Origin of the sequence: Cytobacillus sp. T106, assembly GCF_040492155.1 — a bacterium.
GTDB lineage: Bacteria > Bacillota > Bacilli > Bacillales > Cytobacillaceae > Bacillus_AB > Bacillus_AB infantis.
Genome location: NZ_JBEUMK010000003.1, coordinates 346029 through 403699, shown reverse-complemented (window position 1 = coordinate 403699; position 57671 = coordinate 346029). Strand labels below are relative to the sequence as shown.

General features: G+C 46.0%; 57 protein-coding genes (1 of these 57 only partly in view). 48 read left to right on the top strand and 9 right to left on the bottom strand.

Annotated elements, in window-relative coordinates:
• The first annotated feature begins 23 nt into the window (after positions 1–23).
• The 3 genes from ABU165_RS09610 (at position 24) to pyc (ending at position 5405) form a co-directional block, all read left to right on the top strand.
• On the top strand, positions 24–305 hold the full coding sequence (locus ABU165_RS09610) for an Fpa/YlaN family protein (protein WP_094768883.1): 282 nt from the start codon (positions 24–26) through the stop codon (positions 303–305).
• Positions 306–529: 224 nt separating this feature from the next.
• Entirely contained in the window at positions 530–1738 is a 1209-nt protein-coding gene (locus ABU165_RS09605; protein ID WP_009791122.1) for an FtsW/RodA/SpoVE family cell cycle protein, read from the top strand.
• A gap of 208 nt (positions 1739–1946) precedes the next feature.
• The gene (gene pyc / locus ABU165_RS09600) at positions 1947–5405 is read left to right on the top strand and encodes a pyruvate carboxylase (RefSeq protein ID WP_094768884.1); all 3459 of its coding nucleotides are present in this window, start codon (positions 1947–1949) and stop codon (positions 5403–5405) included.
• Between the two features lie 119 nt (positions 5406–5524).
• On the opposite strand, the gene ABU165_RS09595 is transcribed toward pyc, so the two are convergent.
• The gene (locus tag ABU165_RS09595) at positions 5525–6502 is read right to left on the bottom strand and encodes a COX15/CtaA family protein (RefSeq protein ID WP_311224547.1); all 978 of its coding nucleotides are present in this window, start codon (positions 6500–6502) and stop codon (positions 5525–5527) included.
• Between the two features lie 534 nt (positions 6503–7036).
• Here ABU165_RS09595 and cyoE point away from each other — a divergent pair.
• The 8 genes from cyoE to ABU165_RS09555 all read left to right on the top strand — a co-directional run bounded on the left by cyoE (position 7037) and on the right by ABU165_RS09555 (position 15062).
• The gene (gene cyoE / locus ABU165_RS09590) at positions 7037–7975 is read left to right on the top strand and encodes a heme o synthase (RefSeq protein WP_009791126.1); all 939 of its coding nucleotides are present in this window, start codon (positions 7037–7039) and stop codon (positions 7973–7975) included.
• A 110-nt stretch (positions 7976–8085) separates the two neighbouring features.
• Positions 8086–9153 (top strand): cytochrome c oxidase subunit II, encoded by a 1068-nt coding sequence (gene coxB, locus ABU165_RS09585; RefSeq protein WP_009791127.1) that lies wholly within the window; start codon positions 8086–8088, stop codon positions 9151–9153.
• Between the two features lie 25 nt (positions 9154–9178).
• Entirely contained in the window at positions 9179–11056 is a 1878-nt protein-coding gene (gene ctaD, locus ABU165_RS09580) for a cytochrome c oxidase subunit I (protein ID WP_022543683.1), read from the top strand.
• Positions 11056–11685 (top strand): cytochrome (ubi)quinol oxidase subunit III, encoded by a 630-nt coding sequence (locus tag ABU165_RS09575; protein WP_009791129.1) that lies wholly within the window; start codon positions 11056–11058, stop codon positions 11683–11685. Before ctaD ends, ABU165_RS09575 begins: the two co-directional genes overlap by 1 nt.
• 4 nt (positions 11686–11689) lie before the next feature.
• The gene (ctaF, locus tag ABU165_RS09570; RefSeq protein ID WP_035401058.1) at positions 11690–12025 is read left to right on the top strand and encodes a cytochrome c oxidase subunit IVB; all 336 of its coding nucleotides are present in this window, start codon (positions 11690–11692) and stop codon (positions 12023–12025) included.
• 185 nt (positions 12026–12210) lie between these two features.
• Positions 12211–13122: a cytochrome c oxidase assembly factor CtaG gene (gene ctaG / locus ABU165_RS09565; RefSeq protein WP_022543684.1), complete on the top strand. Its 912-nt coding sequence runs from the start codon at positions 12211–12213 to the stop codon at positions 13120–13122.
• A 159-nt stretch (positions 13123–13281) separates the two neighbouring features.
• Entirely contained in the window at positions 13282–13749 is a 468-nt protein-coding gene (locus ABU165_RS09560; protein WP_318060135.1) for a DUF420 domain-containing protein, read from the top strand.
• Between the two features lie 137 nt (positions 13750–13886).
• Positions 13887–15062 (top strand): GNAT family N-acetyltransferase, encoded by a 1176-nt coding sequence (locus ABU165_RS09555; protein WP_318060134.1) that lies wholly within the window; start codon positions 13887–13889, stop codon positions 15060–15062.
• Positions 15063–15172: 110 nt separating this feature from the next.
• On the opposite strand, the gene ytvI is transcribed toward ABU165_RS09555, so the two are convergent.
• On the bottom strand, positions 15173–16231 hold the full coding sequence (gene ytvI / locus ABU165_RS09550; protein WP_009791135.1) for a sporulation integral membrane protein YtvI: 1059 nt from the start codon (positions 16229–16231) through the stop codon (positions 15173–15175).
• Positions 16232–16425: 194 nt separating this feature from the next.
• Positions 16426–16785 (bottom strand): YugN family protein, encoded by a 360-nt coding sequence (locus ABU165_RS09545; protein ID WP_009791136.1) that lies wholly within the window; start codon positions 16783–16785, stop codon positions 16426–16428.
• Between the two features lie 338 nt (positions 16786–17123).
• On the opposite strand from ABU165_RS09545, the gene ABU165_RS09540 reads away from it, so the two are divergent.
• Complete coding sequence (locus ABU165_RS09540) at positions 17124–17555, top strand: CBS domain-containing protein (RefSeq protein WP_094768888.1); 432 nt, start codon at positions 17124–17126, stop codon at positions 17553–17555.
• Positions 17556–18173: 618 nt separating this feature from the next.
• Entirely contained in the window at positions 18174–19199 is a 1026-nt protein-coding gene (locus ABU165_RS09535) for a CAP domain-containing protein (RefSeq protein ID WP_396349972.1), read from the top strand.
• Positions 19200–19242: 43 nt separating this feature from the next.
• On the opposite strand, the gene ABU165_RS09530 is transcribed toward ABU165_RS09535, so the two are convergent.
• Positions 19243–19632, bottom strand: coding sequence for a hypothetical protein (locus tag ABU165_RS09530; RefSeq protein WP_009791141.1), 390 nt, complete (start codon positions 19630–19632; stop codon positions 19243–19245).
• 10 nt (positions 19633–19642) lie between these two features.
• On the bottom strand, positions 19643–20128 hold the full coding sequence (locus ABU165_RS09525) for a PaaI family thioesterase (RefSeq protein ID WP_009791142.1): 486 nt from the start codon (positions 20126–20128) through the stop codon (positions 19643–19645).
• Positions 20129–20271: 143 nt separating this feature from the next.
• On the opposite strand from ABU165_RS09525, the gene ABU165_RS09520 reads away from it, so the two are divergent.
• From ABU165_RS09520 to ABU165_RS09500, 5 genes are all read left to right on the top strand, one after another.
• Positions 20272–20670, top strand: coding sequence for a YlbD family protein (locus ABU165_RS09520; RefSeq protein WP_009791143.1), 399 nt, complete (start codon positions 20272–20274; stop codon positions 20668–20670).
• 17 nt (positions 20671–20687) lie between these two features.
• Complete coding sequence (locus ABU165_RS09515; protein ID WP_009791144.1) at positions 20688–20930, top strand: YlbE-like family protein; 243 nt, start codon at positions 20688–20690, stop codon at positions 20928–20930.
• A 139-nt stretch (positions 20931–21069) separates the two neighbouring features.
• Positions 21070–21483 carry a hypothetical protein gene (locus ABU165_RS09510; RefSeq protein ID WP_318060132.1) on the top strand — a complete coding sequence of 138 codons (414 nt, stop codon included), beginning with the start codon at positions 21070–21072 and terminating at the stop codon, positions 21481–21483.
• A 59-nt stretch (positions 21484–21542) separates the two neighbouring features.
• Positions 21543–21983 (top strand): YlbF/YmcA family competence regulator, encoded by a 441-nt coding sequence (locus tag ABU165_RS09505; protein ID WP_009791146.1) that lies wholly within the window; start codon positions 21543–21545, stop codon positions 21981–21983.
• A gap of 136 nt (positions 21984–22119) precedes the next feature.
• On the top strand, positions 22120–22395 hold the full coding sequence (locus ABU165_RS09500) for a YlbG family protein (RefSeq protein ID WP_009791147.1): 276 nt from the start codon (positions 22120–22122) through the stop codon (positions 22393–22395).
• Positions 22396–22647: 252 nt separating this feature from the next.
• On the opposite strand, the gene ABU165_RS09495 is transcribed toward ABU165_RS09500, so the two are convergent.
• On the bottom strand, positions 22648–23037 hold the full coding sequence (locus tag ABU165_RS09495; RefSeq protein WP_094769948.1) for a DUF7147 family protein: 390 nt from the start codon (positions 23035–23037) through the stop codon (positions 22648–22650).
• 251 nt (positions 23038–23288) lie between these two features.
• Between ABU165_RS09495 and ABU165_RS09490 the strand changes: the two genes are divergently transcribed.
• The 3 genes from ABU165_RS09490 to coaD all read left to right on the top strand — a co-directional run bounded on the left by ABU165_RS09490 (position 23289) and on the right by coaD (position 26373).
• Positions 23289–24707 carry a hypothetical protein gene (locus ABU165_RS09490; RefSeq protein ID WP_148950223.1) on the top strand — a complete coding sequence of 473 codons (1419 nt, stop codon included), beginning with the start codon at positions 23289–23291 and terminating at the stop codon, positions 24705–24707.
• Between the two features lie 605 nt (positions 24708–25312).
• Positions 25313–25882 carry a 16S rRNA (guanine(966)-N(2))-methyltransferase RsmD gene (rsmD, locus tag ABU165_RS09485; RefSeq protein ID WP_101550679.1) on the top strand — a complete coding sequence of 190 codons (570 nt, stop codon included), beginning with the start codon at positions 25313–25315 and terminating at the stop codon, positions 25880–25882.
• Positions 25883–25884: 2 nt separating this feature from the next.
• Complete coding sequence (gene coaD / locus ABU165_RS09480) at positions 25885–26373, top strand: pantetheine-phosphate adenylyltransferase (RefSeq protein WP_022543689.1); 489 nt, start codon at positions 25885–25887, stop codon at positions 26371–26373.
• Positions 26374–26393: 20 nt separating this feature from the next.
• Here the strand turns inward: coaD and ylbJ are convergent, their stop codons facing one another.
• Positions 26394–27620: a sporulation integral membrane protein YlbJ gene (ylbJ, locus tag ABU165_RS09475; protein WP_035401061.1), complete on the bottom strand. Its 1227-nt coding sequence runs from the start codon at positions 27618–27620 to the stop codon at positions 26394–26396.
• A 326-nt stretch (positions 27621–27946) separates the two neighbouring features.
• Here ylbJ and ABU165_RS09470 point away from each other — a divergent pair, with 326 nt between their 5' ends.
• Together ABU165_RS09470 and ABU165_RS09465 are read left to right on the top strand one after the other, a co-directional pair.
• Positions 27947–28747 carry a patatin-like phospholipase family protein gene (locus tag ABU165_RS09470; RefSeq protein ID WP_022543690.1) on the top strand — a complete coding sequence of 267 codons (801 nt, stop codon included), beginning with the start codon at positions 27947–27949 and terminating at the stop codon, positions 28745–28747.
• Positions 28734–29756, top strand: coding sequence for a SepM family pheromone-processing serine protease (locus ABU165_RS09465; protein WP_101550677.1), 1023 nt, complete (start codon positions 28734–28736; stop codon positions 29754–29756). Before ABU165_RS09470 ends, ABU165_RS09465 begins: the two co-directional genes overlap by 14 nt.
• 39 nt (positions 29757–29795) lie before the next feature.
• Here the strand turns inward: ABU165_RS09465 and ABU165_RS09460 are convergent, their stop codons facing one another.
• Positions 29796–31022: a nucleotidyltransferase gene (locus ABU165_RS09460; protein WP_318060131.1), complete on the bottom strand. Its 1227-nt coding sequence runs from the start codon at positions 31020–31022 to the stop codon at positions 29796–29798.
• A 224-nt stretch (positions 31023–31246) separates the two neighbouring features.
• On the opposite strand from ABU165_RS09460, the gene ABU165_RS09455 reads away from it, so the two are divergent.
• The 4 genes from ABU165_RS09455 to ABU165_RS09440 all read left to right on the top strand — a co-directional run bounded on the left by ABU165_RS09455 (position 31247) and on the right by ABU165_RS09440 (position 33647).
• The gene (locus tag ABU165_RS09455) at positions 31247–31768 is read left to right on the top strand and encodes a YceD family protein (RefSeq protein ID WP_094769954.1); all 522 of its coding nucleotides are present in this window, start codon (positions 31247–31249) and stop codon (positions 31766–31768) included.
• 126 nt (positions 31769–31894) lie between these two features.
• Positions 31895–32068 carry a 50S ribosomal protein L32 gene (rpmF, locus tag ABU165_RS09450; RefSeq protein ID WP_009791160.1) on the top strand — a complete coding sequence of 58 codons (174 nt, stop codon included), beginning with the start codon at positions 31895–31897 and terminating at the stop codon, positions 32066–32068.
• Positions 32069–32207: 139 nt separating this feature from the next.
• The gene (locus ABU165_RS09445; protein WP_248137357.1) at positions 32208–32966 is read left to right on the top strand and encodes an enoyl-CoA hydratase/isomerase family protein; all 759 of its coding nucleotides are present in this window, start codon (positions 32208–32210) and stop codon (positions 32964–32966) included.
• 78 nt (positions 32967–33044) lie between these two features.
• Positions 33045–33647: an RsfA family transcriptional regulator gene (locus ABU165_RS09440; RefSeq protein ID WP_318060130.1), complete on the top strand. Its 603-nt coding sequence runs from the start codon at positions 33045–33047 to the stop codon at positions 33645–33647.
• Positions 33648–33698: 51 nt separating this feature from the next.
• On the opposite strand, the gene ABU165_RS09435 is transcribed toward ABU165_RS09440, so the two are convergent.
• A complete protein-coding gene (locus ABU165_RS09435) occupies positions 33699–34181 on the bottom strand; it encodes an N-acetyltransferase (RefSeq protein WP_318060129.1) in 483 nt (160 codons plus the stop codon).
• A 341-nt stretch (positions 34182–34522) separates the two neighbouring features.
• Here ABU165_RS09435 and ABU165_RS09430 point away from each other — a divergent pair, with 341 nt between their 5' ends.
• From ABU165_RS09430 to ABU165_RS09330, 21 genes are all read left to right on the top strand, one after another.
• Complete coding sequence (locus ABU165_RS09430; RefSeq protein ID WP_318060128.1) at positions 34523–35866, top strand: acetyl-CoA carboxylase biotin carboxylase subunit; 1344 nt, start codon at positions 34523–34525, stop codon at positions 35864–35866.
• Positions 35867–35880: 14 nt separating this feature from the next.
• Complete coding sequence (locus tag ABU165_RS09425; RefSeq protein WP_009791165.1) at positions 35881–36093, top strand: biotin/lipoyl-containing protein; 213 nt, start codon at positions 35881–35883, stop codon at positions 36091–36093.
• Between the two features lie 32 nt (positions 36094–36125).
• Positions 36126–37667 carry an acyl-CoA carboxylase subunit beta gene (locus ABU165_RS09420; RefSeq protein ID WP_318060127.1) on the top strand — a complete coding sequence of 514 codons (1542 nt, stop codon included), beginning with the start codon at positions 36126–36128 and terminating at the stop codon, positions 37665–37667.
• Between the two features lie 706 nt (positions 37668–38373).
• Entirely contained in the window at positions 38374–39267 is an 894-nt protein-coding gene (locus ABU165_RS09415) for a 2-dehydropantoate 2-reductase (RefSeq protein WP_318060126.1), read from the top strand.
• Positions 39268–39279: 12 nt separating this feature from the next.
• Positions 39280–39675, top strand: a complete 396-nt coding sequence (locus tag ABU165_RS09410) for a DUF3397 domain-containing protein (RefSeq protein ID WP_009791168.1) — start codon at positions 39280–39282, stop codon at positions 39673–39675.
• Positions 39676–39799: 124 nt separating this feature from the next.
• Positions 39800–41434, top strand: coding sequence for a bacillithiol biosynthesis cysteine-adding enzyme BshC (gene bshC, locus ABU165_RS09405; RefSeq protein WP_094767516.1), 1635 nt, complete (start codon positions 39800–39802; stop codon positions 41432–41434).
• A 308-nt stretch (positions 41435–41742) separates the two neighbouring features.
• Positions 41743–42174, top strand: coding sequence for a division/cell wall cluster transcriptional repressor MraZ (gene mraZ / locus ABU165_RS09400; protein WP_009791171.1), 432 nt, complete (start codon positions 41743–41745; stop codon positions 42172–42174).
• A 61-nt stretch (positions 42175–42235) separates the two neighbouring features.
• Entirely contained in the window at positions 42236–43168 is a 933-nt protein-coding gene (gene rsmH, locus ABU165_RS09395) for a 16S rRNA (cytosine(1402)-N(4))-methyltransferase RsmH (protein ID WP_224950186.1), read from the top strand.
• Between the two features lie 94 nt (positions 43169–43262).
• On the top strand, positions 43263–43622 hold the full coding sequence (gene ftsL, locus ABU165_RS09390; RefSeq protein WP_009791173.1) for a cell division protein FtsL: 360 nt from the start codon (positions 43263–43265) through the stop codon (positions 43620–43622).
• A complete protein-coding gene (locus ABU165_RS09385) occupies positions 43619–45862 on the top strand; it encodes a penicillin-binding protein (protein ID WP_009791174.1) in 2244 nt (747 codons plus the stop codon). Before ftsL ends, ABU165_RS09385 begins: the two co-directional genes overlap by 4 nt.
• A gap of 94 nt (positions 45863–45956) precedes the next feature.
• Positions 45957–47873, top strand: a complete 1917-nt coding sequence (locus ABU165_RS09380; protein WP_022543694.1) for a stage V sporulation protein D — start codon at positions 45957–45959, stop codon at positions 47871–47873.
• A 317-nt stretch (positions 47874–48190) separates the two neighbouring features.
• Positions 48191–49651 carry a UDP-N-acetylmuramoyl-L-alanyl-D-glutamate--2,6-diaminopimelate ligase gene (locus ABU165_RS09375; RefSeq protein WP_318060125.1) on the top strand — a complete coding sequence of 487 codons (1461 nt, stop codon included), beginning with the start codon at positions 48191–48193 and terminating at the stop codon, positions 49649–49651.
• Positions 49652–49735: 84 nt separating this feature from the next.
• A complete protein-coding gene (locus ABU165_RS09370; RefSeq protein ID WP_009791178.1) occupies positions 49736–49885 on the top strand; it encodes a hypothetical protein in 150 nt (49 codons plus the stop codon).
• A gap of 1 nt (position 49886) precedes the next feature.
• A complete protein-coding gene (gene mraY, locus ABU165_RS09365) occupies positions 49887–50861 on the top strand; it encodes a phospho-N-acetylmuramoyl-pentapeptide-transferase (protein ID WP_009791179.1) in 975 nt (324 codons plus the stop codon).
• Positions 50862–52214 carry a UDP-N-acetylmuramoyl-L-alanine--D-glutamate ligase gene (gene murD, locus ABU165_RS09360; RefSeq protein ID WP_148950231.1) on the top strand — a complete coding sequence of 451 codons (1353 nt, stop codon included), beginning with the start codon at positions 50862–50864 and terminating at the stop codon, positions 52212–52214.
• Between the two features lie 109 nt (positions 52215–52323).
• Complete coding sequence (gene spoVE, locus ABU165_RS09355) at positions 52324–53424, top strand: stage V sporulation protein E (protein ID WP_022543696.1); 1101 nt, start codon at positions 52324–52326, stop codon at positions 53422–53424.
• A 280-nt stretch (positions 53425–53704) separates the two neighbouring features.
• Entirely contained in the window at positions 53705–54808 is a 1104-nt protein-coding gene (murG, locus tag ABU165_RS09350; protein ID WP_009791183.1) for an undecaprenyldiphospho-muramoylpentapeptide beta-N-acetylglucosaminyltransferase, read from the top strand.
• Positions 54809–54862: 54 nt separating this feature from the next.
• Positions 54863–55771: a UDP-N-acetylmuramate dehydrogenase gene (gene murB, locus ABU165_RS09345; protein WP_009791184.1), complete on the top strand. Its 909-nt coding sequence runs from the start codon at positions 54863–54865 to the stop codon at positions 55769–55771.
• Positions 55772–55974: 203 nt separating this feature from the next.
• Positions 55975–56769 carry a cell division protein FtsQ/DivIB gene (locus ABU165_RS09340; protein ID WP_094767509.1) on the top strand — a complete coding sequence of 265 codons (795 nt, stop codon included), beginning with the start codon at positions 55975–55977 and terminating at the stop codon, positions 56767–56769.
• The gene (locus ABU165_RS09335) at positions 56729–57448 is read left to right on the top strand and encodes a DUF881 domain-containing protein (RefSeq protein WP_101550661.1); all 720 of its coding nucleotides are present in this window, start codon (positions 56729–56731) and stop codon (positions 57446–57448) included. The genes ABU165_RS09340 and ABU165_RS09335 overlap by 41 nt, the downstream gene beginning before the upstream one ends.
• A 47-nt stretch (positions 57449–57495) precedes the next feature.
• A protein-coding gene (locus ABU165_RS09330) for a DUF881 domain-containing protein (RefSeq protein WP_318060124.1) crosses the window boundary here: on the top strand, positions 57496–57671 show its 5' end (the start). It continues 553 nt past the right edge of the window; only the first 176 of its 729 coding nucleotides appear in the window; it begins with the start codon at positions 57496–57498; its stop codon lies beyond the right edge, outside the window.

Below are 57671 nucleotides of genomic sequence, written 5' to 3'. Positions count from 1 at the left end.
GCTCGGAAACGGGGGGATCCATGTTGGCGTCAGAACTGATAGTCGATCATCAAGAAAAAGCCAATGCCTTGCTTAAGGCGGACGCTGATAAAATATTAAAGCTTATTAAAGTGCAGATGGATAATCTGACAATGCCCCAGTGCCCTTTGTATGAGGAAGTGCTTGATACGCAGATGTTCGGTTTATCCCGTGAAATAGATTTTGCCGTCCGGCTCGGGCTCATCGAGGAAAAGACAGGCAAAGCCATCCTGGGAGAGCTTGAAAAAGAACTCTCCATCCTGCATGAAGCTTCATTAAGAAAATAAATGTAAAAAACTCAAACTTTCTTTTAACACAAGGGTTTGAGTTTTTTTGTACATGCTATGGTAAAGAAAAAGAAGTGCAGCATAATTTTAAATAGTATGACATAATTCTGATGTTTGATGAATTAATATGTTACATTAAAATTAACATTTCTTTACTTCAATGCAGGAATCTCCTTTCTATAGTAGAATAGGTAATACAACGCAGAAGATGAGGAAGAGGTTGGATGTTCAAAAAAATATTAAAATCATACGATTACACATTGATTGCTGTCGTCGTTATGCTGGCATTATTCGGTCTCATTATGATTTACAGTGCAAGTATGGTAACAGCCGTGCAAAGGTATGGCTTCGAAAGCGACCATTTCTATCAAAGACAGAAGATCTATCTGCTCGGGGCCGCCTTAGTATTTATTTTCACAGCACTCTTTCCCTATAAGGCGCTGATCAGCAATAAGATCCTTGTTCCGATGGTTTTCGGTTCACTGATCGGCCTTGGCGCTTTGTTTATATTCGGCCATGTGGCAGGGAATGCGCAAAGCTGGTTTAAACTCGGGCCATTGAGCCTCCAGCCTTCAGAATTTGTAAAGATTTTTGTTATTATTTATCTATCAGCCGTTTATGCAAAGAAACAGAGCTATATCGACCAGTTTAATAAAGGGGTTGTCCCACCCCTGGTATACTTGATCCTTGTCTGCATGCTTGTGGCTGTACAGCCGGATTTCGGGACAGCGGCAATCATTTTCCTGATATCGGCCACAATCATCCTGAGTTCCGGCATGAGCTATAAAAACATCTTAAAGCTGTGTCTGATTGCCTTTATCATTGCCCTCCCGTTTATCCTGATTATGAATGACAAGCTCTTCTCCGATGTGCAAATGGCCAGGATCCAGGTTCTTCAGGATCCCTTTGCAGATGCCCAGAATGACGGGTATCATCTTGTCAACTCTTTCCTGGCTCTCGGAGCAGGCGGTGTAAAAGGGCTCGGCCTCGGGCAGAGCGTGCAGAAGCTTGGCTATCTGCCAGAACCGCACACAGATTTCATCATGGCTGTCATAGCAGAGGAGCTGGGGGCATTCGGTGTTTGTTTCGTTCTGCTCTCACTTGGGTATATCGTTCTGAGGGGCCTGTACATAGGGATGAAATGCAAGGATCCTTTTGGAAGCCTGCTTGCCATCGGCATTGCTGGGATGATCGGCATCCAGTCATTCATCAACCTCGGAGGGATTTCAGGCGTGATACCTCTGACAGGGGTCCCGCTTCCATTTGTGAGCTACGGCGGATCTTCACTTCTGCAGCTTTCAATTGCGATGGGGATTCTTGTAAACGTATCAATGTTTGTAAACTATGAATCTAAATATAAAAATAGAGCCAGCGAAAAACAGGCAGAACAAAACCAGAAAGTTTCCGGGGGAGCCTATTTTTATAAAAAATAAGCGCAGGGGACGTGTTTTTTCCTTGCGTTTTTTTACACATTCACTCTTAATACAGGAACGCTTTAAAGCTGCAGGCATTTAAATCAGGGCTGCAGGCTTTGGCCGCTTTGCTGCAGAATCTCTGCTGCAAAGCGGCCGAAGTCTTTACATATAGCAATACAAATTAGCCAAGCCTTTCTGCAAGTTCCGGAAAGGCATCTAAAAGACTATGGATGGGGTGGAATTTGTGAGCAGACAAATTAATAAGGTACTGGTTGCCAATAGAGGAGAAATCGCAATCCGGGTTTTTCGGGCATGCACTGAGCTGAATATCCGGACCGTGGCTGTTTATTCTAAGGAAGATTCAGGCTCCTACCACCGGTATAAAGCAGATGAGGCTTACCTCGTCGGAGAAGGCAAAAAGCCGATTGATGCCTATCTGGATATAGAGGGGATCATCGGGATTGCGAAGGCAAGAAATGTTGACGCCATTCATCCCGGCTATGGTTTTTTGTCAGAAAATATTGAATTCGCTAAAAGATGTGAAGAGGAAGGCATCATTTTTATTGGACCAACTTCCCGGCACCTGGATATGTTCGGGGACAAAGTAAAGGCAAAAGATCAGGCGATGCGTGCGGAAATCCCTGTCATTCCGGGGAGCGACGGGCCCGTTAAAAGCCTGGAAGAAGTGATTTTATTCGGGAAGGACCATGGTTTCCCGATCATCATCAAAGCCTCCCTTGGCGGCGGAGGCAGAGGGATGAGGATTGTCAGAAGCCTTGATGATGTGAAAGAGGCATACGAAAGGGCGAAATCAGAAGCGAAGGCTGCTTTCGGGAATGATGAGGTTTATGTTGAAAAATTCATCGAAAACCCTAAGCATATCGAAGTTCAGATCATCGGTGACAAAAGCGGGAACATCGTCCACCTGTTTGAAAGGGACTGCTCAGTGCAGCGGCGCCATCAAAAAGTGGTCGAGGTTGCACCGTGCGTCTCTCTCTCTGAAGAATTCCGCGGGAGAATCTGTGATGCGGCTGTAAGGCTGATGAAAAATGTCGACTATGTGAATGCCGGAACAGTGGAATTCCTTACCTCCGGGGATGAGTTTTTCTTCATTGAGGTAAATCCCCGCGTACAGGTTGAGCATACGATCACTGAAATGGTGACAGGGGTGGATATTGTCCAGACGCAGATCCTTGTCGCAGAAGGATTTGATCTCCATAGCCGGGAAGTGGGGATCCCTGCACAGGAGGATATAAAGATCAATGGCTATGCGATCCAGTCCCGGGTTACCACTGAGGATCCTCTGAACAATTTTATGCCTGATACGGGGAAGCTCATGACCTACCGATCCGGTGGCGGTTTCGGGGTGAGGCTCGATGCAGGCAATGGCTTCCAGGGGGCTGTTATAACCCCATATTATGATTCGCTGCTCGTCAAACTGTCCACATGGGCACTAACCTTTGAGCAGGCTGCTTCAAAAATGGTGAGGAACCTGCAGGAATTCAGGATCCGCGGAATCAAGACAAATATTCCTTTCCTTGAAAATGTCGTCAAGCACGAGAAGTTCATTACAGGGGAATATGATACATCTTTCATCGACAAATCGCCTGAGCTGTTTTTATTCCCTAAACGAAAAGACCGCGGCACAAAGATGCTTGCCTATATCGGCAATGTAACAGTCAACGGCTTCCCGGGGGTAGAGAAAAAGAAGCGGCCGGTTTTCGAGAAGCCGAGGATTCCGAAGCTCCGCTATAACCAGGAATACCAGGACGGGACAAAGCAGATCCTGGACAGCCAGGGTCCGGAAGGTCTGGTGAAATGGATCAAGGAGCAGGATAAGGTCCTATTGACTGACACCACCTTCCGTGATGCCCATCAGTCCCTGCTGGCCACGCGCGTACGTACGACTGACATCGCGCATATTGCAGAACCGACAGCAAAGCTTCTGCCGGAAATGTTCTCTTATGAAATGTGGGGAGGGGCAACCTTTGATGTTGCATACCGTTTCTTAAAAGAGGATCCTTGGGAAAGGCTTCTCAAGCTAAGGGAAAAAATGCCGAATGTCCTTTTCCAGATGCTTTTGAGGGCATCCAATGCTGTAGGCTATAAAAACTATCCTGATAATGTGATCAGGGAGTTTGTTCAAAAGTCTGCTTATGCAGGCATCGATGTTTTCCGTATATTTGACAGCCTGAACTGGGTCAAAGGGATGGAAGTGGCGATAGAGGCTGTGCGTGATACCGGCAAAATAGCAGAAGCAGCCATCTGCTACACCGGCGACATTTCGGACAGCGCGAGGACCAAGTATAATCTGGAATATTACAAATCAATGGCAAAGGAGCTTGAAAACCAGGGAGCGCATATTCTGGCAATTAAAGATATGGCGGGGCTGCTCAAGCCGAAATCAGCGTATGAACTGATTTCAGAGCTGAAAGAAACAGTTGATATTCCAATCCATCTTCACATGCATGATACGAGCGGGAACGGCGTCATGACCTACAGCAAGGCTATCGAGGCCGGTGTGGACATTGTGGATGTTGCACTAAGCACGATGGCCGGCCTGACTTCACAGCCAAGCGCAAGCTCCCTGTATTATGCCCTTTCAGGAGAGGAACGCCAGCCTGAAGTGAATGTTGAAGCACTGGAGCAGCTGTCCCACTATTGGGAAGATGTCCGAAAATACTACCAGGATTTTGAGTCCGGAATGAAGTCTCCACATACGGAGATCTATAAGCATGAGATGCCTGGAGGGCAGTACAGCAACCTGCAGCAGCAGGCAAAAGCGGTAGGCCTTGGGGAAAAATGGGACCTGGTCAAGGAAATGTATTCCCGGGTCAACCACATGTTCGGCGATATCATAAAAGTCACTCCTTCATCAAAGGTTGTCGGCGATATGGCCCTGTATATGGTCCAAAATGAATTGACAGAAGAAGATGTCATCACACGCGGACACTCGCTCGACTTCCCTGATTCTGTAGTTGAACTGTTTGAAGGGTCTCTCGGCCAGCCTTATGGCGGCTTCCCGAAAGAGCTTCAGGAAGTTATATTAAAGGGTAAAGAACCAATCACTGTAAGGCCGGGAGAGCTTCTGGAGGACGTGGATTTCGATAAGCTTAAGGAGAAGCTTTTCCACGAGCTCGGAAGGCCGGTGACAAGCTTTGAAGCGATTGCCTATGCACTCTATCCGAAAGTATTCATGGAATACTGCAGCACTGTCGAGCAGTTTGGCGATGTTTCCGTTCTGGATACGCCGACCTACCTGTACGGCCTGAGGCTGGGAGAAGAAATAGAAGTGGAAATTGAAACTGGAAAAACGCTGATTGTAAAGCTTGTTTCCATCGGACAGCCGCAAGCGGACGGCACCAGGATCGTTTACTTTGAATTGAACGGGCAGCCCCGCGAGGTTTCCATCAAGGATGAAAGCATTAAAATTGCTGCATCTGCAAAGATGAAGGCTGATCCTAAAAATGAGAAGCATATAGCAGCATCCATGCCAGGTACAGTTATTAAGGTTATTGTTGAAAAAGGGGAAAAGGTCGAAAAGGGCGATCATCTGATGATCACGGAAGCGATGAAGATGGAAACGACCGTCCAGGCCCCTTATTCCGGTACGGTCGGTGAAATCCATGTTGCAAATGGGGAAGCCATCCAGACTGGAGACCTTTTGATCGAACTTTCGAAATAGAGGAAATCAGGGCCGAAAGAAAAAATATAGCAAAAGAGGATGGGCAGCCGGTGAGCTGCCCATCCTCTTTTTTATGAATACAGCAATGAAGCATTTTTTTAAAGCTGTTTCCTCGGTCCTTATTGAACAGGAACAGACCGGTGTGCCGCATTGTTTTCTTTTTCAGCTGCAGGCGGCACGCTTGCAAGTGCTGCGGCGTTTTTCCTGCTCCTTGCAGTAAGGAGGATAAAATAGCTGAAAACACCGAACAGGCATGAGATGAAGAAGGCATGTCCAAGTGCAATGAACAAGTTGAGGCGGGATATAACAACCATCGCTCCAAAAGCAACCTGAAGGGACACAAGGATAAAGGATATAATCCATCCCCAGAACACGACCTTCTGGTGGCGGTAATGCCTGACGGCCAATATGGTGATATAACCTACCCAAAGAAAAATAATTCCGGCAGCAGCCCTGTGGCCCATCTGTATCCATTCATACATATTGCCCGGCAGCATAATGCTGTCATTCAGGCAGAATGGCCAATCGCGGCAAACAAGGCTGGCATTGGTATGCCTGACGAGGGCACCGCTGTACACGACCGCATAAGAATAAATCGTAATGCCGATGATATGCTTTTGCATCCGTTTATCCAGAACAAGCTTTTCCGCCTGGAACTTTTTATCCACCTCAAAAATCAAAAGTGTGAGGAGCAGGACTGAAGCAAAAGATATCAGGGAAATCCCGAAATGAAGGGCCAGTACAAAATCTGACTGCCCCCATTTAACCGCAGCTGCTCCGATCAGACCCTGCAGGACGAGAAAGAAGAAAGAGACAAGAGCAAGGAATTTTGTTTCTCTTACATGGCCCAGCGCTTTCCAGGACCAGACCGAGAGCACCAGGACCAGTATGCCGACCCCGCCGGATACAACCCGGTGGGCCAGTTCAATGATCAGCTCCGGCGTTATATTGCTCGGGATGAGCTCTCCGTGGCAGAGCGGCCAGGATCTTCCGCATCCCATCCCGGATTCAGTTTTTGTCACAAGAGCCCCTCCAAGGAGCACCATCAGCATTCCGATCGTTGTCAGCACTGCAAACCATTTAAGCAAACGCTGCAATCATGTCACCTTCTTTTAAATTAATTTCATAAATTGCCATAATAGACTTAATCTGTATAATAATAGGGTATAATAGTTCAGGTGAGGCAGCCGGCGCATCGTATCACGAAAACGCTGACTGTTCGATACTACACAATTATGGAGGATTTTACAACTCCCCGGCAGCATATTCCGGCTATAATCTATTATTCATTCAAGTCAGTTGTACTAATAGGTAAGATCTCCGTAATGCTTCAATTATATATTATGCTAAAAAAGTAACCAGTTACAATGTTTGTCATCTCCTCGACACAAATTAGTCATAATTAATTCGAAAAAAATTCACAAAAAAACGCCAAAGTATGATTTAATATACAGAGGCATAGTTATTTTTCTACACAAACTTTTGACAATTTTTATGACATTTGAATAGTAATAACTGCTATTTCGATTAGCATTCCCTCGTTTTCTGTTGCAAATATAGCATCGTATTACTTATAGTAGTTGTAGTGTAGAAAAGCTTTATTTGTGATAAGGGTTAAAGGAGGAGAAGTTATGTCAAACACAAGGGCTTTCAGTGAAGCTGCTTTAGAAAACAGTGAACGAAGCCTTCAAGCCAATATACCGGAGACAACTGCATGGAAGGATTTCCTGGCGCTCATCAAGGTAGGTATAATCAATTCAAACATGATCACTACCTTCACTGGTTTGTGGCTGGCCCTTCATTTTACAGATCAGCATTTTTTCAACAATCTTGATATTGTTTTTTATACACTGGTCGGATCTTCACTGATCATTGCGGGTTCCTGTGCATACAACAATTACTATGACCGCGATATCGACCATTTGATGGAAAGGACAAAAGACAGGCCTACAGTTACAGGAAAGGTCAGCCCGGGCAGGGTGGCACTGCTGAGCATATCCACCATCGCATTGGGAACCTTGCTGCTGCTCCTTGCATCACCCGCAGCTGCTGTAATTGGATTGATAGGCGTCTTTAGTTATGTAGTCCTCTATACAATGTGGACTAAGCGCAAGTATGTTTCCAATACAATCGTAGGAAGCATTTCCGGAGCAGTGCCGCCGCTGATCGGCTGGGCTGCAGTTGACGGAAACCTGGACATGATAGCTTGGGCGCTGTTCCTTGTTATGTTTGCCTGGCAGCCTCCTCATTTCTACGCACTTGCCATGAGGCGTGCAGAGGAATACAGGGCAGCAGGCATACCGATGCTTCCGGTTGTAAAAGGGTTCCGCACTACGAAAAAACATATTTTTGCATGGCTGGCTGTGCTTCTGCCCCTGCCGCTGATGCTTACATCTCTCGGTCTTCCATTCCTGATCCTTGCTTCGGCATTGAATGTCGGCTGGATAGTCCTTGGGATCTATGCCAACAAATTCAAGGATGATATTAAGTGGGCAAAGGCAATGTTCATTTACTCGCTTCAATATCTGACGATTATGTTTGTGGCAATGGTGATCGTTACACTTATTTAACCTACGTTAGGAGATTCCCTTCCGCGCATGCGCGGGGGAGGGAATTTATCCATATTTTTTTTGATCAAACAACAAAAGAAATTTTTTACGAAAGAGGGGTTTGATTAAGCATGAAAAGGCTTGCAAAATGGCGTCTTGCATCACTGTTTGCAATTTTGACGCTCATTCTTTCCGGGTGCGGCGAACCGTTTTTGTCCACGCTTCAGCCTTCCGGGGAAGTTGCGAAAACGCAATATGACTTAATGCTGCTGAGCACGGCGATTATGGTGGGAGTAATTGTCGTTGTCACGGTGCTTTTCCTGGTTGTTATTTTTAAGTTTCGCCGCAAAGACGAAAGAATTCCAAAACAGGTTGAAGGAAGTCACAAATTAGAAATCATCTGGACAGTTATTCCTATTCTTCTGCTTCTTGTTCTGACCGTTCCTACAGTAGCACAGACTTTCAAGCTTGCGGATGTTTCTCCAATGGAGAAAAAGAACGAAGAAGGGAAAACGGATGCATTGGTTGTCAATGTCCGTGCAAATCTTTACTGGTGGGAATTTGAGTATCCAAACCAGGAGATCATCACTGGGCAGGAACTTGTCGTTCCAACTGGTGAAAAGGTTTACTTTAATCTGAAGGCATCTGATGTTAAGCATTCATTCTGGGTCCCTGCAGTCGGGGGCAAGATGGATACGAACACTGATAATGTCAATAAGTTCTATCTGAAGTTCGATAAAGAGAGCTCTGATGTTGCAGGCGATCTTTTTTACGGAAAATGTGCGGAGCTTTGCGGACCTTCACATGCTCTGATGGACTTCAAGGTGAAAGCAATCTCTGGCGAAGAGTTTGATCAGTGGGTTGCGGATATGCAGAATGCAGAAGAGCCTCAGCCTCAGTCAGAAGTTGCACAGCAGGGTCAGGAGATCTTTAACAACAGCTGTATCGGCTGTCACGCTGTGACTCCTGTGGATGGTAGGCCGGAGCAGGCAAGGCAGGCTCCAAACCTTGCAAACTTTGGCGAGCGCGACCGTGTTGCCGGTATCCTGGATCACAATGAAAAAGAATTGAAGAACTGGCTGAAGGATCCTGAAGCTTATAAGCCGGGGAATAAAATGACTGGTACATATGGCCAGCTTTCAGATGAGGAGCTTGACGCTCTGACAGAATATCTGATGGGCCTTAAAGTTCAGGAGTAACGAGTTCGAAAGGGAGGTAAAACTTGTGAGTACCTACGCTCAGAAGAAAGGATTCGGCGCCACTTTATGGGACTATCTAACAACAGTGGACCATAAGAAAATCGCGATCCTTTATCTAATTGCCGGCGGTTTCTTCTTTATAGTGGGTGGACTTGAAGCCATGTTCATCCGTATTCAGCTGGCAGTTCCAAACAATGATTTCTTAAGTGCCGGCTTGTACAATGAGATATTGACAATGCACGGTACAACCATGATATTCCTGGCAGCTATGCCATTGATCTTTGCTTTTATGAACGCAGTCGTTCCTCTTCAGATCGGTGCGCGGGATGTAGCGTTCCCGTTCCTTAACTCACTTGGGTTCTGGCTGTTCTTCTTTGGAGGAATCTTCCTTAATCTGTCATGGTTTTTAGGAGGGGCTCCAGATGCTGGTTGGACGTCTTACGCTTCCTTATCGATGGCATCTGAAGGCCACGGGATCGATTTCTATGCACTCGGACTGCAGATTTCCGGTGCTGGTACCCTAATCGGGGGGATTAACTTCCTTGTAACGATTGTCAATATGCGTGCCCCTGGCATGACATATATGCGTATGCCATTGTTCACATGGTCTACATTTGTAGTATCTGCACTTATTCTGTTTGCGTTCCCGGCTCTTACTGTCGGTATCTTTCTATTGATCTTTGACCGCATGTTCGGCTCTAATTTCTTTGATGTTGCCAACGGCGGAAACACAGTTATCTGGGAGCATTTATTCTGGATTTTCGGACACCCTGAAGTATATATCCTGATTCTGCCTGCTTTCGGTATTTTCTCTGAGATCTTTGCTACTTTCTCAAGAAAAAGGCTGTTCGGATATTCTTCCATGGTATTCGCAACGGTATTGATCGGTTTCCTTGGCTTCATGGTATGGGCTCACCATATGTTTACAACAGGGCTCGGGCCAATTGCCAACGCTATCTTTGCTGTAGCGACAATGGCGATCGCTGTTCCTACAGGAATCAAGATTTTCAACTGGCTCTTTACAATGTGGGGGGGAAGCATCAGATTTACAACACCGATGCTTTATGCAGTAGCCTTCATTCCTTCCTTTGTTGCCGGCGGGGTAACAGGGGTTATGAACGCAGCTGCTCCAGCCGATTACCAGTTCCATGACAGCTACTTTGTTGTAGCTCACTTCCACTATGTAATCGTTGGCGGTGTTGTTCTTGGACTATTGGCAGGCCTTCATTTCTACTGGCCAAAAATGTTTGGAACCATGCTGAGCGAAAAGCTTGGAAAGATCACTTTCTGGCTGTTCCTGATCGGTTTCCATCTGACATTCTTTATCCAGCACTTCCTGGGCTTGATGGGTATGCCTCGCCGCGTATTCACATTCCTGCCTGGACAGGGGCTTGAAACAGGAAATATGATCAGTACAATTGGTGCATTCTTCATGGCAGTTGCCGTGCTGATTTTGCTTATCAATATCATTGTGACAAGTGTTAAAAATGTTAAAGTCGGGAATGACCCTTGGGGAGACGGGCGCACACTGGAGTGGGCTATCCCTTCACCGCCGCCATTCTACAACTTTAAGCAGACGCCGCTTGTCCGCGGTTTAGATGCATACTGGCTTGAAAAGATGGAAGGCAAGAACGCGTTGACGCCTGCAGAGCCGATCGGCGATATCCATATGCCTAATTCATCTTTCATTCCATTCATGATTTCGTTTGGACTGTTCGTAGCTGCCTTTGGTGCAATGTACCACGGCGACGACGGCAACAACTGGGGCATTCCTGTCCTGATTCTCGGCATGGCCATTACACTGGGCTCCATGTTCCTGAGATCTGTCAAGGATGACCACGGCTTCCATATCCATAAAGAAGATTTACTTAAAGAAGATGATGACAAGGGGGTAAAGGCATAATGCATACAGAAGAAAAAATGACTGTAGAAACATGGCCTGCATCGCCTGAGAAACAAACCCTCGAAGCAAAGAATAAATTTCTGGGCTTCTGGTTCTTCCTTGGCGGGGAGACGGTGCTTTTCGCATCTCTCTTCGCAACCTATCTTGCTTTAAAAGATAAGGTTCCGGGAACAGAACATGCCCTGGCTAAGGACCTGTTTGAATTGCCGCTCGTCTTTGCAGCTACCATGCTTCTATTGACGAGCTCACTGACAAGCGTTTACGCCATGTACCATATGAAAAATTTCAACTTCAAGAAGATGCAGCTCTGGATGTGGATCACCGTTGCCCTCGGTGCTGCGTTCCTTGGACTGGAGATTTACGAATTCAATCACTATGTGCATGAATACCACCATACATTCACAAGCAGTGCTTTCGGTTCAGCCTTTTATACGTTGGTAGGCTTCCATGGAGGACATGTTGCATTCGGTCTTCTGTGGATCACAACACTGCTGATCCGCAACTCAAGACGGGGATTGAGCCTTTACAACGCTCCAAAATTCTATGTCGCAAGCTTATACTGGCATTTTATTGACGTTGTTTGGGTATTTATCTTTACAGTAGTATACTTAATGGGAATGGTGGGATAAACTGATGGCGAATCAACAACCGAACTCAGGTAACCCAAGAGTAGACATTGAATACCGTCGCAAGAAAAGTGCAGAGGAAATGAGAATGCAGGTCATCACTTTTGCCCTGATGATCTTCCTTACGCTTGTAGCATTTGTAGCTGTTGGCTATGAGGAATTTTCGGCATGGTTCATCGTGCCGTTCATCCTGATCCTTGCAGTTGTGCAAGTTATCTTCCAGCTTTATTATTTCATGCATATGAGCCATAAGGGCCATGAGGCTCCTGCACTGTTCCTGTATTCCGGCTTGCTCGTGGGTGCAATTACAGTTTTGGCTTTCATGACAATTATCTGGTGGTAAAAAAGAAATCGGCTTTTAGCCGATTTTCTTTTTTTTGTATGAATAAGGAGATTTGATGAACTTTGTGCAGGGCTTGCCTGCAGTAAGCTGTGTATTATTGAGTTTCATCTCCAGCAGCGGTATAATGGCTTTGTACATGCATTTGACAGTGCAAGCGACAATATTACTTTAAGAGGTGGCAAGCGATGCTTACACTAGACATATTCGGTTTTAGAGCGCTTTGGAGTCCTTATTTCTTTATAGTCATGCTGGCAATCCTTGCAGCCTATTTTCTGCTGACAGTAAAATACCGGCAGCGATTCAGCGGGAGCACCCCGCTTTCAGCCAAACAGGCAGTTCTGTTTACGGCTGCTATCATTCTTGTGTATGCAGTAAAAGGCTCACCGGTAGACCTGATGAGCCATATCACCTTTTACGCGCATATGATTCAGATGTCGATACTATATCTGATTGTACCGCCCCTTTTGATTACAGGGATCCCGGAATGGCTATGGCGAAAGATACTGGCACCGGCAAGTATTCAAAAAGTTTTCAGGTTCTTAACAAAGCCCCTGATAGCCCTGATTTTGTTCAATGGAATTTTCTCCATTTACCATATTCCATTGATCTTTGACGCAGTCAAGACGAATATGTGGCTTCATGGCGGCTATTCTATACTTCTGTTCATCCTTGCCGGGCTGATGTGGTGGCCTCTTGTGAATAAACTTGAAGAATACGAATCCTTGAATGGGCTGAAGAAGGTCGGGTATATTTTTGCTGACGGCATTCTTCTTACACCTGCTTGTGCGCTGATCATTTTTGCAGACACACCTATTTACGCGACCTTCTCGGATCCGCGTGCCTGGGCTGATGCCATGCATCTCTGTGTTCCTTCAGCCACGCTGGCTTCGCTCAATTTGAGCGGTCCTGAAATGTTCAACAGCATGTCTGCCCTCAATGACCAGCAGCTTGGCGGCGTTCTTATGAAGGTATTCCAGGAAGTTGTATACGGGGTTGTCCTCGCTCAGGTCTTCTTCCAATGGTACAAGAAGGAACAGCAGGAAACTGAAGCAGAACTTAAGGCTTCCAGATCGCTTGATCCGCAGATTGCCGAGTAGGAAAAAATCTCCCAGGCCGGGAGATTTTTTCTATTAAATGGTATCTGGATTTATGAACAATTAGGGAACATTGCTGAAAGAAGCGGATTGTTTATTGAAAAATCGCCGCTGTTTTAATAGAATTGATTTTGTAAACATGAGTCCAGAGAGGAAGTTATTATGAACTATTCATTGCCTGTTTTGCCTACAATCAGCACCACGTTCATTGTATTGAGCGCTGTTACAGTAGCGATCGGCTGGTATCAGATCCGCCAGCGGAAAATAGAAGCGCATAAAAAGACTATGCTGCTGGCGGCAATATTTGCTATCATTTTCTTCATTATTTATGCGAGCAGGACGGTTTTTATCGGCAATACTGCCTTTGGAGGGCCGGATGATATAAAAATTTATTATACCTTATTTTTGATTTTCCATATTACATTAGCTACTACAGGAGCAGTATTCGGCATTGTCACACTGCTGACCGGCTATACGAATAAATTGGAAAAGCACCGAAAAATTGGTCCGATAACAAGCATCATCTGGTTTTTTACGGCGATAACAGGAGTAGCTGTTTATCTGCTGTTATATGTGTTCTATCATGGCGGGGAAACCACATCAGTCATTAAAGCAATTTTAGGATTCTGATTAAGCTCTGCAGTCCGCTGCTATACAAAAGGGAGGCTCCGCTTGACGGTGCCTCCCTTTTACTGTCTTATGATTCTGAATGAAGGAAATACAAGCCACTCTATAGAATAGATAAAAGTAGAATGGAGGCAATCATAGTGGAAATAAAATTATTGCAAGAGGATTCATTTGATGAAGCCATCAGGCTTTCCAGTTATGCTTTTCAATATCATGTACCAGAAAGTGATTTCCCTAAAAGGAAAGAAACAATGAGGAAACATAAGATATATGGAGCCTATGAAGATGGAAAACTGGCTGCCAAGCTTCACTTACAGGACTTAAAAGTTAAAATTCAGGACAAAGAATGGAAAATGGGCGGAATAGCAGGAGTGGCCACCTTTCCTGAGTACAGAAGAAGGGGCTATGTATCAGGACTAATGCGCCAGGCTCTGTCGGCTATGAAGGAAAATGGGCAGATAATATCCTTTCTCCATCCCTTCAATATTCATTTTTACAGGAAATACGGATGGGAACTGGTTTCTGACCAAAAAAGAGTTGAAATCAATAAAATAGATTTACATATGATCGGCCAGCTGTCCGGAAGGATCACCAGATTTAACAAAGATACCCATGATGCAACAGCAGAAGAGATATACGACCGCTTCACCAGCAAGTTTTCCGGCATGCTTGTCAGGGACAGGGACTGGTGGCTCAAGAGTGTTTATTCCGACTATCAAATTGCGGTATGGCAAACGGATGAAGGAAGGCCGGAAGGTTATATTCTTTACAAGGTTGAAAAGAGCATCCTCGACATTCAGGAATTAGCTGCTTTAACTGCTGAAGCTCGGATTGGTTTGTGGAACTTTATCTGCCAGCATGATTCTATGGTTGATAAAGTAAAGGTGCTTACATCGGTCCACGATCCTTTCCCGTACTATCTCAAGCAGCCAAAGCAGCATATGGAGGTCACCCCTTATTTTATGGCACGGATTGTAGATCTTTCAATGGCATTGGGCACCTATCAATTTAACGGAATTCCGGAACAATCATTGTTCCTGCATGTTGCAGACGAATTAGCTCCCTGGAACACAGGGACCTATCAGCTGTCAGCCAATGGTGTTCAATACTTTCCGCCAAAAGAGGGGGGCAGCTGCGCCCATCCGCCAAAGAGAGGGCTGCAATTGAGCATCAATGCACTGACGGCTGTTATCACTGGATACAAGCGGCCGATTGAGCTGTATGAACTTGGAGAGATCAAGGGATCTGCAGAAGATGCTGACATATTTGAAAAAATGGTTCCCCATCAAAAAGCGTTTTTCTATGATTTTTTCTAACAATAATTATGAGCAGCATGAGTTTGGGTAAGCTGCCGAATCTCTTTAACTCCAGAAAAAAACAAGCAGGGATCTTTTATATAAGAGCCCTGCTTGTTTTTTGAAACTGTTTAAACTTTGAAATCCATCTTAATCAGCCCTGCTTCTTTTGCAGAATTGAAAGCAATCAAAATAAGCGGCCCGATAATAAAGCCAAGAATGCCAAGGAGCTTAAGCCCGAGATACATGGCTATCAAGGTGGAAAGTGGGGAGAGCCCGATGTGGGTTCCCATTACTTTTGGCTCTACGGTTCTTCTGATGATGAGCAGGACAGCTGCCAGGACGGCAAGCTTCGTGCCCAGAACCACATCCCCTGTCAAAAGATGAAACAGCGCCCACGGCCCGAGTATAACAATTGAGCCTATGATCGGAATGAAATCAATGATCCACAGGACGAGCGCCATGACCAGTGCGATATCCGGCGCTATGATAAGAAGCCCGACAAGACTCACAAAAAAGATGATCAGGCTTACGAGGAACTGTGCCTTGAAAAAGCCCAATACAACATAAGAGAGACGGGATGTCATGAAAGAGACCTTATCGGCTGTCTTTTCTGTCAAGTGGTTGTAGGCACCACGCCGGAGCCTCGGAAGATCGATCAGGAACAGGAATAATGCAATTAAATAAACAAGGAAGCTGACAAGATAATTCGGGATATTGGTAAGCAGCGCCTTCACATTATCAATGCTTACATATGCAACCAGTTCAGTTTTCGTTTTATTCAGGAAAGTCTGTACCTGGTTGCTGATCTCATCCACCACATCTTTTGGAAGATCTTCTGCAGCACGGGTGAACTTTTCTTCTGCATCAAGCCATGCATTGTTTATTTCATTCACATATTCCGGAGCATTTTCAACCAGCTTAATGGCTTCGGTGATCACTTTTGTCGTAATAAAATATCCGGACAGTCCAATAAACAGAACAAAAGCAATGAAAACGATCATGACGGAAATTCTTCGTTTGATGTTAAGTTTTCCCTGCAGAAGCTTTACGAGCGGTTCAAGCATGAGTGCTGTTATAAAAGCAACAATCAGCGGGACGGAAACAGGGAGGATGAAATAGAAAAGCGTGCCTATTAAGATTAGCCCAATAAGCCAGATGAAAAAACGTTTTGTAAAAAAACCGGACAAGGTGAAACTCCTTTCCAAATCACTGAGGGTTTAGCTTCAGATATTGATTCTTTAAACTGAGATATATTATTATATTATATTACGCAGAACTGCTGGCCTACAACTGATTTTGTCCGCTTTTTTATCTGGAAAAAAAGACGCATGGTTTCATGCGTCTTTTACAGTGCTTCCCATTGTAATGCGGTTCCTGCAGCTTACAGTGCAAACCCTTTAACTTTGCTCTGGATGTCTGCAAGGGTTTTTTCGCATTGGCTGACCAGTGTCTTAGGGAAGCTTTCTCCTTCTCCATACTCAATTCCATGGGGATAATAATGCTTTCCTAATAAAGGAGTCATCAGCTGGATAACGGCTTTATGGGAGCCGATATCCCCTTCCGCTGCGTAACCGAAGACACGCAGATAGAAAACGCCTTCTTTTAATTCAAACTTGCGGTCGTATGTAACTCTTTCATAATCCCATTGGCCTTCACGGACCAATCCATGTTCAAGCATCACTTCATCAAGACGTGTAAGGTCTGCTTTCAGTTCTTCCAAACCAGTATTTTCGAACTTCATCTTTGTCCCTCCTGAAAAACAATGCCGTCCTTTTGGACAGCAATTCTGTAAGTAAAGGCAACCAGCGGCCAAGCCTTTCAAAAAAGGCATCCCGGGACTATAAGCAATGAAATCGGGACCCTTTTATCTCAAATTTAATAATAGTAGAAAAATGTCAAAGTTGCAACGAATAGATGAAGAAAACTTAAAACAGTCACAATTATGCTGGTCTTTATGGCTGTCCTTATTTTGCCGCTGCAGTACATAATTATCCCTTGACTGGAAAACCTATCTTTTAGCGAATCTGTCTGCCCCTCTGAATGAGGCGGCAGGCAGGAATCAAATAAGGAGGGCTTATAATGAAGAAAATTGGCGATATAATGACAAGAGATGTAGATTGCTGCACTCTTCTGGACAATATGTATGAGGTAGCTTTGAAAATGAAGGAGCAGGATGTCGGCGCCATCCCGATTGTGGATGCTGACAGGCTTGTAGGGATGATTACAGATCGGGACATCGTGGTAAGAGGGGTGGCAGAGAAGCATCCGGGTTCCACAAAAGTGGAGGATATCATGAGCAGTGATCTTGTTACAGTCTCGCCTGATACCAATATCAGTGAAGCGTCAAGGATCATGGCTGAGCATCAGATCAGGAGGCTTCCAGTTGTAGAAAACGGCAAACTGGCCGGCATCATTTCCCTCGGCGACCTTGCCGTCAGCAGCCGCACCAACGCCCAGGCCGGAAAAGCCCTCACAGACATCTCTGAACACGAAAATGAAGCAACACAATAAAAACTGCTTAGTTTAGGAAAATTTGTATAAAAAAAGAGTATGAAGTTAAAGCATATGAAGTTATCGGTCACAAAGTGCCAACAGTTTTTAAAACCCAGTTGATTGGAGTGGAGGACAAAGACTCCAGCCAATAGTGCTTATTAGTAAATTTATTCAGGATTGAATTAATATGTGCGGCTAGCTGCTTTATAATGGGGCTAAGCAAGAACAATTTTTGAAAAACACTGATGGCCGGAGAGGAAGACACGTAGACGCCTGCGGGATTGCAGCGGAAATGTTGAGACCCCACAGCGCGCAAGCGCGAGGAGGCTCAACTCCGCCCCGCTGAAAGCGAAGTGTCTGGAACGGAGACCATCAGCCCCAATTTACAATTAAAACTGGTTTTGAAAAATTAATTTATAGGTTAATAGTTCAAACTCGGACTGCTTAAGCAGTCTTTTTGTGTTTTCAATGACAAACCTGCAATTTTGTCATTCTATTCTATTAAAAAGAAAGTTGAAAATGATATAATAATCTATATACTGCGGCATATAATGATAGAAAAGATAGAAAAGACGGCAGGGAGGGGGCTGGAGTCTGCTAAAATTAATCCGTATTTTAATTATTGTATCCATTTTTTTGGTGATTAGTTTTTATTTTAATATATCATCAGACCCTAAAGACGAACTCCTGATCAGTGATGAGGAAACGAAACCCCAGAAAGACGATTCTCTCAGCGAGCAAAATATGATTGACGAATCTTCCTTAAAGCTTCCGGGGGAGGGCCTGTCATCGCTTATTGGCAAAAATGCCTCTGATCTGCAGGTCTTGCTTGGTGACCCGGAACGTAAAGACCCATCAGAATATGGCTATGAATGGTGGATTTATAAGAAAGGCACCAGCCAGTATGTTCAGGCGGGCGTATTGGATGGAAGGATTGTCACGCTGTTTGCCACAGGGCCCGATGCTGACGTGAGTCCTTTCCATATAGGTCAGCCGGTCAGCGAAATTTATTCTTCTGTGTTTATTGACACTAATATTAATTTTCAATACAAAGGCAGCTCATACCGGTTTGAACTCTCTGAAGACGATCTGAATACCAGGCCGCTCATCAAGGCCGGAAATATTTATGCACAGCTGTATATCGACCGTTTCACAGGCGAGCTGTCCAGCATCAGGTATATGGATGCCCCGACGCTTGTAAAGCTCCGGCCTTATGAACTGGTATACAGGGGTGACCTGATAGAAGCCAAGCCTTCAGAGCAGGCAGAAAAGAGGCTGATTGAAGAAGGCAATGAAAAACAGATATTCGACATCAGCAACTTTATCAGGGCAAGGCATGAATTGAATGTGCTTGAATGGGACGAAGCTACTGCAAAAGTAGCTTATGAGCATAGCAGGGATATGTTTGAAAGCAAACAGTTTTCCCATACCTCGGAAAAATACGGCGAGCTGTCGGACAGGCTTGAGGCTGGGGAGGTTTTTTATCAGATGGCAGGCGAGAATATCGCTGCTCACTATGTGGATGCTCCCGCAGTAGTTGAAGGCTGGCTGAATAGCAAAGGCCACAGGGAGAGCCTGCTAAACCCGGATTTCACCCACCTGGGCGTCGGCGTGCACGACAGGCATTATACTCAGAATTTCATACAGAAATGGCAAGAGTGAAGATAGTCAAAGAGGCCTCCGGACTGCCGGGAGCCTCTTTTTTTTAGTCTGTTTCAAGGGATGCTGTCTGATTCAGTCCTTTTTTGGGCATTGAACGGTTTACAATGAAAATATCTTTCTGCCATTTCCCGAAAAGGATAATAAATTCGCCCTCTTTAAAACCGGGATACCTGAATTCTTGATCTGCTGCCTGCAGCTTTCTGGCTATGATTGTCTTTGCTGAAGCCTGGAGGCGCATTTCAAGCACCCAAACATACAGATGATGATAATAGCGCTGCTTTTCAAGGTGAAGCGCAGTGACTTTCCCTTCAATCACAGCTTCTTCAGGGACCATGCCAATACTTCTCCATTCTGCTTCGGAATTCCGCCTTTCCTTCCTCGTGACCCAGAAGAAGTATAAGCATATAATAGGGATGACAATGGCGGTGACCATAGCGCCCTCCTTATTTTTTTTCTATAACAAAAAAGCTGCCAGTAGCCTGTGCGATCTTCCGTCCGTCAGCCCTGTATACATCAGCAGAAAGAACCATGGTCTTCGTGCCTTTGTGGCTTAGGGCGGCTGTACATATAATGTTTTCGCCTTTACCGACAGCCAGATAGTGGATATTCAGCTGTGTGGTGACTGCCCCATAGCCCTCAGGCAGAAGGGAGTTGGCAAGGGTGCCCATTGCTGAATCGACAGCAGTGGCCGTGATCCCTCCATGCACGATGCCGAGTGTATTATGCAGGAGGGGGGAGACGGGCATTGTAATTTTGCATTCCTGTGCTGTGATGGTCCGGTCCATATGCAGGATGCCGCCTATATAGGAGCTGTTTATGTTATCCTGCTTCTTCTTCACTCCGGCAAGAAGTGTGTGCAAAACCTTCCTGTCGTCATCAGTGGCCTGTTCAAGGCAGGCTTCGAATAAATCCCTTAGCTGCTCATCCATAAATATCACCTTTCACATGCTTTCTGCTTCATATCTTATCATTTAATTGGCATTTTTTGCATCTGTGAAAGACAGCTTTCACATTTCATGAACCTTTTTCATATGGTAAAGTAGGCGAATGCATCAGATGAGGTGATTGGATTATGACAGTAAAGAAACTTCATCCTTCCGTTGCGCAATTCAAGGACTTCGTAAAATCCAGGCCGCATATCATAAAAGAAGTAAGAGATGGAAAGTCGACGTGGCAGGATCTATACGAAGATTGGTACCTTCTCGGTGAGGAGGATGCCAGATGGGGCGAATCGGATCCTGGGGCAGAAGTGAAGGAAGAGGAGAAAAAAAGCGACTGGATGTCCACGGTGATGGGCACCGTCAAAAAAATGGATCCCGGCCAGGTGCAAGGATATATTAATAATCTCAGCCAGGCCCTGTCTGCGGTCCAGGGCGTAATCTCCCAATTCCAGACAGGAGGCCAGACCCCAGGCTCACAAAGCCCGGTCCAGGCAAAACCGCCAAATCCTTTTTCATTCCGAAAAGATTGATTTAAGGCAGGTGTGAGATGAGAAGAGATATCCTTGACTATTTAGAGCAGAAAAAAGAACTGAAGCAATTTATTAGAGAACAGCCCCAATGGTATCGCACTTTGTCCAGGAATCCCCAGGAAATACAAGCGCTGGAGGTTGCCGCACTGCATTATTATAAAAGAACGATCCCGCATCATGTTGAGAAGTTCACCAATGGCGTCCAGATGGCTTCCATGATGATGAGCATGTTTCAGGCAATGAACTCACAATCTTCATAGTAAGCTCTTCTCCCGGGAGAAGAGCTTTTTTCATCGTGTTTAAAAAAAAGATTCGCTCTCTCTTTGAAAATTTCTGCTCATAAACAGCTGCCTTCCAAGAAAGACTAGTAATAGCCTGGTGGCAAAGGAGGAACAAGAAATGAAAAAAGTAATCGCCTTGTTCATTGGAATCGGAGCAGTGCTGGCTGCCGGATGCGGCAAAGATTTGCCGGAGCCGGAGGCAAAGCAGTTTGAAACAGCGGATATTGGGGCTAAAAACATTTCAGCAGCAGGGCTGGAGGAAAAGGAGAGCCCGCTATTTGTTAAATATACAATCCATGGCAGTGACCTATACATAGACTGTATCGTTACAGGAGTTTCTTTCCGGGATGGTGCAGGGGAACAGCAAGGGAAAATCCTGCTGTATGCTGACGGAAAGAAAGTGCGGGAAGTCCATGCTGCTTCCTTTTCGGTCAAAGGGCTCGCAAGCGGACTCCATCACATAAAGGTGAAAGTAGTTTCAAAAGGAAGTACTGTGGGGGCAGAAAAGGAATTTACTGTAAAAATACCTTAAGCACATACTTCGCAATTTAACATATTCATGATAGAATATGAATCGGAGGTGGGCTTTTCATGCTTGCAACAACCGAAAGAGTCGAATTGCTTGAGAGAGCTGACCAATTATCGGCCATGATTCTTACATCAGAAGCGGCGGAGCAGTACCGCGCTTGTTTATATAAAGTGAAAAACAGCAGGGAGACTCAAAGGAAAATTCAAGCCTTTGTAAAAATGAAGGAGCAGTACGAAGAAGTGCAGCGCTTCGGAAGGTATCATCCTGATTATAAAACAGTGATGATGAGCATCAGGGAAGTGAAAAGGGAGATGGACATGGACATTCATCTGGCTGAGTTCAAAAAGGCTGAAACAGATCTGCAAAGCCTGCTTGACGAAGTCAGTCTCATCATTGGAAAGTCTGTCTCGGAAAGTGTTAAGGTGCCGACTGGCAACCCGTTCTTTGACTCCAGCTGCGGAGGCGGCTGCGGATCAGGCGGAAGCTGCAGCTGTTCCGCATAAATCAGCATGGCCCGGGAGCTTGTACTCCCGGGCTTTTTGCATTCCGCAGCGGCACATAAGTCTATAAGCTTTTCTTGATATATGCCTTTTTGTTTGCTAGACTATAAAAAACTGCCAAATTGAAGGGGAAAATTATATGCTAGGTCAGCGACAGGGAATCATTGTTTGGCTTTATTCTCTTAAGCAGGCAAAAATGCTGAGACGGTTTGGAAATGTCCACTATGTTTCCAAAAAGCTGAAGTATGCGGTCATTTACTGCGATATAGAGGATACTGAGGCATTGATCCAAAAAATTTCATCCTATTCATTCGTAAAAAAGGCTGAGCCTTCCTATAAACCGTTCCTGAAGACAGAATTCGAAAATTCGAAGCCGGATAAAGCGAAAGAATACGATTATAAAATGGGTATTTAAAAAGGCGGGGAGAAATCCCTGCCTTTTTTCTGATGAACAAACAAAACAATTCAATTCTGCTGCGCTGAGCCTTCTATCCTGAAGTGTCTTAAGCTTGTCGGGGCTGATCAAGGCTTTTCAGCATTTCTATTTGTCCAGCTCCAAAGCCTAGCCCCTCGAGTCTTAAGCCCCTCCAGGATTGAAGGCAAAGAAGGCCTTCTATCCTGGAGTGTCTTAAGCTTGTCGGGGCTGACCAAGGCTTTTCCGCATTTCTTAGTGCAGCGGCTGAATATAATGGTTCAATCTGAGAATGCCGATGAGGTACTGATAGAATAATTCTTTTTCTGCAAAGAGTGCAGAAGGCTTGACTTCCAGCCGGATCATTTCCTTTTCGCAATCATCAGCTAAATCCTTAAATAATTGAAACCTGGCGTTGGGAGCTTTGTCAGGATGGGGGATACCTTCCCGGCAAATATACAAAGGCTGGAATTTCCCTGTCTCAGCAGGCCTGAGCACCGCGGCGACCGATGTCATCTCTTTCCCTTCATAAGCGGATTGAAATGCTATCAAATGCTGCAGCCGATGTTTGTTAGAACGGACAATTTCAAGTAATTCATATATATCGGAATAGCCTTCTCCCAATTCAATAAAACGCTGGATCACATAGATTCCTCCTGGTTAATATGAAAAAATTTAATGAATCTCCTGATACTTTATCACTAAGCAGAGTGTTTGAGAAGCCTGCACTCTAATATGGAAACGGGTCCTCTGGCGGAAAATTATAGAAAGAACGAAAAAAACTCAAATCACGAATCAGGATAAAAGTTTCATGAAATCGTAAAAAAAAGGATAGTCCTGGTCAGGTTCATTTGCTATTGTATGAATAAAGAATTATTTTTCGAAGGGGAATCGGCATGTGGAAAGGATTGTTTCTCAGTTTTTTGGCATTAGGGACTGTAATCGGCGCAATGCTGTTCTTTCAGTGGAATGCCTACTCCAAACAGTCAGAGCCTTCTAAGGTGCTGGAGTCAGCCCAACAGGAGCTGACAATAGAAACAACACAAGATCAATTATTCGTTACACAGACTATAAAAGGCCTGTCGAAAGGCAAAGAATACAGAACTGTCAACACAGAAAAGCAGTTCAGATGGGAATGTCCCGGCATAGAAGGGAAGGGATGCAGCTCTTCTGATGAGGATCCGTCCACATTCATTTCTGAAGACGGCAGCCTCACCTTCGAATATATAATCCCTGTGGGCGCTTCTCCAGCCGCGTTCCTGCTGACTGATTGGACGACCATGATTCCTGATGTTCACATAGATGATACACTCACCGTCATTGTAGATTCCTCCAGAAGGTCCGGAACCTGGTCTGCCGGCGGCCGCCCGGAAGGGTACAAGCAGGGAGAGCTGATTGATTATTATGTGTTTGAACGGGAAGGAGACGCACCGGCAGTCTTCTGGCAGGCTGAAAAGCTGAACACTTTTGAGGCAGGCGATAATATCATCTTTTTAGCTGCGGAAAAAGAAAACGGACTTGCCATAGCTCCGGAATCGGCGGAGAAAATGGCAGATCTTCCGTTCTTAACTTTAATACAAACCAGTTCCTATAAAGAAGCTGCCGGCAGCGGACTAATGATTATCAATCCCGGAACTGATCCAAATGAGCTGATGGCTAAAATTCTGTCTCAAGCTCTAAAAGAGAAATTCAGCGGGACACCTCCTGGTGAAACCTGGCTGCTGGATTTAGCAGCTTCGGCAGCACTCTCACAGGAGCCTGGCTCTGAAAAGGCAAAAAGTCTTCTGGCAGGGCTGAAGGAGGTCATGGGTGAAGAAGGAATGGAACGATTTTACTCTTACGTTAAAAACTCGGATTCTCTTAATGCGGAACAGCTGGATCGTTTCCTTGTAAGTGAGCTTGGAAAAGATACAAGCTATTTCACCTTGAACAAAGATGAGAAAGCTCCTTATATTCCTTTTTATTTTGCCGATGAGCGGAATATAGATGTCAATGGGACAGAGTCAGATTTGGAGGCAATCGGCCTGGATGGAAAAACATATTTTCCATTTATTAAAACTGCAGGGCTGCTTGGATTCAAAGCGGAAAAAGTTTCTGCTACAGAAATTTTCCTTCAGGGGGCAGGCAATAATAGCTACCGTTTCTATCTGGACAAAAACATTTTCATATACAATGAAGAGGACTACGGGCTCCTGGAGAATCCGCTGGTAACAGTAGGATCAGAGCTTTTTATGGACAGTCACTGGCTGGAAGCACTATTTAAAATTAAAGTTGCCGAAGATGAACACAGGATTTCTATCGAAAAAGGCAAATAAGAAAAGCTGGCGATGCCAGCTTTTTTCATTTGTTCGTCTGTTAAAAGAAAAGAATGTACCGATAACTATCTAATTTCAAACTTTCCAGCACTCCCGCCATTCTTTTGGCAGAAACAGAAAAAAACCCTGCATTCCTGCAGGGCCCTTCTATATCCCATAGGGACAGAAGGCAAAGGGAGAGGAGAAACCGGAGGAAGAACTTATGGGGAAACGTAAGTCTTCTCCGCGGTTGGCAACAACACCCTCGAATAGATGTTGTTACTTACATTATTTCCATAAAGAACACGGTTATACACCTTTTGGGAACATTTTTTGCAGTTAAGGAAATTTACTAATCCAGCGCCTGCCCCTCGAGTCATAAGCCAAGCCCCCCAAAAAGGCAAAGAACGCCTTTTCGGGTGTCTTGTCTTAAGGCCCCCAGGATGGGGGTCATGCAGACGTTGCCACAGGACGTGGCGTTCTTAGTCTGCGTTCCTTAAGTGAGCAAGGCGCTTCCGCTTTTCTGGTGAATCCGCTTTCAAATAGCCTGTTGGCGGCAGGGGGCGAATTGTGTTAGGATAAATAAGAAAATAAGGGAAAATGTCAAATGATTGTGGTGATGAATGATGAGAGTGGTGTCAGGTGAATGTAAAGGCATTTCTTTAAAAGCAGTGCCCGGAAATACAACAAGGCCAACCACCGATAAGGTTAAAGAAGCTATTTTTAACATGATTGGGCCGTATTTTGATGGCGGAACCGGACTCGACCTTTTTGCCGGCAGCGGAGGCCTCGGAATTGAAGCTTTAAGCCGGGGGCTGGAAAGCGTGATTTTCGTTGACCGGGAAGGAAAGGCAATCAAGACGGTCCATGAAAACCTGGAAGCCTGCGGCCTAGAAGAAAAGGCGGAGGTTTACCGGAACGATTCTGAAAGGGCATTGAAAGCGATTGTTAAAAGGGAAATTTCCTTTGACTATATCTTCCTGGACCCTCCTTATAAAAAACAGCAGCTGTTGAAGCTGATGGAATTGATCGGCCGGCATTCCCTCCTGAAAGAAGAGGGAGTTATCGTTTGTGAACATGCTTCAGATATAGAGCTGCCGGGTGAGACAGGGAATTTTGTGAAAACTAAAAGCGAGACATATGGAATAATAGCAGTTTCAATTTTTACATACAGCAACGGTAATGAAGGAGGATGACAATGGCAAGCATTGCAGTTTGTCCGGGCAGCTTTGATCCCATTACATATGGCCACCTGGATATCATTAAAAGGGCCTCGAAGGTTTTTGACCAGATTCATGTGGTCCTGCTTAATAACTCATCCAAAAATCCGCTTTTTTCTGTTGATGAGCGCATCAGCCTGATCAGTGAGGTGACGAGGGAATTCCCCAATGTGAAAGTGGACTCTTTCCAGGGACTGCTTGTTGACTATGCAAAAGGGGTCGGGGCAAGCGCAATCATCAGGGGCCTCAGGGCGGTTTCAGATTTTGAGTATGAGATGCAGATTACATCAATGAACCGGGTCTTGAATGAGGAAATAGAAACGTTTTTCATGATGACAAACAACCAATTTTCTTTTCTAAGCTCCAGCATCGTCAAAGAAGTGGCTAAATACGGCGGAGATATTTCCGAGCTTGTGCCAGAGGCTGTCCAAAAAGCGCTCAGCGGGAAATTCAGTCTTCAGCAGTAAAAATAACCGGCGTGTGCCGGTTATTTTTTTTGTGCATCTCCTGCATAAATTTGCCTGCCCAGCAGGAAAATATAGACAAGCAAAGCTGCGAGTGTTATCAGCGGTCCATGCTCTGCCAGGAAGGCTGCAGCCTGTGAATAAGCATTTCCGCCAAATAGCCCAACAGGCAAAGCATTGGAAGGGGCATCTGTATGATAGAACCTCTCATAGACTGGCCCCCAAAGAAGAAAGGCGAACATAGCCGCAGCAATTCCATGGATGATTCTTGCAGCAAAGAAAGGCTTAAAGCCGATATCTGTCTGGGCCAGAATGCTGGCCACCTGAGCCTGTACACTAAACCCTGAGAATCCCAGTACAAGACTTGTTACGATCACCTGCTGCATCAGGGTGGCCTGCTGAATCTGGCTCGTCATCTGGCTTCCCAGTGTTATTTCAAACAGACCTGATATAAATGGGATGCTGAGCTCGGAAGGAAGACTGATGCTGCTGAAGGCGACTGCTATGAATTCGGCTGCAAAAGCTGTGATATGCAGATGGAAGAGCAATTTATTGATAACCGAAAATAAGATGATGAAGCCCCCGATCATAAGCAGCGTCTGGACTGATGACATAACAGCGTCGCCGAGCAATTTACCGATGGGCCTGTTGTCATTGATCCTTGTCTGATGGAGAGCAGAAAACGCAGCCCTGAGAGAATTTTTCCTTTTTGGCTTTGAGCGGGTCATCTCTTCTTTTCTTCCATAAAATCGCATGATCAAGCCGACAGTAATATTTCCAAGATAGTGGGCCAGAGCCAGTATGATGCCGATTTTTGCATTGTTGAAAAAACCGACAGAGACTGCTCCAAAAATAAACAGGGGGTTGGATGAGTTTGTAAAAGAAACGAGCCTTTCAGCTTCTGTTTTAGTCAGCTGATCTTCCTGGCGCAGCCTGGCAGTAAGTTTTGCCCCGGCAGGATAGCCTGAAGCCATCCCCATCGCCCAGACAAAACCTCCGACGCCCGGAACGCGGAAAAGCGGCCGCATGAGCGGCTCCAGCAAAACTCCGAGGAATTTGACCACCCCGAATCCAATCAGCATCTCAGATACTATGAAAAAGGGGAGGAGAGAAGGAAAGACAATTTCCCACCACATATTGAGGCCTCTAATCGACGCGTCGACTGATTCTTGTGGAAAGGATATGAGCGATACAGCCATTAATGTAACGGATGAAGCTAATATGAGTGTTTTTAGTTTGGAACGCAACACCGGCAAATCCTCCCTTATCAGGTAAACAAACTGTGCAGCTCATGCAGAACAGTGATAAACTGTATTTATAATCAGCGGGCCGGGTCTGGAGCGGCAAACCGTCCCTCCTGAGGCGCAGTAGATTTTTCAGCCAATATACAGGGTTTTCCATTTGCTTTGCCCAATCGGCTTCAGCCGGGCACGCCTTGTCCCCATATATCCCAATATACTCATAGAAAGATAAAATAGACCATAAGATTAAACCAGGCTTTATTGTGTTTGATGCGGAGGTAAGCAAATTCTTGACTATCGCCCGCCATGAGTCATATATAAAAGGGGGGATGCTGATGAGGCAGCCCGTGATTGGATTGGCGCTGGGATCAGGGGGAGCCAGGGGGTTCGCCCATCTTGGCGTCATCAAAGTGCTGAAAGAGGAAGGAATTAACGTCGATGTGATTGCCGGGAGCAGCATGGGAGCGCTTGTAGGCTGCTTTTATGGAGCAGGACTGGACATTGACAGGCTCTATAAGCTGGCAGGTGCTTTCAAAAGAAAGTACTATCTTGATTTTACAGTGCCGAAGATGGGGTTTCTGGCTGGCAAGAAGGTGAAGGAACTTATTCGATTGTTTACCCATGGCAAGAACCTGGAAGATCTTGATATCCCTGTCAGAGTGGTTGCAACTGATCTTAAGGCAGGGGAAAAAGTTGTTTTCAGCAAAGGGCCGATTGCTGATGCCGTCAGGGCAAGCATATCAATACCCGGGATTTTCACTCCGGAAAAACTGGAAGACCGGCTCCTGGTCGATGGGGGAGTCATTGACAGGGTGCCGGTGTCAGTTGTCGAAGAAATGGGAGCGGACCTGATCATAGCTGTCGATGTGTCAAGAGTGAAGACCAGCTCTGACATCACATCGATATTCGATGTGATCATGCAAAGCCTGGATATTATGCAGATGGAGCTCGTTTCGAACCGGGAGATCGCCTCTGATATCATGATCAGACCGCATGTGGAAATGTACAGCTCAAGGGCTTTCACCAATATTGAAGATATCATCAGGATTGGGGAAGAGGAAGCAAGAAAGCAAGTTCCCAGAATAAAGGAAGCTATTCAAAATTGGAAGGGGCAAGAAGACGATGAAGAGAAATAAAATCTTCCTCCGTTCCTTCTTTATCGCTGCAGTGATTTTGCTGGCAGGGTTTTTCTATTATCTGCCTTACTACGTAACAAAACCAGGCATGGCCAAGCAGCTGGAACCGATAATTGAAGTGGAAGGCGGATATGATGAGGCAGGGGACTTCATGCTTACAACCGTCAGGATGGGCAGGGCCAATATTTACTCCTATCTGACTGCAAAGGTGAGCAAGTTCCAGGAAATCTATCCTGTCGAGGAAATTAGGCGCGAAGATGAAACTGATGAAGAATACAATGTCCGCCAGCTGCATCTGATGGACACATCAAAAACAGCAGCCATTGAGGTTGCCTATAAAAAGGCTGGCCTGCCGGTGGATTATGAGTACAGAGGGGTCTATGTGATGAATGTCCTGCCGGATATGCCTGCTGACGGAGTGCTGAAGGCCGGCGATATGATAACACAAGTCGACCATCAGAAATTCAAGTCGTCTGAAGAATTCATTTCTTATGTCAGCAAACAAAAAGAGGGAGACACCATTACACTTGCCTATAAAAGAGGCGGGGAGAGCAAAGAAGCAGAGGTTTCCCTGAAAGCTTTCAAAGATGATCCTGATAAAGTCGGGATCGGCATATCGCTTGTCGATGACAAGGAGATTAAAGTCGAGCCGGAAGTCAGCCTCAATACAGAGGAAATAGGCGGTCCGTCCGCTGGATTGATGTTTTCACTGGAAATCTACAATCAGCTGACTAAGGAAGATTTGACAAGAGGTTATCAGATTGCAGGAACAGGAACCATTTCTGCCGATGGAACAGTCGGAAGGATTGGCGGGATTGAGCAGAAAATTGTAGCGGCCGACAAAGCTGGAGCAGAAATCTTTCTGGCGCCGAATGAAAATGGCGCAGCCGGGTCGAACTACAGCGAAGCAGCAAAAACTGCCGAGGAGATCGGGACAGATATGAAAATCATTCCGATCAACACATTTGAAGAAGCGGTAGATTATTTGGAAGGTTTGGAACCAAAATAACTAAGCAGGCAGGATCAATCCCTGCCTGCTCCTTTTTTGTCAGGCCCTGCTGCCTTTCAGATAGATTGGCGGCTGAGTGTATTCCATTTCCAGCAGTTTCTGGCGCTGCGGATGTGGGAGGGCTGAAGCATAGATCCTGGCTGCACGTATATCCTGCCGCATAGCTTCTTCCGGGCTGGAAGACAGCTTGGAGATGAGAGGCAGGCCGAGGCTTCCTTTTTGCCTGTTTAAATATATCCGCCCTTCTTCACTCATCCCGAGCAGCCGGAGATAGGATGCTGACTTAGGCTGCGGCAGCATTTCTTCTTTTTTCGTGTTGGTCAGTATATGGACACAAGCCCGCTGCAGCCTTGTCCAGGTATATCGCTTCGTTTTTATGGATTCCATAAACTCATGGAAGGTTCCTGCCTTTATGGCCGAATGCATGATTCTGTTTTCAAGGCCTTCTTCCATTTCGTAAATTTCTTTTAGTTCAGGAGCGGACATCTGGAGCAGCCGGTATTTGAGGAAGGGCCAGTACATTTCCCACTGGTGGAAGGCACCGAATGTTTTTTTATAATCTTCCATGATGTCAAGCGTTGTTCCAGGAACATATGATTTGATATCGGTCAGTTCAAGCCCGTCTGAAAACAAAGCTTTCCTGATGCTTGTTGCGCTCGCAATGGTCTCTGATGAGAAATGTTCGTCATGATAGCCGGCACTTTTTCTTTTCACAGTCAGGAGCTCCAATTCCTTATGGCGGGAATAGACCGACTTGGCGTACTGATAGCCGAGAATATTGTTCGGCTTGGACAGGTCCAGCCCGGCTTCGTCCAGCCCGAGATCTTTGAAAGCAAGTGACAATGCTTTAGGGTAGCTGTTTCCGTCTCCTATATGGTGCTTGATCCTTTCCTGGTAGGCTTCATTATGCTCATCGAGCAGATGGACGGCAGCGTTGAATGTTTCGATGTCTCCTGATTCGCTCCCAAAGCAGAGGGAGCTGCATCCCGCAGCAGCAAGAATGGAAACTGCACCGTCTGCAAAAGTTTCGGCATTTTGAACAGCGAACTTATAGGGAAGCTCAAAAACGAGGTCGGCGCCGGCTTTTAACGCCATTTCAGCCCGTGCCCATTTAGAGAGGAGCGCGGGTTCCCCTCTTTGGAGGAAATTTCCGCTCATGACAGCTATGGCAATATCTGCGCCTGCTGCTTGCCTCGATTTTTTCAGGTGATATAAATGCCCGTTATGGAAAGGATTATACTCAACGATCACACCAACTGCTTTCATAAGAACATTCCCCTTATAATGGTTTAATATCGGCTGCTTGTGATAAACCTATGTTATAGTGACAGAAGCTATAATGGTAGATGAGGCTACTCCTTCAAGAGGAAAAAGCCCGGAAAATAAGCCGATTCTGCGTTTAACTAGCTTAAATTATAGTGTAAAGAAAAAATATTGACAAATAATTATATGAAAGCTATAATTACTTTTGTTGCCTTGGGGTGATTCGTATGAAATGGACAATAAGTCAATTACAGAAATATCGAAGCAAGGATTATCCGATCGATGAGACAGTGGATGTGAGCGGGATCAGGGAGACCGACCCGACGATCAGAGAAGTTTCGCCGATTCATATATTTGGCCGGGCGGATATAGATTCGTCCAAGGTGACTTTTCATTTAGCGATTAAAGGTCATCTGGTGCTGCCTTGTTCTCGTACGTTAGTTGATGTGCATTATCCAATTAATGTTGAAACAACTGAAACATTCCTCTTGAAAGGTTTGGATTATGAAACCGAAGAGGAAACTCATCAGGTGAAAGGCGATGTCATTGATCTTCAGCCGATCATTGAAGAAATCCTTTTGCTTGAAGTCCCTATGCAGGTTTTTTGCGAGGACAGCGGTGAAGAGGGGGCCCCCCAATCCGGCAAGGACTGGGAAGTCATCCAGGAGGAAGACCTTCAAAAGAAAGTCGACCCCCGTCTTGCTGGGCTTGCGAATTTCTTTGATCAAAATGATCCCTCCGGCGAATAGCAGGAGACTGGATTATGATCCCCGGAATATTTCCGGACTTATGAACTACTACAAGAAGCATTTGAAGAATCCAGCGAATACCTGGCCTTCATAACTTTCTTAATACTCTTTAAGGAGGTGGGAAGAATGGCTGTACCTTTTAGAAGAACTTCTAAAACTGCGAAAAGAAAACGTCGCACTCATTTCAAACTGCAAGTGCCTGGTATGGTAGAATGCCCAAACTGTGGTGAGATGAAACTTGCTCACCGCGTGTGCAAGGCTTGCGGAACATACAAAGGAAAAGAAGTTGTTAACGACTAATTTTCACTATTAAAAGCACAGGGATTATATCCCTGTGCTTTTAATTTTGGCATTTTCCGGGTGAAGCTGGGCTGTTCTGTGATTTTATTGCCTTTTAGCCGGACTTCTTCCTATAATGGAAGAAAAGTGAAGGAAGATGATGATGCCGTATTCAATAGAACAGCATGAAGATGGGCTGCTTCAATTCACGATCAACAGGCCGGAAGTCCGGAATGCAATCAACTATGAAGTAATGGAAGGGCTGAGGGAGGCAGTCAATCTGGCGGGCAGGAAAGAGGTTAAGGCACTTATGATAACCGGAGCCGGAGGCCATGCTTTTTGTTCAGGCGGAGATTTGGGGCTCTTCCACAGCCTGAAGACAGAGGATGAGGCTTTTGGAATGCTGTCAGGGATGGCGGCAATCCTGAAAGACCTGCTGTTCCTGCCAAAACCGACAGTGGCTTTTTTAAATGGGGCGGCGGTTGGAGGAGGCTGTGAGATTGCATCTGCATGCGATTTCCGTATAGCAGCTCCGGGTGCAAAGGCTGGATTCATCCAGGGAAAGCTAGCAATTACGACCGGCTGGGGCGGCGGCTCTATTTTAATGGAGAAACTCCTGCCAGCCAATGCGCTGAAAATGCTGGCGGAAGCATCGGTTTATGGGTGCTCTGAACTGCTGGAGCTCGGATTCATTCATAGGATAAGCCAAAAGGAAGCGCTCGAAAGCTGCAGGGATTATTTGTCAAAAATTCTCCAGCTGGATGTGAATGTGCTTGAAAGCTACAAAAGGCTGCAGATTAAAAAGTGGCAAAACAGCCATATTCTGCAGAGAATTGACGACGAAGTCCGCCGCTGTGCAGTTCTGTGGGAAAAGGATGAGCATCATGCCCAGGTGGACAAATTTCTAAATCGCTCTTAATCATTATAATTTATTTTGCATCAGTCTATCTTTTCTAGCAGAAGCATATGCTTTTAAAAAGACTAGGAGGGATAGCTGATGTCGACAACAAGGCAGGATGCCTGGACCCAGGATGAGGATCTGCTGCTTGCCGAAGTGGTGCTTCGCCATATCCGGGAAGGCGGTACACAGCTGCAGGCCTTCGAGGAAGTGGGAAAACAGCTTTCAAGGACCCCTGCGGCCTGCGGTTTCAGATGGAATTCTTATGTGAGGAAGCAATATAAATCAGGGATTGAGCTTGCTAAGAAACAGCGGAAGGAATTGAAGAAAAAACCGGAAGCAGTCCAGACTGGCAAGCATGAACCTGAATCCGCCAAAACGGGGGATGGTACCTCAACGGAAAAAGCCGCTACCGGGGCAGAAATCCCTGAAGTTGAGGTTATAGTGGGTTACATTGAAGCATTGTACCGCAAAGCCAATCAGCCAGCCGCGGCTGAGACGGGAGAGCAGATCAAGAAACTGGAAAATCAGGTATATTACCTGGCTGCAGAAAACGAAAGGCTGCTGAAGGAGATTTCTGTCATGGAAAGAGACTATGAAGCGCTTACGGAAATAATGGAAAGGGCAAGGAAGATGGTGGTGCTGAAAGAGGAAGACCGCCAGCAGAAAACAAAGAACAGCCAGCAGGTATTTCAAAAGTGATCATACTAAAAAGCGGACAATTGATGTCCGCTTTCTGGCTGTCTGCCCCTGTTATTTGCTTTCAACCGTATGTTCAGATGCTCCGGCAGGAATCCACACCAATGGGTTTTCTCCCAGATCCCTTTCTATGTCATACGAGACGGAAGTGAAGCCCATCCTCTCCCAGAATTCCTTTGATTTGATGCGGGGATTGGTTTTGATAGGAAGACTGAAGCTTTTCGCAAAGTTCACAAGCGCAGTTCCGTACCCTTTGCCCTGGTAATCAGGAAGAACTTCCAGCTTCCAGAGCTCAAGATAATCCTGCGGCGGGCTGAAATACCGGTCAAACTTCGCAGCCTCCCGGTAAAGACTCATTCTGGCTACCAGCTTATCCCCGAAATAGATCCCGTAAAAAGGAGATTCGCTGTCGTTCTCAATAATATTGGCTTCAAGATCTTCAAACATGGATAATTCCTGCAGGCCATATTCTTTGAATCTTTTAAATTCCTCAAGTGTTTTATAGTTCACCTTTAATTTTTCTACTTTAAATTCCATTATGTTTCCCCCTTGCGTACTGGTTACATTACATCATATGAATTTTTTTGCCCTGCAGTATAGAAAATTAAACCTGCCTGTTACAGCAAATATTTGAAGGCGCTTTCCAATATTATATAACAAAATAACAAATAATTCTGCATAATCAAGTTGTAATCGATGTTGAATTTTATGGCAGCATGCAGATATCTGGAATGAATGCTGCTGTCAGGCAAAAAGAAAGAGAGCTATTAGCTATTTTCAAATAATATAGAAAGCGTTTTCAAAAAAAGAAGGGAAAAAGGAGAACTTTGTAGAAATATATTTTATTGCAGGGATTAAGCCAGGAAAGGGGACTGAATGTGCGAAAAATACTGATTGCAAACCGCGGGGAGATTGCCTCGCGCGTTATTAGAACTTGCCGTGAAATGGGAATTGAAACGATTGCTGTTTACTCAGATGCAGATAGCGGAATGCCATATGTCCAGGAAGCAGATCATGCTTTCCGGATAGGGGAGCCCCCGGTTGGCAGATCTTATCTCAAAACAGATGAAATACTGCGGATTGCCAAAGCTGAAGGGGCTGATGCTATTCACCCAGGCTACGGCTTTTTGTCAGAAAACGCGGCTTTTGCCCGCGCTGCAGCTGATGAGGGGATCGTCTTCATCGGACCCTCCCCTGAGACCATAGAGCTGATGGGAGATAAAATCGTTTCCCGGGATACTATGGCCAAGGCGGGAGTTGCGGTCGTTCCGGGAAGCAGTGAAGGTGTCGCTACGCTGGAAGAAGCTATAAGCCTTGCAGATGAAATGGGCTATCCTGTCATGCTTAAGGCAAGCGGCGGCGGGGGAGGGATCGGAATGATCCGCTGTGAAAATGAGCAAGCGCTCGCTAAGTCCTACGACTCAACGAAAGCACGGGCAAAAGCTTATTTTGGCTCAGATGAAGTATTCGTAGAAAAGTATATTCCTAATGCCAGGCATATCGAGGTCCAAATATTCGGGGATTCATTCGGAAACCTTGTGCACCTGTATGAAAGGGACTGCTCCATCCAAAGAAGACACCAAAAAGTGGTTGAGGAGTCGCCATCCCCTTTTTTATCTGAGGGGACAAGGCAGAATATGCTGAAAACAGCGCTCAGAGCAGGAGAAGCGGTCGGCTATGTGAATGCCGGAACTGTTGAATTCATTGTAGATGAAGAAGAGAATTTCTATTTCCTGGAGATGAATACAAGGCTCCAGGTCGAGCATCCCGTAACCGAGCAGATCACCGGCCTGGATCTTGTAAAATGGCAGATCTTCGTGGCAAGGGGCGAAAAGCTTCCATTGCTGCAGGATGAAATAGCAAGGAACGGCCATGCAATCGAGTTCAGGCTTTATGCAGAAGATCCTGTAAGTTTCATGCCTTCTCCGGGAAAAATTGATAGCTTTTCCTGGATAAAGGGGGACGGGATCCGGATGGATAACGGATATCTCGCTGAAAACACAGTCACACCTTTTTACGATCCAATGATTTCGAAGTGCATCATTTTCGGGGGCTCGAGGTCAGAAGCGATCCAGCGGGCATCTGATTTCTTTACACATTTGGAAATCACGGGGATCAAAACAAATGCTCCTTTATTTCAGCAGATATTGAATGACGAAGATTTTATTAAAGGAAATTATACAACTGCCTTTTTGGCGGAAAAGAAATTTGCAGTTCATTAAGAGGAGGAAATCACATGAAAGAAATAACATCATCAATGGCTGGTACAGTTTTGAACACAATGGCAGGGCCTGGGGACGAGGTCAAGGCCGGCCAGGAAGTCATTATGCTGGAGTCCATGAAAATGGAAATCCCGGTTGAAAGCCATATGGACGGAAAAGTAGCTGAGGTAAAAGTCTCGGCCGGTGATTTTGTCAATGAAGGAGACGTTCTGATCGTACTGGAATAGCAGTCCGCCAAAAGAAAAAGAGGAGGCATAACATGAAGGCAGTCAACACTTTGACCGAAACATTAAGGGAAAGGTCCGAAGCGGCAGAAGCCGGCGGGCCCCCTAAATATCATGAAAAGCTGAAGGCGCAAAATAAGCTGTTTGTCAGAAAGCGCCTCGAGCTTTTATTTGATGACGGGGAGTATATGGAAGACGGTAAATTTGCCAATTGCAAGGAAGAAGGCCTCCCTGCTGACGGTGTTGTTTGCGCCACTGGAAAAGTGGGCGGACAGACAGTCTGTGTCATGGCAAATGATTCAACCGTAAAGGCTGGATCCTGGGGGGCAAGGACCGTCGAAAAAATCATCCGGATCCAGGAAACCGCCGAGAAGCTGAAGGTTCCATTATTGTATTTAGTAGATTCTGCCGGCGCCAGGATTACAGATCAGCTGGAAATGTTTCCGAACCGCCGAGGTGCCGGCCGAATATTCTATAATCAGGTCAAGCTGTCGGGAGTCATCCCGCAGATTTGCCTGCTGTTCGGCCCATCTGCTGCAGGGGGGGCTTATATACCGGCTTTTTGTGATATCGTCATCATGGTGGATCAAAACGCATCCATGTACCTGGGTTCCCCAAGGATGGCTGAAAAGGTCATTGGGGAAAAGGTGACGCTGGAAGAAATGGGCGGAGCACGTATGCATTGTTCTGTCAGCGGCTGCGGCGACGTGCTTGCATACAGTGAGGAAGAAGCGATCGAATATGCCAAACAATACTTGCCGTACTTCCCTCCAAACTTTCTGAAGAAAACGGAACTGCTGGAGGGAATGGCAGCCAAAGAGGGCCGTCAGCTGGAAGACATCATTCCGGTTAACCAAAATGCGCCTTTTGATATGTATGAATGCATTGATGCATTGATTGACGAAGGCAGTTTCTTTGAAATCAAGAAGCTGTTTGCTCCTGAAATCGTTACCGGGCTGGCTCGGATAGGCGGGAGAGCTGTCGGTATCATTGCCAATCAGCCGAAGGTTAAAGGCGGTGTGCTGTTTGTTGATTCAGCCGATAAAGCGGCAAAATTCATTCAGCTGTGTGATGCCTTCCATATTCCGCTGCTGTTCCTTGCAGATGTCCCAGGTTTCATGATTGGCACAAAGGTTGAGCGCGCCGGCATTATCCGCCACGGCGCAAAGCTGATCGCAGCCATGAGCTCGGCAACTGTTCCGAAGATATCCGTCATTGTGCGGAAGGCATATGGGGCCGGATTATACGCAATGGCGGGCCCTGCATTCGAACCTGACTGCTGCATTGCCCTGCCGACCGCACAGATTGCGGTAATGGGCCCTGAAGCCGCCGTCAACGCCGTATATTCCAATAAAATCAATGAAATAGAAGATCCAAAGGAGAAAATCGCCTTTGTCCAGGAGAAGCAGCAGGAATACAAAGAACATATTGATATCTACAGGCTTGCTTCAGAATTGATCGTAGATGATATTGTCGCTGCCTCTGATCTCCGCGATCAGCTGATCGAGAGATTCTCTTATTATGAAACAAAAGAACTGAATTTCAGCGTGAGAAAGCATCCGGTTTATCCGGTTTGATAGAAAGGCCTCATCAGGGCTAGGCTTTGCTGCTGGATAATAGAAGAGAGGAGGGTTCCGGTCCAGAGGCTGGAACCCTTTATTTGTAGATAAAGAAGACAGAGGTTCCTAGTCAAGGCTGCTGAGACCCTCTGACCAGGAAAAAAGAAAACAGAGGGTTTTAGTCAGAGCCACTAAGGCCCTCTAACCAGAAAAAAGAAAACAGATGGTCTTAGTCAAGGCCGCTAAGGCCCTCTAACCAGAAAAAAAGAAAACAGATGGTCTTAGTCAGAGCCACTAAGACCCTCTGATCAAGAAAAAAGAAAACAGAGGGTCTTAGTCAGAGCCACTAAGACCCTCTGACCAGGAAAAAAGAAAACAGAGGGTTTTAGTCAGAGCCACTAAGACCCTCTGATCAAGAAAAAAGAAAACAGAGGGTTTTAGTCAGAGCCAGTAAGACCCTCTGAGCAGGAAAAAAGAAAACAGAGGGTTTTAGTCAGAGCCACTAAGGCCCTCTAACCACTGTAGTTCTGCTCCGCTCTACTCATCAAGCCAAAATGCCTTTAATTTACTTTTAAATACCTTCTGCGCGTGCTGGCCACTTGCCTGATTTCATCCCATAACTTCAGCTTTTTTTATAAAAAAAAGAAAAAGTCCCAGGCGGAGTACAGGAAGTTGGCTATATCTGATAGAATATTACTAAAAGTTACAAAATAGAGGAGTTATTATGAAAATAGGAATCATTGGCGGGGGGGGCATTGGATTATTATTTGCAGCATACTTGCAGAAAGGTCATGACGTCACTCTGTATGTCCGTTCTGAAGAGCAGAAAAAGCTTATCTCTTCATATGGGATTTCATTATTGGCGGAAGGCAGGGAACATATTTCTTATGTACAGGTGCTGCTGACTGATGAATGGAAGGGAGAAGAAGAGCTCTCCATTATTGCGGTCAAGCAATATGATATCCACCCCCTTATTTCTATCATAAATGATAATCAGGCGGCCCCACCCTCTTCTTTTTTATTTCTCCAGAATGGAATGGGCCATCTGTCACTGCTTCACGAACTCAGGGCCAGGGCCATCCTTGTAGGAACTGTTGAGCATGGGGCTTTAAAAAAAGATGCAAGGACCGTTCAGCACACAGGTGCTGGAAGAACGAACATAGCGGTTTTCTCAGGAGAAGGAACAGAAGCGGCCGAATGCCTGGAGGAAACTTCAGGGGACTTTCCTTTTACTGTCCGCAAGGATTACAAGGAAATGCTCCTTCAAAAGCTTGTCATCAATGCTGTAGTCAACCCGTTGACTGGCATTCTTCAAGTGAAAAATGGAGAATTGATTGAAAATCCCTTTTATTACATAGTAGTGCAGAAATATTTTGCGGAAATTGCCGCTGTGCTGGAGCTGTCCGATCCTGAAGAAGCTTTTGATGCTTTGGTTTCAGTCTGCAGGAAAACTTCATCAAACACTTCATCTATGTTAAAAGACCTGCAAAACCAGAGGCAAACAGAAGCTGATGCCATTCTCGGATATATTCTGGGAGAAGCGGATAAAAAAAATAAACACGCTCCCCTTGTTCATGCATTTTATTCGTGCATCAAGGGGAAGGAGCCTGGAAACTAGGGGGGATCCATCATGTCATCATTCTTTTCGGCAGTTGCCGCAACACTTGTAACAGTACCGCTGCTAGGCTACCTGATTGTATTCGTCATCAGCAAGCAAATTACAGGAAGCCACAAAAAGTCAGTCCGCATTGCACTCGACTCTAGTACATTTCTTCTTATTCTTTCTGTTCATTTTTTGATCCTGGCTATTTGGGAACGGTCTTATTTATGGATTATAGTGCTGTTCATGCTGTTTGCTGCAGTCATATTCACAGTCATCCATTGGAAAGTCAAACAGGAAATTAATATCCAGATGATTTTCAAGGGGTTCTGGCGATTCAATTTTCTTTTGTTTTTCTCTGCCTATATTGTCCTTTTGATCTTCGGTGTCTTTCAAAGTGTCTCCGGCTATCTGTCTATTCCGTAAGCAGGCAATGCTCCGATAGTCATTTTTGGGGCATGTTTCTCAGGCAAAGTTTTTTTCTTTTCAATTCTGACAATGATATACTCAGATAGGAGTGAAAATTGTTGACCAGAAAGGAAGTACTTAGATGGAGATTTTAAATCTCTCACTGCCGGCATCCAGCCGGTTTGCGACAGATTATACGTCTCATGAGCCTGAGGTGGAGCGTTTTTTCCATTACCGCTATCATGATGCCAGCGAATATCAAAGGCGTTTGAACGAGCTGAAGGGACGGAAGTTTTACAGAGAAGAGCTTGCCGATTATATCGGGCAATATATGTCCAGATTTCCTTCTTCGGACAAAACCGGCATTTCATTAGATAAGCTTCGCTCGGAGGACAGTGTGGTCATCATCGGCGGACAGCAAGCAGGAATATTGACTGGGCCTTTATATACTATACATAAAGTAATTTCTATAATTGTTCTTGCAAAGCAGAAGGAAGCCGAACTCGGAGTTCCCGTTGTACCGGTGTTCTGGATAGCCGGGGAGGATCATGATTATCATGAGGTCAATCATATCTTTGCGGAGAACAGCGGGCGGATTGAAAAAGCTGTGTATCCGCATAAGATACTGGAGAAGAAAATGGTATCTATGATCGAGCTGGATCGAGCCCTGTGTTTCCGCTGGGCTGAAAGCCTGATTGAAGGCTATGGAGAAACAGAGCATACAAAAGATCTGCTTCAGTTTGTCCAGCGGGCTGCCGACGAGTCAGAAACCTTTGTGGACTTTTTTTCATATATGATTATGGAGCTGTTTAAGGAATATGGCATTTTGCTTGCCGATTCAGGCGACAGCCGCCTGAGAAAGCTTGAAAAAAACATTTTCTCTGAACAGCTGAGCCAGTTTTCCTCCATCACCAAAGCTGTCAAACAGCAGCAGAGGGAAGTGGAGGCGGCCGGTTTTAAGCCGGCGATCGAAATAGGAGATAATGCAGCAAACCTTTTTTTCTATGATGAACTCAATTCTGAAAGGGTCCTTCTGGAATATAATGAGGAACTCAGCGTATTCGAAGGCAAAAACGGAGCTATTCAGTTTTCTCTTGATGAACTGTCGCTGATTGCCAAGGAATCGCCGGAAAAGCTAAGCAATAATGTGGTGACAAGGCCAATTACGCAGGAACGGCTTTTCCCGGTCCTTGCTTTTATTGCCGGCCCGGGGGAAATTGCCTATTGGGCAGAGCTCAAACAGGCATTTGAACATCTCGGCATGGAGATGCCTCCGATTGTGCCAAGGCTGAATATCACATTGCTGGAAAGGCCTGTTGCTTCGGACATCCAGGATCTGGACCTGGAAATTGCAGCGGTTTTGGAAAATGGAACAGGCAAAGAGCAGGAAGCTTTTGTCGATGGAGTAAAGGACCAGGCGCTTTCAAGCCTTTTCGGAGAAACGAAAAAGCAGCTGATCAGCCAGTATAAGATGATTGAAAGCCGTCTTCGGGAAACTGACAGGGGAATGCTGCCCCTGCTTGAAAAAAATGAATCTTTTCTTCTAAAGCAGCTGGATTTCATGGAGGCGAAGACTGAAGAAAGCTTGAAAAACAGGCATTCAGCCATTCTTACTAAATACAGGCGGATTGAAGCTGCCTTAAGGCCATCGGGGTCGCCTCAGGAACGGATCTGGAATATCCTATATTATCTGAATTTGCATGGTCTTACCCTTATAGACGATATAATGGAGCTTCCATTTGAGTTTGATGGAAAGCATAAACTGGTAAAGCTCTAAAAAGAAGGACGGCCACTGACCTGCATGCCTGTAAAGAGGTTTGGGATGGAAACATTCCAAACCTCTTTTTTTTTATGAGTTTTTTTTGAAATGGATATTTGTTTCCCCATCCCTTGCCAATATGGCTGGGAATTTTTTCGCATTGAGAGCAGCGCCTGCATCCAGAAAAGAATTTTCCATCAGGAAATAAAAAGGAGAAAAATAATTATTTACCAGAAGGATTTGCAGAATGCAAGGAGAATATTAAAAACATGTGGAGGAAAGTGGGGGAATGTGGTACATTTGAGTTGGAAAGTGGGGTTTAGGGCATGTTCATGGGCGAATACCATCATAATGTTGATACAAAAGGCCGTTTGATAGTGCCTGCTAAATTCCGTGACAATTTGGGCGAAATGTTCATTTTGACACGCGGGCTTGATCAATGTTTGTTTGGCTATCCGCTTTCTGAATGGAAGCAGCTTGAAACAAAGCTGAAAGGGCTGCCCTTGACCAAGAAGGATGCACGAGCGTTTACCCGCTTTTTCTTTTCCGGTGCATCTGAATGCGAACTCGATAAGCAGGGAAGAATCAACATTTCCAGCCCGCTCATGCAATATGCGAAGCTGGAAAAGGAATGTGTCATAGTAGGCGTTTCCAATCGAATCGAAATATGGAGCAAACATCTGTGGGAAGATTTTTTTGCAGAGTCAGAGGAATCTTTTGCTGAAATTGCAGAAAATATGATTGGGTTTGATATATAATGGGAATGTTTTATTAGTATAATAATTCCTCGATGATTCGATTGGAAGGTGGAAGACAAGGATGTTTGATCATAAAACAGTTTTGCTGGAGGAAACGGTAGCCGGTCTCGATATTAAGCCGGATGGCGTCTATGTCGATTGTACAATGGGCGGGGCCGGCCACAGTGAACTGATTCTGACACAGCTGTCAAGCCGGGGGAAGCTGTATGCTTTTGACCAGGATGAAACAGCTATTGAAAATGCACAAGAGAAGCTCAGCAAATATGGAGACAAAATCACTATAATAAAAAGCAATTTTCTTCATTTAAAGGAAGAGCTGGAAAAAGCCGGAGTCACTGAGGTGGATGGTGTGCTCTATGATCTTGGCGTATCTTCGCCGCAGCTTGATACACCTGAGCGGGGATTCAGCTATCATCATGAGGCTCCGCTTGATATGCGGATGGATAAGGATGCAAGCCTGTCCGCTTATGAAGTGGTGAATGATTGGCCGTATGAGGACCTTGTCAGGATTTTCTTCCGGTATGGCGAGGAAAAGTTCTCAAAGCAAATAGCAAGAAAGATTGAAGCCGCCAGGGAGAAAGCACCGATTGAGACGACCTCCCAGCTGGTCGAACTGATAAAAGACGGCATACCGGCACCGGCAAGAAGGAAGGGCGGCCATCCTGCCAAGCGGGTTTTCCAGGCAATCAGGATTGCTGTCAACGATGAGCTTGGTGTTTTTGAGAAGTCGCTTGAGCAGGCGATTGATATTCTAAAGCCAGGCGGCCGGATCAGTGTCATAACTTTCCACTCGCTTGAGGACAGGATATGCAAAGCGACTTTCAAGAAAGCAAGCGAGACTCCGCCGCTGCCTCCGGGCCTGCCGATCATTCCAGACGAGTTCAAGCCGGTGCTTAAGCTTGTTGCAAGGAAGCCTATACTTCCATCAGAAGAAGAGCTGGAAGAAAATAACAGGGCGCGGTCGGCGAAGCTGAGGGTTGCAGAAAAACTGTAAGCAGACTAATAAGGGGACAAGCTTAACAGCTTGCCCCAATATAAAAATTAAGGCCAGGCATTGTCCGGCCCTATATGATCACAGGAGGGATAAAATGAGCAACTTGGCAAGGAAAATGCAGCAGGAGGAAGTACAGCAGCACAAGACAGCTGTAAAGGTGAAGAAGGTTAAGATTAAGAACCTGTGGCTCTCGCCCGGCGAAAAAATAATGGGTGTCGTTTTTGGGGCCATTGTCTGTTTTGGCGCTGTCCACATCATTTCAAACCAGGCTGCCATTTATGAGATGAACAAAGATATCCAGGATATCCAAACCTCTATAAACGAGAAAGAAAAATCAAATCGCGAGCTTGAAATGCAAATCAGCGAGCTAAGTACATACGAGCGCATTTTTGAAAAAGCAAAATCTCTTGGTCTGACACTTAATGAAAATGTCAGAGGTGTACAGGATAAATGATGAAAAAACAGCCAAATATCAATTATGGAGCAGCGATATTATTTGTAATATTCAGCCTGCTCTTTTTTGTTCTGATGTACAGATTTGTGTCAATTCAAATAACAGGAGAAGCGGGCGGCCAGCCTTTGGCGGCAAAAGCGGAGCAGAAGTATACCAATGAACGCGTCCTTGAGGCGAAAAGGGGAACTATCTATGACCGGGGGGGCGATGTGGTAGCAGAGGACGCCAGCTCATTTACGCTGGTTGCCATTCTTGATAAAGATATGACTGTCAACAAAAAGAAGCCTAAGCACGTGGTTGACAAAGATAAAACGGCAAGGGAGCTTTCCAAGGTAATTGACCTGGAAGAATCCGAGATTAAGAGGATTCTATCAAAGCCTGATGCCAAACAGGTGGAGTTTGGTACGGCAGGCCGCAATATATCCAATTCGCTTAAGAGGGAAATCGAGGACCTGAAGCTTCCGGGAATTTCTTTCCGGCCGGAAATCAAGCGATTCTACCCTAATGGTATGTTTGCATCCCATCTGGTGGGCTATGTTGAAAAGCCCGAAGAAGAGGATAAGGATGAGCCGGAAAGAACGCCGGCAGTCGGAAAGCTCGGGATAGAAAAAAGCCTGAACACCGTCCTGAGCGGCATCAATGGGAAGGTAACCTATGAAAAAGATCACTGGGGATATCTTCTCCCGGGGACTGACGAAAAGGTAAAACCGGCCAAGGATGGAAATGATGTTTATCTGACGATCGATAAAAAAATCCAGACATTTCTGGAAGACAGCATGAATAGTGTCCAAAAAGAATATAATCCGAAGAAAATGGTGGCGATCGTGGCTGACCCTAAGACAGGGGACATCCTGGCCATGTCTCAGCGGCCGTCCTTCCATCCCCAGACAAGGGAAGGCCTGTCAGATGATTGGTATAATGAGGCAATCGAGACTTCATTTGAACCTGGTTCGACCATGAAGATATTTACGCTGGCATCTGCGATTGAAGAAGGGCAGTTCAATCCCAATGCCTGGTATGAGTCAGGGACCTATGTGGTGGACAAGGGATCAAGGCCGGTCCGGGACCATAACTATGGACGGGGATGGGGTTCAATCACCTATCTCGAAGGAGTGCAGCGATCCTCCAATGTTGCTTTTGCAAAAATTGCCAAAGAGCAGCTTGGCTTTGATGCTTTCAGGAAGTATTTGACCAGGTTTGGGTTTGATAATCCTACCGGAATAGACCTTCCGAATGAAACAGGTGCTAAATTCGCCTATCAGTATCCGATTGAAAAGGCAAACACTGCATTCGGACAAGGGACGGCTGTCACGCCGATCCAGCAGATCCAGGCAGCGACCGCCATTGCGAATAAAGGGCAGATGATGAAGCCCCATGTGATTGACAAAATCGTTGATTCAGCAACAGGAGAAGTGATCAAGGACACAAAGCCTGAAAGCGCCGGAAAGCCGATTTCCGAAAAAACGGCGAAGGAAGTCCTTGATATACTTGAAACAGTAGTTTCATCAGAGAAAGGTACAGGCTATAAAAAATATAATCTGGAAGGCTATAAAGTTGCCGGGAAAACCGGAACCGCACAGATTCCGGGATCAGGCGGATATTTGACCGGGCCAGAAAACTATGTTTTCTCCTTCATGGGCATGGCGCCGGCAGAAGATCCTGAGCTGGTCATGTATGTGGCAGTCCAGCAGCCGCAAATCGATGATTACGTAAAAGGGTCTCTGCCTGTATCGCAGATCTTCAAGCCGGTTATGCAGAACAGCCTTCAATATTTGAATATAGAACCTTCAAAGCAGACGAAGGTCGAAGCAAAAGAGGTTCCGGATGTTGCAGGCCTTTCTGCGGATGATGCTGCCAAAAAGCTGAGCGGCGCAGGGTTTGTGCCGGCGGTGATCGGGAAGGGCGGCAAAATAACGGGACAGCTTCCGGAACCGGGAGCTTCTATACTCGAAGGGGAACGGGTAGTCATTAAAACGGACGGGACTTTGAATGTTCCTGATATGCAGGGCTGGTCTATGAGGGATGTTATGAAGACGGCTAAAATTGCCGGCCTGAAGCTGAATACGGTAGGCAGCGGCTTTGCAGTCAAACAGAATCTTTCCCCGGGATCTCCAGTCAAGGAAGGCGAGTTTCTAATTGTGGACTTTGAAACGCCTCTGGAACAATACAGCCGGTCAGCTGCCGAAGAGGATGAAGCTGCCGGCGGGGAAGACGCTGAAGAGGAAGAAGTATTGGATTAACAGTAAAGGGCGCACCGTTTCAGGCGGTGCGTTCTATTTGTGCTGGTACAAGCATATAGTTGAACGAGCCATAATTGAAGGAGGTTCGTTTTTCATGCGCGTTTCAAATGTTACCGTAAGAAAACGGTTGACCATTGCTTTATTGGCAGGCATACTCATCTTTTTCATCATCGATATCCGGCTCGGATATGTCCAGTTTTTCCTTGGCAGCATGCTGACGGATGAAGCTAAAGAGCTGTGGAGCCGGGACATCCCGTTCGAGCCGGAAAGGGGAGAAATCGTCGACCGCAATGGTGTGGCTTTGGCAACCAATGTCAGTGCCCCGACCGTCTATGTCGTTCCAAGGCAGGTAAAGGATCCTGATGAGACGGCTGAGAAGCTGGCCGCCATACTGAATATGTCCGAGGAGAAGGCGCTTCAGCTGATCACCAAGCAGGCATCAAGTGTGAAAATACCTGAGGGCAGAAAAATTTCCCATGAAAAAGCAACAGAAATCAGGGCAGAGGGAATGGCTGGGGTCTATATCGCCGAGGACTCCAAGCGGCATTATCCTTTTGGCAATTATCTTTCACATGTGCTCGGATTTGCCGGGATCGACAACCAGGGGCTGATGGGGCTGGAGCTTTACTATGACAAAGATCTGAAGGGCGAGAAAGGCTCTGTCAAATTTTACGCAAATGCAAAAGGACAGCGGATGAATGATATGGCAGATGATTATAAGCCGCCGGTCGATGGCATGGACCTGAAGCTGACGATCGACTCGAAGGTGCAGACGATTGTCGAGAGGGAGCTGGATATTGCAGAGGCGGCCTATAATCCGGACGGGATCATTGCGATTGCCATGAACCCGAATACAGGGGAAATCCTCGCAATGTCAAGCAGGCCGGACTTTGATCCTGCCAATTTCCGGAACGTTGCGCCGGATATTTACAACCGGAACCTGCCGGTCTGGAGCTCATATGAGCCGGGCTCCACTTTTAAAATCATCACTCTTGCAGCTGCCCTTGAAGAAGGGAAAGTAGACCTTGCCGAAGATCACTTTCATGATCCGGGCTACACTGAAGTAGGAGGAGCGAAGCTGCGCTGCTGGAAAAGAGGGGGGCATGGAAGCCAATCATTCCTCGAAGTCGTGCAGAATTCATGCAACCCGGGCTTTGTGGAATTAGGAGAAAGGCTTGGGAAGGAAACACTGTTCAAATATATTAAAGACTTTGGTTTTGGTGCAAAAACAGGCATAGATCTTCAGGGTGAATCAAAAGGGATCTTATTCGATCTTGAAAATGTCGGTCCGGTTGAACTGGCGACCACTGCTTTTGGACAGGGTGTTTCCGTTACGCCGATCCAGCAGGTTGCAGCAATATCAGCAGCCGTCAATGGCGGGACGCTGTATACACCATTTATAGCAAAAGAGCTGATTGACCCTGCTTCAGGTGAAATTGTGATGAGAAAAACCCCTGAGGCTAAGAGGAAGGTCATATCAGAGGAAACTTCTAAGGAAATCCGCCTAGCGCTTGAAAGTGTAGTGGCTCAAGGGTCCGGGAAAAAAGCGTTCGTAGACGGATACAGGGTCGGCGGCAAAACCGGGACTGCGCAAAAGGCGGAAAACGGAAGATATCTCGAGAACAATCATATTGTGTCCTTTATAGGCTTTGCCCCTGCGGACGATCCTGAGCTTGTTGTTTATGTGGCAGTTGACAATCCTAAAGGCACTATCCAGTTTGGCGGGGTGGTTGCTGCACCGATCGTCGGGAATATCATGGGCGACAGCCTTAGGGCAATGGGTGTTGAGCCGAGAAAGGAACAGCTTGAAAAAGAGCTGACATGGCTGGATACTCCGATGGTGGAAGTGCCCGATTTAGTAGGCATTACGAAAAAGGAGCTCGGCGAATTGATTGTCAACCTGAAAATAGACGGCAGCGGGGAAGGCGAGACAGTTGTCAGGCAAACCCCTCAGCCTGGTGTGAAACTGAAGGAAGGGTCTACAATCAGACTGTATTTTGATGACAAATAAGAGCAGGATGCGGGCGGCCGGTCAGCGCTGCCCGTTTTCTTTAGTAAGAAGCAAAAGGAATTTATTCATCCATTTCAGTCAAAGGAAGTTTTTCTTTAAATTTTCATTACTAAATGGCTAAAAGAAGAATAATCATGTAAAATATAAGTCGCCATGAATTATTTTGGCTGAGAGCTTTAGGGAAAGCATACAGCTGCTTTTTCAGCTATGAAAAAAGCAGCTGCAGATCCGCTGCGTGGCCGACTGAGCAAAACGGCAGGGGATGATGCAGGCTGATGCTGCCTGTCTTTCCTGCGGAATGAGAGGAATGGGTTCAATTGAAATTACATACACTGCTACACTATCTCCACCCCTTTAAACCTTTTGGTGGTGATAATCCTGAAATTGTGTCCTTAGAAAATGATAGCAGGCAAGTGAAAAAAGGGAGCTTGTTCATCTGCATCGAGGGCTTTACGGTTGATGGACATCATTATGCAGAAACAGCTGTCCAGAACGGGGCGGCGGCCGTTTTGGCTGAGAGGGAGCTTTCGCTGAATGTCCCTGTCATCATTGTCAAGGATACAGCAAGGGCCATGGCTGTACTGGCGGATGCTTTCTACGGCCAGCCAAGCCAGCAGCTGCATTTGATTGGAATCACCGGTACAAACGGGAAAACGACGACAAGCCATCTTATTGAAAAGATTCTGGCTGATGCCGGCAAAAGCACGGGCCTCATCGGGACGATGTACACCAAAGTCGCCGGCGAGACGCTTGAAACGAAGAATACGACGCCGGAAAGCCTGACATTGCAGAAGACCTTTGCTTCCATGGTCGAAAAGAAAGTGGAAGCGGCTGTTATGGAAGTAAGCTCCCACGCACTTGATGAAGGGCGCGTCCATGGCTGTGATTTCAATGTGGCCGTATTTACTAATCTGACACAGGACCATTTGGATTACCACAATACAATGGACGAATACAGAAGGGCTAAAGGCTTGCTTTTTGCACAGCTTGGGAGCGCGTTCTATCACAATAAACCTAAGTATGCTGTACTGAATGCCGATGATCCGGCAAGCGCCGAATACAGGAAATCGACTGCCGCGCAGATTCTGACCTATGCAATCGATAATGAGGCGGATTTGCGTGCCGTGCACATCCAGATGGATGCCAGAGGCACTTCATTTGACCTTGTCAGCCCGTTTGGCGTGCACCCTGTTGCCATGCAGCTGATCGGCAAATTCAGTGTTTATAATGTGCTGGCTGCAATTGGGGCAGCTTTGGCTTCAGGTCTTGAGCTCGAAGCGATCCTGGAATCCATTTCAACTGTCAAAGGTGTCCCGGGCAGATTTGAAACAGTGGATGCCGGACAGAATTTTTCTGTGATTGTCGACTATGCGCATACTCCTGACAGTCTGGAAAATGCATTGGAAACGGTAAAAGAGTTTGCTGAGGGCCGGATTTTCGTCGTAGTTGGCTGCGGCGGTGACAGAGACAGAACCAAAAGGCCACTGATGGCTAAAATCGCCTGCAGGCTTGCAACTGATGCGGTATTTACATCGGATAATCCGAGAAGCGAAGATCCGGAAGAAATATTGAAAGATATGGCTGCGGGCGTCCCTGAAGGAAATTATACAATGATAGCAGACCGCAAAGAGGCAATAGCATACAGTGTTGGTGCTGCAGGCAAGGGAGATGTGATTCTCATAGCAGGCAAAGGGCATGAAACATACCAGCAGATCGGCGGGCAGACATTTGACTTTGACGACAGGACTGCAGCCAGAGAAGCTATACAAAACAGATAACCAGGGCAGCAGCCGGAAAAGCTGCTGCTCCGATGATATACTCTATAACAAATAATAAATAGATATACTGAAAGGCTTTTGATCATGACGAATACTATTCAATCCAGCGGTGCCGAATGCGGCATGGCTGCCCATAACTACCATAAGATAGAAAATAAAAGTCTTAATGACAGGCTCACTACATATGATATTGCAGTAATGAATGAGCGGGCATTACAGGAAGGAGGGGAATAAAATGATGGAGCAGGCAATATTTCTGACAATCCTGATGGGGTTTTTAATAACAGTCCTACTATCTCCCATTTTCATCCCTTTCCTTAGAAGGCTGAAATTCGGCCAGAGCATCCGGGAGGAAGGACCGCAGTCGCACCAGAAAAAAACCGGTACGCCGACAATGGGCGGGATCATGATTCTGCTTTCGGTAACTGTGACTACCCTGGTGATGTCCAGCAAGTTTGCAGAGCCTACAGCGGAGATATATATGGTCCTGCTGGTCACACTGGGCTTTGGGCTTCTCGGTTTTCTAGATGATTTCATCAAGGTGGCGCTAAAAAGGAATCTAGGCCTTACTTCTAAGCAAAAGCTGCTGGGCCAGATTATCATATCGCTCATTTTTTATTTCATCTTCCAGACAAATGAATTTTCAACAGAGGTCTCTATCCCATTTACAGATCTGTCCATTGATTTAGGCTGGAGCTATGCATTGTTCATCATTTTTTGGCTCGTCGGCTTTTCCAACGCTGTCAATCTGACAGACGGGCTGGACGGACTTGTTTCCGGTACTGCGGCAATCGCGTTCGGTGCCTTTGCTGTGTTGGCATGGAACCAGTCCCAATTTGAAGTGTCGATTTTTTCAGTTGCTGTTGTGGGTGCTGTCCTGGGATTCCTTGTATTCAATGCCCATCCGGCAAAAGTATTCATGGGCGACACCGGTTCGCTTGCCCTGGGCGGTGCAATTGCAACTGTTGCCATCCTGACAAAGCTTGAGTTCATCCTGATCATCATCGGGGGAGTTTTTGTCATTGAGACGCTTTCTGTTATTCTGCAGGTAATATCTTTTAAAACAACTGGCAAGAGGATTTTTAAAATGAGTCCCCTTCACCACCATTATGAGCTTGTCGGCTGGTCGGAATGGCGCGTAGTAGTGACTTTCTGGACAGTCGGGCTCCTGTTTGCAATCCTGGGAATCTATATCGAGGTGTGGTTATAATTGAAGCAGATAGATACTTACAATCATAAAAAAATTCTTGTACTCGGACTCGCCAAGAGCGGGGTGAGTGCAGCTTCCCTGCTGCACAAGCTGGGGGCCTTCGTTACTGTTAATGATATGAAGCCTTTATCTGAAAATCCGGAAGCCCAGGGCTTGCTTGAGCAGGGGATCAAGGTTATATGCGGAGACCATCCGATAGAGCTTTTGGATGAAGGGTTTGAACTTATTGTTAAGAACCCGGGAATCCCTTATCATAATCCAATGATAGAGGGTGCCATGGAGCGCAGCATTCCTGTCATTACAGAAGTGGAGCTTGCTTATCAGATTTCCGAAGCGCCATTTATCGCGATCACTGGAACGAACGGGAAGACAACAACCACAACCCTTGTCCATGAAATGCTGGAAGCGGGCGGAAAGTCGCCGTTGATTGCGGGGAATATTGGGACGGTTGCCACAGGCGTTGCTGAAGGTGCAAGATCCGATCATACCATTGTCATTGAGCTGTCTTCTTTCCAGCTGATGGGCATAGAGGCCTTCAGGCCGAAAATCGCGATCCTTACAAATCTGTATGATGCCCATCTGGATTATCATGGGACAAGGCATGATTACTTTGAAGCCAAAGCCAATATTACTAAAAACCAGACAGAAGAAGATTACTTTATTATCAATGCTGATCAGGAGGCTGTCATTCAATTAGCAGAAGAAAGCCGCGCCCGGATTGTGCCGTTCTCTGTCAGCAGGGTTCTTGAGGCAGGGGCATGTGTAAAGGATGGCTGGATCTGCTTTAATGGGGAGCCTGTCATGAAGCGGGAAGATGCATCCCTTCCCGGCAATCATAATCTGGAGAACATCCTTTCTTCGATTGCAGCCGCGAAGCTTTCAGGCGTGGATAATAAAGCGATCTTTAAGGTCATGTCCTCTTTTGCAGGTGTCAAACACAGACTTCAGTATATCGGTGAAGTGGATGGACGGAAATTCTACAATGATTCCAAGGCTACTAATATACTTGCTACGAAAAATGCCATTGCCGCTTTTGATGTTCCTGTCATACTGCTGGCCGGCGGCCTCGACCGCGGCAATGGCTTTGAAGAATTGATCCCTTCACTGGCTAATGTAGAAACATTGATCACCTTTGGGCAGACAGCCGGAAAAATAGAAGAGGCAGGAAAGCTTGCGGGAATAAAATCGATCATGCGTGTCGATAATGTTGCTAGCGCCGTACCCGCCGCCTACAGGCTTTCAAAGCCGGGCGATGTCATTCTCCTCTCGCCGGCATGTGCAAGCTGGGACCAATACAAAACTTTTGAGGTCAGGGGAGACATTTTTATCGATGCGGTGCATAAGCTTAAGTAAGGGCTTGTCCCGGGCGCTGACCGTCCGGGAGCGACTGCATCTTCATTGTGCTGCAAACTAGAATGCATGCTCATGCAGGCCCTAAAACTTGCATTCGAGGTGTATTCTGTTGCCAACAAAAAAATCTACTCCGGACTTTATATTGATTTTAGTTACATTTACTCTGCTGGCAGTCGGCCTCATTATGGTATACAGCGCCAGTGCCATTTGGGCAGAGTATAAGTTTGATGATTCCTTTTTCTTTGCGAAGAGGCAGATGCTCTTTGCAGCTGCAGGCATCATGGCCATGTTTTTTATCATGAATATCGATTATTGGACATGGAGGACCTGGGCCAAGGCAATTGTAATTATTTGCTTTGTACTGCTGGTTCTCGTTCTTATTCCCGGGGTGGGAAATGTAAGGAATGGATCAAGGAGCTGGATAGGCGTAGGGGCATTTTCCATCCAGCCTTCCGAATTCATGAAGCTTGCCATGATTGCGTTCCTGGCTAAGTACCTTTCTGAAAGGCAAAAGCTGATAACCTCTTTCCGCAAAGGGCTCCTCCCTTCCCTTGGGCTCGCATTTCTTGCATTCGGGATGATTATGCTTCAGCCTGACCTTGGGACAGGGACCGTGATGATCGGGACCTGTGTGGTTATGATATTTATCTCCGGGGCGAAGATAAGCCATTTTGCTGTTCTTGGGCTTATCGGCCTGGGGGGCTTTGCGGGGCTGGTGCTGTCAGCTCCGTACAGGATGAAGCGGATCACATCATTCCTTGATCCATGGGAGGATCCGCTTGGGAGCGGCTTCCAGATCATCCAGTCACTATATGCAATAGGGCCAGGCGGGCTATTCGGCCTTGGCCTCGGGGAGAGCAGGCAAAAGTTTTTTTATCTGCCTGAACCCCAGACCGATTTTATTTTTGCCATCCTGGCGGAAGAATTGGGTTTCATCGGTGGTTCTTTCGTGCTTTTATTGTTTTCTCTCCTCCTCTGGAGGGGGATAAGGATTGCGCTGGGAGCACCTGATTTGTACGGCAGCTTCCTTGCCGTGGGAATCATTGCGATGGTGGCGATCCAGGTTATGATAAACATCGGGGTTGTTACCGGGCTGATGCCGGTAACTGGGATTACACTCCCATTCCTTAGCTATGGCGGTTCATCCCTCACTCTAATGCTGATGGCGATCGGAGTCCTCCTGAATATAAGCCGGCATGCGAGATATTGACCCTGTTTCCGACAGGGTTTCTTTTTACTTTCCGGGCTGGCTTTACAAGGGAAAGAAGCTTTCTTCAGTACAGCTTCAAAAATCAGGGTGACTATCCAGATATTTTAAGGATTTTTATTACATTTGCATGACATTAATGTTATGGCTTATTAGAGCCGTTTAGATTATAGTAGAATGGGGTAAAGCGTGAGAGTGTTTTTTAAGGGAGACTTTGTGCTGCCACCCCTTTAAGGCTATTAATGCCTGCTAAATACCAACACTCTTCTTTGAGGTGAAAGTCATGAGAATTGCAGTCAGCGGAGGCGGTACAGGAGGACATATATATCCTGCACTCGCATTGATCAGAGAAATTCAAAAAGAGAATAAAGACACAGAGTTTTTATATATAGGCACAGAAAAGGGGCTCGAAAGCACTCTCGTGGAAAGAGAAGGCATCCCGTTTAAATCTATACATATCACTGGCTTCAAAAGAAAGCTGTCTTTTGAAAATATGAAAACTGTATTCAGATTCCTGAAAGGAACAGCTGACAGCAGGAAAATGCTGAAGGACTTCAAGGCGGACATTGTCATCGGAACCGGCGGCTATGTGTGCGGTCCTGTTGTCTATGCAGCTGCCAAGCTTGGCATCCCCACAATCATACACGAGCAAAATAGTGTCCCGGGACTGACCAACAAATTCCTAAGCAGATATGTCGATAAAATCGCAGTCTGTTTTGAAGAAGCAAAAGAATTTTTTCCATCTGAAAAGGTTATCTTGACTGGAAATCCCCGCGCCTCAGAAGTGATTGGCCAGGACCCTGTCAAAGGCAGGCTTTCAGCCGGTCTGAAGACAAATATCCCTTCTGTTTTAATTTTTGGCGGCAGCAGGGGCGCAAGGCCGATTAATGAAGCTGTGCTGAAATCGCTCGCCGAGCTGCAGGATAAGCCTTACCAGGTGCTGTATGTGACAGGAGAAGTGCACTATGAGGAAGTCAGAAAAGAGGTAGAACTGGTCGGCAATCCGCCAAATGTGATCATAAAGCCATTTGTCCATAATATGCCGGAGGTTTTGGCCGGCACGGACCTGACTGTGGCAAGGGCGGGGGCGACCACTCTTGCAGAGCTGACATCACTTGGAATCCCGAGCATACTGGTGCCAAGCCCTTATGTGACCAACAACCACCAGGAGAAAAATGCCAGGGCCCTTTCTGATAACGGGGCAGCAGAACTTCTGCTTGAAAAAGAACTGACCAGCAAGAAGCTTGTCGCTTCAATTGATGGAATACTCCTTGATGAGAAGAAACTGAAGGATATGAAAAAAGCGGCCAGGGAATTGGGGATACCGGATGCTGCCAGAAGGCTGCACCGCGTCATGGAAGACCTTGTCCGTAAGAAGGGCCAGTAGCCCAAAGAGCTTAAAAGACATAAGATAGTAAAAAGAATGGAAAGGGAGGTATATATGGACGAATTGATCAGCAGGCTTAAAGATATGCAGGTTGGAAAAGTGAAAGAACAAGAACCTTTGGCCAACCATACAACCATGAAAATAGGCGGACCCGCCGATTTGTTTGTAGAGCCTTCATCTATAGACAATTTCATTAAAACAATGGAGCTTATCCGTGAACATGATATCAAGTGGAGGGTAATAGGCAGGGGATCGAATCTGCTTGTATCAGATAAAGGGATTGAAGGGGCCGTCATTAAGCTTGGCCCAGGATTGGATAAACTGGAAGTGGATGGTTCTGAAGTGACTGCGGGCGGAGGATTCTCTATTGTGAGCCTGTCCGTCCAGATCAGCCGGAAAGGCCTTTCCGGGCTGGAATTCGCAAGCGGCATCCCCGGCTCGGTCGGCGGTGCAGTCTATATGAATGCAGGCGCCCACGGGTCTGATATTTCAAAGATCCTAAAAAAAGCTTTTGTGCTCTTTGAAGATGGAACCATGGAATGGCTCACCAATGAGCAAATGAAATTTTCCTACCGTACATCAGTTCTTCAGAAGGAGCGGCCCGGCATCGTACTTGAGGCAGTGTTCAGCCTTCAGGAAGGAGAGAGGGACAGCATAGTGGCAGAGATGCAAAAGAACAAGGATTACCGGAAAGAAACACAGCCCTATAATTATCCTTGTGCAGGAAGCATCTTCCGCAATCCTCTTCCACAATATGCCGGCCAGCTGATTGAGTCTGCAGGTTTAAAAGGCCACAGCATCGGCGGGGCTAAGATTTCCGAGCTGCATGGAAACTTCATCGTAAATGCCGGCAGCGCGTCGGCCGAAGATGTTCTTGGATTGATCGAGCATGTAAAAGATACTATCTATTCCCAATTTAAGGTTAAAATGGAAACTGAAGTGGAAATTATCGGCCGAAAGTAACAGGAAATTCTCCTTACTGCTGCCATTTATTGTGATATAATATTTCCTTAGAAATAACCTTTAAAAGCCGGCAGAAGACACACCGGCATCCGGATATGCCGGTGCCCATTCTGCTTTCCGTCTGACGAGAACGTTATGCTGCCTGCCAGGCTGATAGGCTATTGGCATTATGCGGCTCAAGCTTTTATAGTGAGGTGAAGGTTATGGAGAAAGGGAACGTAGTCTCGCTGGAGGATCGAATTCCCAAACTGAAGCAGCAAAGAAGGAAAAAAGCGAACCGCAGGCTTATCGTTTTATTGCTTTTATTCTTTTCTATGATTGTTTTTGTGATATATTTCCAGTCGCCTTTAAGCCGTGTAAAAGAGATCAGCATCAGCGGAAATCAGACATACACGACAAAAGAATTGATTGCCGTAAGCGGCCTTTCTAAGAAAACAAATATTTGGAAGGTTGATAAGGGGGCAATTGAGGGTAGACTGAAAGAGCTGCCTGAAATCAGCGGGGCTGAAATAAAAACCCGCCTCCCCAATACGGTTGACATCAAGGTGGCTGAGCACAATCGCATTGCCTACATAGCGAAAGAAAAAAGTTTTTTGCCTGTACTTGAAAACGGGATGATACTTAGCAAACAGGAAATCACAGACATTCCAGTTAATGCACCGCTGCTGCTCGGATTCAAGGAGGGCGACGTCCTCCTTGAGATGATAGACAGCCTGGAAAGCCTTCCGAAAGAGGTGCTGAACGCAATTTCGGAGATTCATTATTCTCCTAAAGAAACGGACGAGTATCATATTACTCTATATATGAATGACGGGTTCGAAGTTAGTGCAACATTGCGGAGCTTTTCAGAAAAGATGGCGCATTATCCTTCAATCATCAGCCAGCTGGACCCTGGGGTCAGCGGCGTGATTGATCTGGAAGTAGGTTCTTATTTTAAAGCCTACGGTCCGGAAGGAGATGATAGCCGTGGAGAAGAAGAAGAAGAAGGTGAAAGGTAAGCGGGTTGTCCTTTCATTGGTGCTCCTTGTTCTCGGCTATATGCTTTCATTTTCCTATCACTTTACAAAAAGTGAAAATGAGGAAGCAGACATGACAGGCAGCCAGTGGGAACGGGACTCTGCACTGAGAAGCCAGCTCATCAGCATGGAAGAGCGCAACCGCAGGCTCCAGAAGGAATTGGACAGCAAACAGGGACAGGTTCTCCAATTCGAAAAGGATTTGTCAAAAGAGGCGCAGGTATATTTCAACCTGGCAGAGGACGCAGAAAAATACAGGATGTATCTTGGGAAAGTCGCCGTCCTGGGCAAAGGGGTGGAGGTCACATTGGCTGACGGGGATTATAATCCCAGCGAAGCCAATGTAAACAGCTATATTGTCCATGAACACCATGTTTTCAAGGTAATCAATGAACTGTATATCTCTGGTGCTTCAGCTGTTGCAGTTAACGGCCAGCGCCTTTCCCATGACTCATATATTTTGTGCAATGGCCCTGTCATTGAAATTGATGGAAAGCAGCATCCGGCACCTTTTATCATTGAAGCAATCGGCGATCCGGAGGTTCTTTCTTCAGCGCTGAACCTTACAGGCGGAGTCAAGGATTCGCTTGTCAACGAGAACATCCAGTTCTCGCTGGAGGAAAAGGCTGAAATCAAAATGGAACCCAATCTGGGGAATTAAATACGGCTGATCCACTTACTGGAAGCAGAGAAAGTAAGGTGGAAATCGTGAAAAGGAATCAGATCATAAGCTTTACGGTAATTTCCGCTGTGATCGGCTTTATGATTGCGGTCCAGTTCCAATCCGTCAAAGAGCCGGTGGTGAGGGATACCCGCGACACATGGCAGCTTAGGGAGGACTTGCGGAAAGAACAGGAAATTCAGCTGAGGCTGATACGGGAAAT

What these genes read in the sequence shown, in the direction of transcription:
- rsmD (WP_101550679.1), top strand. Translation starts at nt 25,313, where the DNA reads ATGAGAGTGGTGTCAGGTGAATGTAAAGGCATTTCTTTAAAAGCAGTG.
- ABU165_RS09340 (WP_094767509.1), top strand. Translation starts at nt 55,975, where the DNA reads ATGGAGAAAGGGAACGTAGTCTCGCTGGAGGATCGAATTCCCAAACTG.
- ABU165_RS09420 (WP_318060127.1), top strand. Translation starts at nt 36,126, where the DNA reads ATGAAGGCAGTCAACACTTTGACCGAAACATTAAGGGAAAGGTCCGAA.
- murG (WP_009791183.1), top strand. Translation starts at nt 53,705, where the DNA reads ATGAGAATTGCAGTCAGCGGAGGCGGTACAGGAGGACATATATATCCT.
- mraY (WP_009791179.1), top strand. Translation starts at nt 49,887, where the DNA reads ATGATGGAGCAGGCAATATTTCTGACAATCCTGATGGGGTTTTTAATA.
- murB (WP_009791184.1), top strand. Translation starts at nt 54,863, where the DNA reads ATGGACGAATTGATCAGCAGGCTTAAAGATATGCAGGTTGGAAAAGTG.
- ABU165_RS09415 (WP_318060126.1), top strand. Translation starts at nt 38,374, where the DNA reads ATGAAAATAGGAATCATTGGCGGGGGGGGCATTGGATTATTATTTGCA.
- ABU165_RS09335 (WP_101550661.1), top strand. Translation starts at nt 56,729, where the DNA reads ATGATAGCCGTGGAGAAGAAGAAGAAGAAGGTGAAAGGTAAGCGGGTT.
- ABU165_RS09465 (WP_101550677.1), top strand. Translation starts at nt 28,734, where the DNA reads ATGAAGAGAAATAAAATCTTCCTCCGTTCCTTCTTTATCGCTGCAGTG.
- ABU165_RS09440 (WP_318060130.1), top strand. Translation starts at nt 33,045, where the DNA reads ATGTCGACAACAAGGCAGGATGCCTGGACCCAGGATGAGGATCTGCTG.
- pyc (WP_094768884.1), top strand. Translation starts at nt 1,947, where the DNA reads ATGGATGGGGTGGAATTTGTGAGCAGACAAATTAATAAGGTACTGGTT.
- ABU165_RS09470 (WP_022543690.1), top strand. Translation starts at nt 27,947, where the DNA reads ATGAGGCAGCCCGTGATTGGATTGGCGCTGGGATCAGGGGGAGCCAGG.
- ABU165_RS09455 (WP_094769954.1), top strand. Translation starts at nt 31,247, where the DNA reads ATGAAATGGACAATAAGTCAATTACAGAAATATCGAAGCAAGGATTAT.
- rsmH (WP_224950186.1), top strand. Translation starts at nt 42,236, where the DNA reads ATGTTTGATCATAAAACAGTTTTGCTGGAGGAAACGGTAGCCGGTCTC.
- ABU165_RS09540 (WP_094768888.1), top strand. Translation starts at nt 17,124, where the DNA reads ATGAAGAAAATTGGCGATATAATGACAAGAGATGTAGATTGCTGCACT.
- ABU165_RS09520 (WP_009791143.1), top strand. Translation starts at nt 20,272, where the DNA reads ATGACAGTAAAGAAACTTCATCCTTCCGTTGCGCAATTCAAGGACTTC.
- ABU165_RS09490 (WP_148950223.1), top strand. Translation starts at nt 23,289, where the DNA reads ATGTGGAAAGGATTGTTTCTCAGTTTTTTGGCATTAGGGACTGTAATC.
- ABU165_RS09525 (WP_009791142.1), bottom strand. Translation starts at nt 20,128, where the DNA reads ATGGATGAGCAGCTAAGGGATTTATTCGAAGCCTGCCTTGAACAGGCC.
- ABU165_RS09380 (WP_022543694.1), top strand. Translation starts at nt 45,957, where the DNA reads ATGCGCGTTTCAAATGTTACCGTAAGAAAACGGTTGACCATTGCTTTA.
- ABU165_RS09445 (WP_248137357.1), top strand. Translation starts at nt 32,208, where the DNA reads ATGATGCCGTATTCAATAGAACAGCATGAAGATGGGCTGCTTCAATTC.
- mraZ (WP_009791171.1), top strand. Translation starts at nt 41,743, where the DNA reads ATGTTCATGGGCGAATACCATCATAATGTTGATACAAAAGGCCGTTTG.
- bshC (WP_094767516.1), top strand. Translation starts at nt 39,800, where the DNA reads ATGGAGATTTTAAATCTCTCACTGCCGGCATCCAGCCGGTTTGCGACA.
- cyoE (WP_009791126.1), top strand. Translation starts at nt 7,037, where the DNA reads ATGTCAAACACAAGGGCTTTCAGTGAAGCTGCTTTAGAAAACAGTGAA.
- ABU165_RS09370 (WP_009791178.1), top strand. Translation starts at nt 49,736, where the DNA reads ATGACGAATACTATTCAATCCAGCGGTGCCGAATGCGGCATGGCTGCC.
- rpmF (WP_009791160.1), top strand. Translation starts at nt 31,895, where the DNA reads ATGGCTGTACCTTTTAGAAGAACTTCTAAAACTGCGAAAAGAAAACGT.
- ABU165_RS09515 (WP_009791144.1), top strand. Translation starts at nt 20,688, where the DNA reads ATGAGAAGAGATATCCTTGACTATTTAGAGCAGAAAAAAGAACTGAAG.
- ABU165_RS09605 (WP_009791122.1), top strand. Translation starts at nt 530, where the DNA reads ATGTTCAAAAAAATATTAAAATCATACGATTACACATTGATTGCTGTC.
- coaD (WP_022543689.1), top strand. Translation starts at nt 25,885, where the DNA reads ATGGCAAGCATTGCAGTTTGTCCGGGCAGCTTTGATCCCATTACATAT.
- ctaF (WP_035401058.1), top strand. Translation starts at nt 11,690, where the DNA reads ATGGCGAATCAACAACCGAACTCAGGTAACCCAAGAGTAGACATTGAA.
- ABU165_RS09435 (WP_318060129.1), bottom strand. Translation starts at nt 34,181, where the DNA reads ATGGAATTTAAAGTAGAAAAATTAAAGGTGAACTATAAAACACTTGAG.
- ABU165_RS09505 (WP_009791146.1), top strand. Translation starts at nt 21,543, where the DNA reads ATGCTTGCAACAACCGAAAGAGTCGAATTGCTTGAGAGAGCTGACCAA.
- ABU165_RS09510 (WP_318060132.1), top strand. Translation starts at nt 21,070, where the DNA reads ATGAAAAAAGTAATCGCCTTGTTCATTGGAATCGGAGCAGTGCTGGCT.
- ftsL (WP_009791173.1), top strand. Translation starts at nt 43,263, where the DNA reads ATGAGCAACTTGGCAAGGAAAATGCAGCAGGAGGAAGTACAGCAGCAC.
- ABU165_RS09425 (WP_009791165.1), top strand. Translation starts at nt 35,881, where the DNA reads ATGAAAGAAATAACATCATCAATGGCTGGTACAGTTTTGAACACAATG.
- ABU165_RS09410 (WP_009791168.1), top strand. Translation starts at nt 39,280, where the DNA reads ATGTCATCATTCTTTTCGGCAGTTGCCGCAACACTTGTAACAGTACCG.
- ABU165_RS09500 (WP_009791147.1), top strand. Translation starts at nt 22,120, where the DNA reads ATGCTAGGTCAGCGACAGGGAATCATTGTTTGGCTTTATTCTCTTAAG.
- coxB (WP_009791127.1), top strand. Translation starts at nt 8,086, where the DNA reads ATGAAAAGGCTTGCAAAATGGCGTCTTGCATCACTGTTTGCAATTTTG.
- ABU165_RS09575 (WP_009791129.1), top strand. Translation starts at nt 11,056, where the DNA reads ATGCATACAGAAGAAAAAATGACTGTAGAAACATGGCCTGCATCGCCT.
- ctaG (WP_022543684.1), top strand. Translation starts at nt 12,211, where the DNA reads ATGCTTACACTAGACATATTCGGTTTTAGAGCGCTTTGGAGTCCTTAT.
- ABU165_RS09530 (WP_009791141.1), bottom strand. Translation starts at nt 19,632, where the DNA reads ATGGTCACCGCCATTGTCATCCCTATTATATGCTTATACTTCTTCTGG.
- ABU165_RS09560 (WP_318060135.1), top strand. Translation starts at nt 13,282, where the DNA reads ATGAACTATTCATTGCCTGTTTTGCCTACAATCAGCACCACGTTCATT.
- ABU165_RS09385 (WP_009791174.1), top strand. Translation starts at nt 43,619, where the DNA reads ATGATGAAAAAACAGCCAAATATCAATTATGGAGCAGCGATATTATTT.
- ABU165_RS09545 (WP_009791136.1), bottom strand. Translation starts at nt 16,785, where the DNA reads ATGAAGTTCGAAAATACTGGTTTGGAAGAACTGAAAGCAGACCTTACA.
- ABU165_RS09460 (WP_318060131.1), bottom strand. Translation starts at nt 31,022, where the DNA reads ATGAAAGCAGTTGGTGTGATCGTTGAGTATAATCCTTTCCATAACGGG.